Consider the following 56973-nt stretch of genomic DNA (forward strand, 5'->3'; position numbering starts at 1 on the left):
GGCTTCGTGGGCGGCGCGATCTCGCTGACCATCAACGCGGGCTTCCTCGGCGGCCTGGCCGCCGGTCTGATCGCCGGTGGCGTGGTGCTGGCGATCCAGCGGATCGACATCCCGGCGGCCCTGCGCGGCATCATGCCGGTGGTGGTGATCCCGCTGATCTCCTCGGCGATCGTCGGATTCCTGATGTTCGTCGTGATCGGCAAGCCCATCGCCACCGCCCAGAAGGGCCTCACCGACTGGCTGAACGGCCTCACCGGCACCAACGCGGTGCTGCTCGGCGCCCTGCTCGGCCTGATGATGTGCTTCGACCTGGGCGGCCCGGTCAACAAGGTCGCCTACACCTTCGCCACCGCGGGCATCGCGGTCTCCAACCCCAGCGACTCCGCGATGAAGATCATGGCCGCGGTGATGGCGGCCGGCATGGTCCCGCCGCTGGCGATGGCCCTGGCCACCGCCGTGCGCGGCAGGCTGTTCACCCGGACCGAGCGCGAGAACGGCAAGGCCGCCTGGGTCCTGGGCCTCTCCTTCATCTCGGAGGGCGCGATCCCGTTCGCCGCGGCGGACCCGCTGCGGGTCATCCCGTCCGCCATGGTGGGCGGCGCGCTCACCGGCGCCCTGTCGATGGCCTTCGGCGCCACCCTGCGCGCCCCGCACGGGGGCATCTTCGTGGTCCCGCTGATCGGCAACCCGCTGCTGTACCTCGTCGCCGTCGCGGCCGGCGTCTGCGCCACCACGGCCCTGGTGGTCCTGCTCAAGGGCCTGCGCAAGCAGACCTCGCAGACCGCGGCCGCCGACCCCGGGGCGAACTCGGCGAACGCGCCGAAGGAGACCGGGCAGCCCGTGGCGGCCTGACCACCGCAGCCCTTCGCGCCGCCACGCCTTGTCCCTTTAGTTCGCTGTGAGTTGTTCACGGCACCTGCGAGATACGTCACGGTCCGGGGCCAAAGTCCCGGACTGTGGTGTGTACTGGGACGCATGCCTGAGCACGTCTCGAGTCTCCAGCTGGCCGGCGCGGCCGTTCTCACCCTGGCCGGTGTGGTCTGGGCGGTCAGCGTCATGCGCCTGCTGCGCCGCTTTCGCGCGGAGGCCGTCCGAGAGCTCCCGGCTGTCCGCCTCCCGCTCCTGCCGTCCCAGCCGAAGTCCGGCCCCCCGCGGGAGTCGGTGGAACTCTCCCCGGCGGAACGGGACGCCTTCGCCGGGCTGGTACGGCGACTCGGCGATCACTGACCGACGCGGAGCCCGTCGCCCCCGTCCGCGCTAGCCCTGCCGCGCCGCGCGCCGCTCCATGGCTTCCCGGGCCGCGTCCTCCGACATGTACACCTCGCACATGTGGCGGCCGTCGGGTGTCGCCGTGTGCTCGACCTCCCACAGGGAGATCTCGCCGCCGTCCGGCAGCAGGAACGCGTGCTCGTACAGCGCGTAGGTCAGTCCCGCGCGTCCGGCGCGTCCCGGGCGCCCGAACGCCTGGGTGATCTGGTGCGCGGTCGCCGTCGCCAGCAGCGCCGCGGTCTCCGTACCGGGCCGGTCCGGGTTCTCCGCGCGGCGCAGCAGGCGGCGCGCGTGGTCCGCCGAGTCGTCGGAGGCGAACACGTGCCGGGGCTCGGGGATCGCCCACAGCCGCGTCAGCGCGGGCAGCTCGAACTCCGGTGTCTCCGGCGGCAGCCCGAGCCGCGCGGTGGCCGCCTGCAGCTCCTCCTCGTCGACATACACCTCGTGCTCCGGCGGGCCGCCCGGCATGGGGTTGTGCACGAGCTCCCACAGTGTGACCGCGGAGCCGTCGGCGAGCAGCCAGGTGTGCCGGTACGTCTCCCGGTGCCGTCCCGCGCTGTGGTACGCGGAGTGCAGCGAACTGTCGTGCGCCAGCGCGCAGTCGAGCTGCCGTATCACCTCGTCGGGCAGCTCGAAGGAGTTCAGGGCGCGGCCGAGGAGCCGCGCGAGATGCTCCTCCGGAGACTCGGGCGACTCGGCTGGTTCGTACGCTGCCGTCTCGTACGGAACGCTCAAGGTTTCTCCCGGCGTTGCTGCATGTCACCTTGTGGGTGCATACCGTAGCCCCTCGGTCGGACATCATGTCCGGGAACCGAGAAAACGTACGCCGGGAAAACGCGCGGGCCGCGCGAGCAGTTCCCGCGCGGCCCCACCTGTCGTCAAAAGCCGCCGCTCAGCCGGCGCTTCCCGCGGTCCAGGCGCTCCACGACATGTTCCAGCCGTTGAGCCCGTTGTCCGGGGCGACGGTCGTGTCCGGGGAGTTCTTCACGATCACGACATCCCCGACGAGCGAGTTGTCGAAGAACCACTTGGCCGACGTGTCGCCCTGTGCGCCCTGCACGTCCACGAGGCCGACACAGCCGTGGCTGGTGCCCTCCCGGCCGAAGGGCGGGTTGCCCTTGTTGTACCAGTAGTTGCCGTGGATGAACGTCCCCGACGACGTCAGCCGCATCGCGTGGGGCACGTCCGGGATGTCGTACTCGCCGCCGAAGCCGACCGTGGAGCCGTTCATGCGTGTCTGCACGAACTTCTCGGAGATCACCATCTGCCCGTTGTACGTGGTGTGCTGCGCGCTGCCCGCGGAGATCGGCACCGTCTTGATCGTCTTGCCGTCCCGCACCACGGTCATGGTCTGCGTGTTGACGTCGACCGTGGAGACCTGCGACCGCCCGACGGTGAAGGAGACGGTCTTCTTCTGCACCCCGTAGACGCCCCGCGCGCCCTCGACCCCGTCCAGGTCGATGTTCATCGTGACCTTGGAGCCGGCCTTCCAGTACTCCTGCGGCCGGAAGTCCAGCCGCCGGTCCCCGAACCAGTGCCCGACCACCTGCTGGCCGCTGCTGGAGTTGACCGTGATGTGCGACTGCACGGCCTTCTTGTCGGTGATCGACTTGTCGAAGGTGAACGACACCGGCATGCCCGCACCCACCGTGCTGCCGTCGTCCGGTGCGTAGGTGCCGATGAAGCTGCTCGACGACGTGACCGTGGTGAAGATGGAGTTGGCCGCCGCGGTACGCCCGTCGGCGTCCTTCGCCGTCGCGCCCAGCTGGTACTTCGTGCCGCGCTCCAGCTGCTGCTTCGGCTTCCAGCTGCTGCCGTCCGCCGATATCGCGCCGGCCACGGTCTGCCCCGTCCCCGCCACGGTCATCTTCACGTCGGTCAGCTTGCCGCCGCTGACCTTCACCCCGGTCGCGTTGATGGACGCGCCGGTCGAACCGTCCTTGGCCGAGATGGCGATCTTCGCCGTGGACGTCTTGGGGGAGTCCTTGCCGCCCTTGCCGTCGCTGGTCGCGTTGGCGCTGCCTCCGCAAGCGGTCAGGGTGAGGGCGCCGACCATCATGGCGGCACAGGCCCCCAGTGCGCGCCGCGCGGCAATGTCCGGCGTTGTCACGAGCTGCTCCAGGTTCGTGTGATGTGCGTGATCCGTTCCAGTGCGTGGAGAAAGAGTGCACCGGCGTCGGGGTAGGTTCCCTCCGATCCCCATGAACGTCATCACGTGACAGAACCGCGACAATTCGAGCCCGGGGGACCGCCTCCGCCCGCGGTCCGGGGTACACCTCTCGGCCCCAACTCACCGCCGGGGCAGGGCGGTTGGACGGCGCGGGACTCAGTGCGCACGGTGAGAGCGCGATACCGCGTCCCTCACCACCACCACCGCCGCCCCCTCACCACCCCTGTCGCGCCCCGTACAACTCCCCGTGCGACGGCCAGGTCCCGCCCGGCCCGTCGACCGACTCGGCGGCGCGCACGCCCCGCACGATCGCGCGCGTCACGGCATCCGCGCCGGCGGCGAGGACGTCGTTGAGCGCCAACGGGTGCTCGGCGAGCGCATGTGCGCCCGTCGCCAGCGCGAAGACCGTGTCCCCGTCGTTCATGAGGTGCACCGGCCGCACCGCGCGCGCGATCCCGTCGTGCGCCGTCCCCGCCAGCTTCTGCGCCTGCGCCCTGGAGAGGGCCGCGTCGGTCGCGACCACGGCCAGTGTCGTGTTCAGCGGGGGCGGCGCGTTCTTCGCGGCGGTCCGGGCGAGGCGCCGGCACGCCTCCTCGTGCACGCGCTCCTCGGGGTACGTCACCCGCCCCTGGACCAACTCGCCGTACAGCGCCCCCGTCCCGGGCTCGATCACCGACCCCGCGGCATTCACGACCACCAGCGCGGCCACGGTGATCCCCGAGTCGAGCACCGTGCTCGCCGTGCCCACCCCGCCCTTGATCCGCCCCGCCACGGCGCCCGTGCCGGCCCCGACGCACCCCTGCGCCACCCCGGCGCCCGGCGCGCTCGCCGCGGCGGCCTCCACCGCCGCACGTCCCGTGGCCGCGTCCGGCCGCGCGCCGAAGCTCCCGCCGCGCCCCAGGTCGAAGACGCACGCGGCGGGCACGACCGGCACGACGTGCGCCGGGTCCGTCCCCACCCGCACCCCGCGCCGCTGCTCCTCCAGCCAGGCCATCACGCCGGACGCCGCGTCGAGCCCGTAGGCGCTGCCGCCGGTCAGCACGACCGCGTCGATCCGCTGCACCACGTTGCGCGGATCGAGCGCGTCGGTCTCCCGGGTGCCGGGACCGCCGCCGCGCACGTCCACGGCGCCGACCGCGCCGCCCTCCGGAGCGAGGACGACCGTGGTACCGGTGAGCCAGCCGTCCCCGCTGCGCGTGGCGTGCCCCACCCGCACACCGGCGATGTCCGTGATCGCGTCCACTGTCATGGAGGCCAGTCTGGTCCTTCCGGGCGCCCGGAAGGAGAGGCGCGGTCAGCCCGCCGGAGCGGTGGCGCTCGTCGCGCGCTCCCGGTGGGTCATGCGCGCCGTCAGCGCCACCCCGGTCGCCACCGCGGCCGAGGACACGAGCCCCGTGGCGAGCACCGCCCAGTCGCCCAGGAAGGTGCAGCAGATCACCAGCAGCGCCGTGACCGGCAGGACCAGCTGCTGGGCGATGCCGATCTTGAAGTGTCGTGAGTGGAGCGCCCAGACGGTCAGGAGATACAGCGCCGTGGGCAGCGTGACGGCCGCCGACGCGGACAGCGCGGAGATGTGGGCCTTGCCGACCGCGTGTTCCACCGTCACCTCCAGGCCCGCGCCGATCGCCGCCGCGGAGGCGAAGATCAGGTAGTGCCCGTAGCCCCACAGGAAGGCCTGTCTGTTGGCGCGCAGGTGACCGTGGATGGGCACCACGAAGTAGATCCACCACGCGGAGAAGACGATCAGGAGCCCGCCTGCCGCGATCGGCAGCAACGCGCCCAGCGCGTCGTGCTCGGCCACGGCCGACTTCACGGCGACGGTGGCCGCGGCGATCGTCTCGCCGAGCACGATGATGGTGAACAGGCCGTACCGTTCGGCGATGTGGTGCGGGTGCCAGGAGGTCTCGTGGCCCCGCTCCGCGAACAGCGGTACGCACATCTCCGCGACCGCCATCACGACGAACACCCAGGGCCGCGCGGGCACGGGCAGCAGCACCAGTCCCAGCCAGCCGACCTGGCACAGCAGCACCCCGCACGCGTAGCGCAACGCCATGCTCCGCTCAGCGCCGTCGGCCGATCTCGCGGCCCTCAGCCACTGCGTGGCCATGGCCAGCCGCATGATCACGTAGCCGAGCCAGACCATCAGGTAGTCGTGCTGCTGGAAGGCCGGGGAGATGCCGGCGGCCAGCACCAGGACGCCGGCGATCTGCACCAGGGTGACGACCCGGTAGAGCACGTCGTCGTTGTCGTACGCCGAGGCGAACCACGTGAAGTTCATCCACGCCCACCAGACCGCGAAGAACAGCATGGCGTAGTTGAGGATTCCGCCGCCCGCGTGTCCCTCGGTGACGGCGTGCACCAGCTGGGCCCCCGCCTGCGCGATCGCCACGACGAAGCACAGGTCGAAGAAGAGCTCCAGCGGCGAGGAGACCCGGTGGGCCTCGTCGCGCCCGCGCGCGGTGAGCCGCCGAAGCGGTCCGGAGGGCTGCGGTGCGCCCGAGGAAGCGGGCGCCGGAGCGGAACTCGACGTCATGCTTCCCAGCACAGCAGAAAACCGCCCCGAAATCTTGTGAACGGATTCACAAGCGATAGGAGTGCGGGGTCCCCGGGGAAACGCCAGCTCAGGGCATGCCGGGGGCCGTACCCTTATGGGCATGAGTACCGCCCCCGCATCCGAGTCCCGCGAGCCGAAGCCCGTGCTGGTCTTCGACGACCCGCTGGACCAGCAGTCCTCGGACGACACCGATCGCGGGTGGGGCGAGCGCGGGGACCGTGACAGCGCCGCCGACCTGAAGCGCTTCCTCGACGAGAAGCCGCCCCACCACCTCTGAGCCGCCCGCGGCAGCGCCGCTAGCGCTCGTCGCGCCCCGGTCCGCGCTGGGCGACCAGCGCGTCGCGGATCTCCTTGAGGACCTCCAGCTCGGTCACCTCCATGACCTCCTTCGTGCCCTCCCGGGCCGCCCTGCGGGCCGCCTGCCGGGCCAGGTACTTCGACATCGGCAACACCATCAGGAAGTACACCACCGTCGCGGTGATCAGGAAGGTCAGCGTGGCACCGAGGACGGAGCCCCACATCAGCCGGATGCCGTGCGTCCCTTTGCACGAGGCGCTCAGGCACGAGCTGTAGTTGTCGAGGTTCTGCGTGCCGATCGCGCCGACCAGCGGGTTGATGATTCCCTTCACGACCGAGTTGACGATGTTCGAGAAGGCCGCGCCTATCACCACGGCCACGGCCAGGTCGACGACGTTGCCGCGCATGAGGAAGGCCTTGAAGCCCTCCCAGACGTTCGGTACCTGCTTCGCGCTCACCTAGGGGACTCTCCTCGCATGCACAGGGTGTGGAACGAAACGCTCCGCAACCTACGGCACGGTGAGGCCGTCCTGTCCAGTGCGGCGGGTCGGTCGGGCCACTCGACGGCAGGCCGTCCGGAAGGCGTCCGGGACCGTTCAGCACAGCGTCACCGCCAGCCGTGCGGTGGCGCTCGCGCCGACGAGACGTGCCGCCGTGCCGCGCGGCGCCGACAACACGAGAAGCGCCCCGCCCTCCGCTCCGCCCTGCACGGGCTCCGGGACCTCGGTCACCCGGACACCGCGCGCGAGCACCCGGGCGCCACCGGCCGGCGCCTCCCCGGCGGCGATGACGTCGACGCGGTCGCCGGGGCGCAGGAGCCGGACCGTGGCCGCGTCGGCGATCCGCACCGGCGCCGTGACCAGGTCCACCGCCGGGTGCCGGCGCACGGGCGCCGTCACCGGGTGGGCGCGGGCGTCCTCCCTGCGGTGCGCTTCGGCCCCGCTGTGCGGCCCGGCGGCGACGAGCGCGGCCGCGGTCACCGCGAGACCTGCCGCGACGGCCCGCCTGCGGTGCCGTACGAGACGCCGCAGCTGATACCGCCCGCCGCGCACGCGGACCGGAGGGAACGGCGGGACCTCACAGGTCGCCGGGGCGTCCGTACCCAGGGGGCGCGGCAGCCGGAGCGGAGGCGGGAAGGGTGAGCCGGCGGGCGAGGGGGAAGGGCCCGAGGGCGGATGCGGGGACGACGAGGACCAGGGCATGGGAATCACCGCCTGCGACGAGGAGTTCGGCTTGCGATGCCACGATGAGGCCTCGCGCCGCATCCCGCCGGAGCCGGTGGATCACGGACGGACTGTGGACAACTCGCCCACTCGAACGGGGAATTCCGCTCAGTCGTCCATCGGCTCGTCCACCGGCTCGTCCTCTGCTCGACCCCGGGAAGGGTTCACGGCGCCGCCGCTGCACCGCGCCGCCGGCGCTTCCCGTACGAGCGTTACGGCAGCTCGAAACCGGGGTCCATTCCGCCGAGCGCGTTCACGCACAGACAGTCCCGCGCCCCGGTCTTCGGCAGTGCCGCCACCGCGTCGAACAGCACGCCGCGCAACCGGTCCACGTTGGCCGCGAACACCCGCAGCACCTCTTCGTGCGAGACGCCCTCGCCGGTTTCGGCGCCGGCGTCGAGGTCGGTGACCAGGGTCAGCGACGTGTAGCACAGCTCCAGCTCCCGGGCGAGCGCCGCTTCCGGGTGACCGGTCATGCCCACGACCGACCAGCCCTGCGCCTGGTGCCACAACGATTCGGCACGCGTCGAGAAGCGCGGCCCCTCGACCACGACCAGCGTGCCGCCGTCCACCGGCTCCCAGTCCCGCCCCCGGGCGGCCTTCAGGGCGACGGCCCGTCCGGTGGGGCAGTAGGGGTCGGCCATGGACACGTGCACGACGTTCGGCACGGTGCCACCGGGCAGCGGCAACCCGTCGAAGTACGTCTGCATCCGGGACTTCGTACGGTCCACGAACTGGTCCGGCACGAGCAGCGTGCCGGGGCCGTACTCCGGCCGCAGCCCGCCCACCGCGCAGGGGCCGAGAACCTGCCGTACGCCGACGGAGCGCAGCGCCCACAGGTTGGCGCGGTAGTTGATGCGGTGCGGCGGCAGATGGTGGCCGCGGCCGTGCCGCGGCAGGAAGGCGACCCGCCGGCCGGCGATCTCGCCGAGGAAGAGGGAGTCGCTGGGCGGCCCGTAAGGGGTGTCCACCTGGACTTCTGCCACGTCGTCGAGGAACGAGTAGAAACCCGAGCCGCCGATCACGCCGATCTCTGCATTCGCCATGACCAGCACACTAGCGGGCGGCGAAACCGCGGGGGAGCGGGTGCCGGTGGACACCGAAGACCCTGCCGTCGTACGACGGCAGGGCCCGTGGAAGAGGTGTCAGGCGGCCGAGCTGCTGGCGGAGCCGGTCGACGCCGACGCCGCCGAGGTCGACGTCGAGGCCGGCTTCGAGTCGGACGAAGACGTGCCCGACGTGCTGGACGGCTTCGACGCCGGGCTGCTGCTCGAGGTGGAGCCACGGGAGTCGTTGCGGTAGAAGCCGGAGCCCTTGAAGACGATGCCGACCGCGGAGAACACCTTCTTCAGGCGGCCACTGCAGTTGGGGCACTCGGTCAGGGCGTCATCGGTGAACTTCTGCACCGCCTCGAGGCCCTCGCCGCACTCGGTGCACTGGTACTGGTAGGTCGGCACTGTCTTCCTCCTGGCACTCTCACTCGATGAGTGCTAACGACGATCCATAGTGACGTATTCCGGGGGATCAGTCCACCGTCACCGGCACTCGGTGACCGACGCCACGTGCGACGGTACGGTTCTGCTGCCGTGCGACCAGCCGCGATCGCAGCGCCAGCAGGGTCACCAGCGCGAGCACGGTGCCCACCATCGGCACCAGGAACCCCGCGCCGCCCCACAGCCGGTCCTCCAGCTGTCCGGCGACCGTCACGGCGGCCGCCTGGCCGAGGGCTACGGCGCCGGTCAGCCAGGTGAAGGCCTCCGTGCGGGCGCCGGCCGGGACCAGGCCCTCGACCAGCGTGTAGCCGGTGATCAGCGCCGGCGCGATGCACATGCCGACCAGCAGGCCGAGGCCGGCGAGCAGCATGGTCGAGTGCGCCGTCCACAGGGCGGAGGCGACGATCGCGAGCCCCGTGTAGCCGACGACCAGGCGCCGCTGGGGGGCGGTCTTCCAGGCGATCGCGCCGCAGACGATGCCGGACAGCATGTTTCCGGCGGCGAAGACGCCGTACAGGACGCCGTTCAGGCCGGGCTCGCCGATCGACTCGGTGAACGCCGCCAGCGACACCTGCATGCCGCCGAAGACGGATCCGATGCCGAGGAAGGTCACGATCAGTACGCGCACGCCGGGCACGCGCAGCGCGGACGCGTGCTCCACACGCGTGTGCCCGCTCTCCCCGCCCACCGGCGGCTGCGTGCCCTTCTGCGCGGCGAACAGCAGCCCGCCGACCAGGGTCAGCGCGCCCTCCGTGAGCAGTCCCGCCGCCGGCGTCACGGCGGTGCACAGCGCGGTCGCCAGCAGGGGACCGAGGACGAAGGTCAGCTCGTCCGTGACCGACTCGAACGCCGCCGCGGTGGTCATCAGGGGCGAGCCCTGCAGCTTCACGCCCCAGCGGGCCCGCACCATGGGGCCGACCTGCGGCACCGAGGCGCCCGTCGGGACGGCGGCCAGGAACAGCGCCCACAGGGGGGCGTGCGCCAGCGCGAGCGCCGTCAGGGACAGGCCCGCCAGCGTGTGCACGAGGACGCCGGGGACCAGCACGGCGCGCTGGCCGTAGCGGTCGGCGAGGCGACCGCTGTACGGCGCGAACAGTGCCATCGAGACACCGGTGGCGGCCGCGGTGGCGCCCGCGGCGCCGTACGAGCCGGTGGTGTGCTGCACGAGCAGCACGATGGAGAGGGTGAGCATCGCGAACGGCTGGCGCGCGGCGAAACCGGGGAGCAGGAAGGTCCAGGCGCCACGGGTGCGCAGCAGCTGTCCGTATCCCGGGCGGGACGAGGACGGCGAGGTCTTCTCCGGTTCGGTGGTGGTGACCGTGGATCCCACGGCCGTGCCTTTCTGCCGCCTGGTAGCGCGGGCCGTGTGGGCCCGGGTGCCGAGAGCTGTCCTCTTGCGCGGACTGCGGTAGATGCCGGCGCCCACTGCGGGTGGGGGGTCCCGGCCGCCATACGGTCGCGCCAGCTCTGCGTCAGGCAGAGTTGGTTCGATCAGGGTGCGCCTTCATGGTACAGGGATCAGCGCCTCCCACGGCTGTGAAAACGAGCACCATGAAGGCGGTCACCTGGGATTTCACGGGGTGTGAAGTGCCCGAAACGTACCCTTAACGCGAGCTGCCCGCCCCGTTCGTGCCCAGCCAGCCCGCCAGCTTGCCGCCGTGGGCGACCGCGCGCAGGCGTCGCTCCGCGGCGTCGCGCACCGGGTCGGTGGCGACGACGAGCAGCTCGTCGCCCCGGCGCAGCACCGTCGAGGGCAACGGGACGAACGATTCTTCTTCGCGGACGACGAGCGTGACGGCGGCCCCGGGTGGCAGCCGCAGCTCGCTGACCTCCACGCCGTGCATCCGGGAGCCCTCCGGGACCGAGATGGACAGCAGGTGTCCGCGCAGCCGCTCCAGCGGCGCCGACTCGATGCCGAGGTCCGCGGCCTCGCCGTGCTCGCCCAGCCGCAGGGTGCGCGCCAGCCAGGGCAGGGTCGGCCCCTGGACGAGGGTGTAGACCACGACCAGTACGAAGACGATGTTGAAGATGCGGCGGCTGCCGGGGACGCCGTTCACCATCGGGATGGTCGCCAGGATGATGGGCACGGCGCCGCGCAGGCCCGCCCAGGACATCAGGGTCTGCTCCTGCCACGGCACGCGGAACGGCGCCAGACTGAACACCACGCTCAGCGGGCGGGCCACCATCGTCAGGGCCAGCCCGATGACCAGGGCGGGCCACACGTCGTCGCCCAGCTCGTGCGGCGTGACCAGCAGGCCGAGTACGACGAACATGCCGATCTGGGCGATCCAGCCGAGCCCTTCGGCGAAGCCGCGGGTGGCGGGCCAGTGGGGCAGCTTGGCGTTGCCGAGCACCATCGAGGCCAGGTAGACGGCCAGGAAGCCGCTGCCGTGCGCCAGGGCGCCGGCGGCGTACGCGGTGACGGCGATGGCCATCACGGCGATCGGGTAGAGACCCGAGGCGGGCAGGGCGACGTGCTTGAGTCCCCAGGAGCCGAACCAGCCCACGGCGAGCCCTATGGCGGCGCCGATGGCCAGTTCCAGGGTTATCTCGCCCAGCAGGACGTACCAGTGCTCGACCCGGCCGGCCGTCGAGAAGGCGATGACCAGGATGACCACCGGGGCGTCGTTGAAGCCGGACTCCGCCTCCAGCGTGCCCGTCACGCGCGCGGGGAGGGGAACTCTGCGCAGCACCGAGAAGACCGCCGCCGCGTCCGTCGACGACACCACCGCGCCGATGATCAGCGCCTGCCGCCACTCCAGGCCGACCAGATAGTGCGCGCCCGCCGCGGTGACCCCGACGCTGACGGCGACGCCGGCGGTCGCCAGGACGGAAGCGGACGACAGGACCGGTCTGATCGCCTTCCACTTCGTGCCGAGACCGCCCTCGGCGAGGATCACGACCAGGGCCGCGTACCCCATGACCTGGGTCACCGCGGCGCTGTTGAAGTGGATCTCGCCGATGCCGTCCTGCCCCATGAGGACGCCGATCGCCAGGTAGACGAGCAGGCTGGGGAGCCCGCTGCGGGAGGAGATCCGGACGGCCGCGACGGCGACGAGCAGGACCACGGAGCAGACGAGCAGGAGCTGGTTGAGGTGGTGGACAGTCAGCGGCGGTTCCCTTCCTTGGCCCGCGCGCGGGGGCGCGAGCTCACGTACACAAGACCCGAGGCTGCGGCGCACCGCACCCAATTACTTCGTTACCTTACCTAACTCTTGACGCTTTCTTGACGCTCGCCGAGGCAAGATCGAACGCTCGTGCGCGCTGGTTCCCGACTCCGCGTCAAGCGGGACAGGGCCCTGCGCCTATGGTTGCTCCAGCGCTCATTCAAAGTCACAGCCCGACCTGCCGCTCGCGTTAGGACAGCAAGGACAGCGATGCCCCCCAACACCACCGCCACAACGGGTGACAAGCCCGCCAAGTCCGGCAGGAAGAAGGGGCGCAAAGCCCGATTGGTCGTGCTGGTGCTGGTACTGGCCATCATCGGGGGCGTCGCCTACGGGGCGTACTGGTCGATCAGTACCGTCCGCGCCTCCTTCCCGCAGACCAAGGGTTCGATCACGCTCGACGGCCTGTCGGGACCGGTCGACGTGAAGCGGGACGGCAACGGCATCCCGCAGATCTACGCGTCCTCCGACGAGGACCTGTTCATGGCGCAGGGCTACGTCCAGGCGCAGGACCGGTTCTACGAGATGGACGTGCGCCGGCACATGACCTCCGGGCGCCTGTCGGAGATGTTCGGCAAGGGCCAGGTCAAGAACGACGAGTTCCTGCGCACGCTCGGCTGGGACCGGATCGCCAGGCAGGAGTACGACACCAAGCTGTCGGCCGCCACGAAGAAGTACCTCCAGGCGTACGCCAAGGGAGTCAACGCCTACCTCCAGGGCAAGGACGGCAAGGACATCTCCCTGGAGTACGCCGCGCTCGGCTTCACCAACGACTACAAGCCGCAGGAGTGGACCCCGGTCGACTCGATCTCCTGGCTGAAGGCGATGGCCTGGGACCTGCGCGGCAACATGCAGGACGAGATCGACCGCGCCCTGATGACCAGCAGGCTCGGCCCGCAGCAGATCCAGGACCTGTACCCGGCGTACCCCTACAGCCGCAACAAGCCGATCGTGCAGGAAGGCCAGTACAGCCAGCTGGCCAAGTCCTTCGAGCAGAGCGGCGCCACGGGCACCTCTCAGAGCACCGGCACGACGGGCACGACCGGTACGACGGGGACGTCCGGCGGCGCCACGGGCACCACAGGCGCCTCTGGGGGCTCGACGGGCTCGACGGGCTCCACCACCGCCGGCGCGACCGGATCGTCGCTCACGAGCCAGCTGGGGGGCCTCTACCACGTCCTGGACGACGTGCCCACCGCCGTCGGAGTGAACGGCCAGGGCATCGGCTCCAACTCCTGGGTGGTCTCCGGGCGCTACACCATCACCAAGAAGCCGCTGCTCGCCAACGACCCGCACCTGTCGCCGTCGCTGCCGTCGGTCTGGTACCAGATGGGCCTGCACTGCCGCAGCGTCTCCAGCACGTGCCAGTACGACGTGAGCGGCTACACGTTCGCCGGGCTGCCCGGTGTGATCATCGGGCACAACGGGGACATCGCCTGGGGCATGACCAACTCCGGGGTCGACGTGACCGACCTCTACCTGGAGAAGGTGAGCTCGAACGGCTACCTGTACGACGGCAAGATCCGGCCGTTCAGGACCCGTGAGGAGACCATCAAGGTCGCCGGCGGCGCCCCCAAGACGATCGTCGTGCGCCAGACGCAGGACGGGATGCCGCTGCTGTCCGACCGTGACGACGAACTCGTCGAGGTCGGCAAGAAGGCCACGGTCAACACCGCCGCCCCCGACCGCGGCGACGGCTACGGCATCGCCCTGAGGTGGACGGCGCTCGACCCGGGCACCTCCATGGACGCCGTCTTCGCGCTCGACCGGGCGGCCGACTGGGGCAGCTTCCGCAAGGCGGCCGCCCAGTTCGACGTGCCGTCGCAGAACCTGGTCTACGCCGACACCGCCGGCCACATCGGCTACACGCTGCCCGGCAGGATCCCCACGCGCTCCTCCCTCGACGACGGCTCCCTGCCGGCGCCGGGCTGGAACCCGAAGTACCGCTGGACCGGCTTCATCAAGCAGGACGAGCTGCCCTACGAGTTCGACCCCGAGCGCGGCTACATCGTCACCGCCAACCAGGCCGTGGTCGACCAGGCCAAGTACCCGTACACGCTCACCACCGACTGGGCCTACGGCACCCGCAGCCAGCGCATCGCCGACCTGATCGAGTCCAAGATCAAGAACAACGGCAAGATCTCGACCGACGACATGCGGCAGATGCAGCTGGACAGCAGCAGCGAGATCGCCAGGCTCCTGGTGCCGAAGCTGCTGAAGATCAACCTCGACGACAAGAACGTGCGCGACGCGCAGAAGCTGCTGGAGGGCTGGGACTACACCCAGGACGCCGACTCCGCGGCGGCCGCCTACTTCAACGCCGTGTGGCGCAACGTCCTCAAGCTCGCCTTCGGTAACAAGCTCCCCAAGGAACTGCGCGTCAAGGGGCAGTGCCTGTGGGTCGACAAGATCGACAGCACCGGTCCGGTCGACGACGACACCAAGGTGCGCGAATGCGGCGAGCGTGACGCCGACCAGGCGCAGCCGGACGGCGGCGACCGCTGGTTCGAGGTCGTGCGCACCCTGATGGACAAGCCGGACAGCGACTGGTGGAAGACGCCCAAGTCGGGCACCCGTCCCGCGGCGAACAACATGGACCAGCTCTTCGCCCGCGCCATGATCGACGCCCGCTGGGAGCTGACCGCCAAGCTCGGCAAGGACATCGACACCTGGAGCTGGGGCCGGCTGCACCGCCTGTTCCTGAAGAACCAGACGCTCGGCACCGACGGCCCCCAGGTGCTGCAGTACATCCTCAACCGCGGCCCCTGGAAGCTCAGCGGCGGCGAGGCCACGGTGAACGCCACCGGCTGGAACGCCGCCGGCGGCTACAACGTCATCTGGGTGCCGTCGATGCGGATGGTGGTCAACCTCAAGGACTTCGACAAGTCCCGGTGGATCAACCTGACCGGCGCCTCCGGGCACGCCTTCAGCGCGCACTACACGGACCAGACGAGCCTGTGGGCCAAGGGCGAGCTGCTGCCCTGGTCGTTCTCGGGCACCGCCGTCGACAAGAGCACGAGCGACACACTCGTCCTCAAGCCGTGAGCCGCTGACGGCACGGCACAGCGGAAACGGCCCTCCACGCACACGTGGAGGGCCGTTTCCGTACGGTGTGTCTGATCAGGCGTCCGGGAAGCGGCGCACGCCGGAGGGTGTCACCACCGCGTGCACCGGCTTGTCGTGGGACTCCGCCGGGACGTGCGCGACGACCTCCGTGTCGTACAGCAGCACCACGAGCCGGGGGCGTGCGCCCGCCCGCTCCAGACGGGCCAGCACACGGTCGTACGACCCTCCGCCGCGCCCCAGGCGCATCCCGCGCGCGTCGACCGCGAGCCCGGGCAGCAGTACGACGTCCGCGGCCGTCACGGCGTCCGGGCCGAGGCGCGCGCCGGAGGGCTCGAAGAGCGCCATCCTCCCGCCGTGTTGGACCCTCGCCAGGGAGTCCGGGCCGGCGTACGCGCCCCAGTCCAGGTCGTTGTCGGGCAGCAGTACCGGGAGCAGCACCCGTACGCCCCGCGCGCGCAGCGCGTCCAGCAGCGCCGTCGTGCCCGGCTCGCTGCCCACGGAGACGTACGCCGCCACCGTGCGCGCATGCGCCAGTTCCGGCAGTTCCAGGGCGCGCTCCGCCAGCGCGCGGCCCGTCGCGTCGACGTCATCGTCCGTCAACCTGTTCCTCACCGAGAGGAACTCCCGCCGCAACATTCGCTTGTCAGTCTCGCTCGCGCGTCCGTCGTGTTCCACGGCTCGTCCTCGCACCCTTCCAATGCAGCCATATAAGGGTCAACCAGCCGGAGCCACAGAATCCCTGCAAAGGCACCGGATAAGGTTGCGGGCATGACTCAGTCGCACCCCAGGATCAGCAAGGCTGTCATTCCCGCGGCAGGCCTCGGCACCCGGTTCCTGCCGGCCACCAAGGCCACTCCCAAGGAGATGCTGCCGGTCGTCGACAAGCCGGCGATCCAGTACGTGGTCGAGGAGGCCGTGTCGGCGGGGCTCGACGACGTGCTCATGATCACCGGACGCAACAAGCGTCCCCTCGAGGACCACTTCGACCGCAACTACGAGCTGGAGTCGGCGCTCGAGAAGAAGGGCGACGCCGAACGGCTCGCGAAGGTGCAGGAGTCCAGCGACCTGGCGACCATGCACTACGTGCGGCAGGGAGACCCCAGGGGCCTCGGCCACGCGGTGCTGTGCGCCGCCCCGCACGTCGGCCACGAGCCCTTCGCGGTGCTCCTGGGCGACGACCTGATCGACCCCCGCGACCCGCTCCTGCAGCGCATGATCGAGGTGCAGGAGCAGCACGGCGGCAGCGTGATCGCCCTCATGGAGGTCGCGCCCGAGCAGATCCACCTCTACGGCTGCGCGGCCGTGGACACCACCGGCGAGGGTGACGTCGTACGGATCACCGGTCTGGTCGAGAAGCCGGACCCGGCGGACGCCCCGTCGAACTACGCGATCATCGGCCGGTACGTCCTCGACCCGCACATCTTCGACATACTCCGCAAGACCGAGCCGGGCCGCGGCGGCGAGATCCAGCTCACCGACGCCCTCCAGCAGCTCGCGGCGGACGAGAAGGTCGGCGGCCCGGTGCACGGCGTCGTCTTCGAGGGCCGCCGCTATGACACCGGCGACCGCGGCGACTACCTGCGTGCCATTGTCAGACTCGCGTGCGAACGTGAAGACCTGGGCCCGGACTTCCGGACCTGGCTTCGCAGTTACGTAGCCGAGGAGATGCAGCAGTCTTGAGCAGCGCCGCGACCCGCCCCGCCGGCCCGGACGACCTGTGGTCGGTGGACGACCACCTGGGGGACATCCTCTCGACCGTCCGCGCCCTCGAACCCATCGAGCTGCAACTGCTCGACGCCCAGGGCTGCGTCCTGGTCGAGGACGTCACGGTGCCGGTGTCCCTGCCGCCGTTCGACAACAGCTCCATGGACGGGTACGCGGTGCGGGTCGCGGACGTCGCGGGCGCCAGCGAGGAGTTCCCGGCCGTCCTGGAGGTCGTCGGCGACGTCGCGGCGGGCGCGGCCGACCCGCTGCGGGTCGGCCCCGGCCAGGCCGCCCGCATCATGACCGGCGCCCCGCTGCCGCCCGGCGCGGAGGCCGTCGTCCCGGTGGAGTGGACCGACGGCGGACTCGGCGAGGGCCCGGTGAGCGGGATGCGGGCGCGCAGCCTGGCCCCCGAGGGCGCCGAGGGGCAGGTCCGCGTGCACCGCCCCGCCGAGGCACGCGCGCACGTGCGCGCCAAGGGCAGCGACGTGAAGGCCGGCGACCGCGCCCTTCAGGCCGGGACGATCCTCGGCCCGCCGCAGATCGCACTGCTGGCCGCGATCGGCCGCGCGACGGTACGCGTGCGTCCGCGCCCGCGCGTGGTCGTCGTGTCCACCGGCAGCGAACTCGTCCAGCCCGGCGAGGAACTGGGCCGCGGCCAGATCTACGACTCCAACAGCTTCGCCCTCACCGCGGCCGCGCGGGACGCCGGCGCCATCGCCTACCGGGTCGGCGCCGTCGCCGACGACGCCGAGACCCTCCGCTCCACCATCGAGGACCAGCTCATCCGCGCCGACCTGCTGGTGACCACGGGCGGGGTCAGCGTCGGGGCGTACGACGTGGTCAAGGAGGCCCTGTCGTACGCCGGTGACGAGGACGAAGCGGGCAGCGGCGTGGAGTTCCGCAAGCTCGCCATGCAGCCCGGCAAGCCCCAGGGCTTCGGCTCCATCGGCCCCGACCACACACCGCTGCTGGCCCTGCCGGGCAACCCCGTGTCGTCGTACGTCTCCTTCGAGCTCTTCGTCCGGCCCGCCATCCGCGCCCTGATGGGCCTCACGGACGTGCACCGGCCCCGCGCCCGGGCCGTCCTGAAGGCGGACAAGGCGCTGCGCTCGCCCAAGGGGCGCCAGCAGTTCCTGCGCGGTGCGTACGGCGACGGAGAGGTGACCCCCGTGGGCGGCGCCGGCTCGCACCTGATCGCCGCCCTGGCGCAGGCCGACGCGCTGATCGTCGTCCCCGAGGACAGCGAGTCCGTCGAGCCCGGCGCCGAGGTGGAGGTGGTCCTGCTCGGCTGAGCCCTGCTGGTTGGCGGTAGCGTGTCGCGCACAGCAGGCCCGTGCACCGCACTGCGACGGGCCCGGACCGGGAGCGCCACAGCCATGACAGTGCCTTCCCGGGGGGAGACCCCCGGACCCCCTGCGCAGGACCGACTGACGCACATCGACGAGGCGGGCGCCGCCCGCATGGTCGACGTGTCCGGGAAGGACGTGACCGCACGTACCGCCCGCGCCAGCGGCCGCGTCCTCGTCTCGCCCCGAGTGGTCGAGCTGCTGCGCGGTGAGGGGATGCCCAAGGGGGACGCCCTGGCCACCGCGCGGATCGCCGGCATCATGGGCGCCAAGCGCACCCCCGACCTGATCCCGCTGTGCCACCCGCTGTCGGTGTCCGGTGTGAAACTGGACCTGTCGGTCGCGGACGACGCCGTGCGGATCCAGGCCACCGTGAAGACGACGGATCGTACGGGCGTCGAGATGGAGGCCCTCACCGCCGTGACGGTCGCCGCGCTCACCGTGGTCGACATGGTCAAGGCGGTCGACAAGGGAGCGGTCATCACGGACGTACGGGTGGAGGAGAAGACAGGCGGCAAATCGGGCGACTGGAGCCGGGCATGACCTACCGCGCTCTGGTGGTCACCGCCTCCAACAGGGCTGCCGCGGGCGTCTACGAGGACAAGGGCGGCCCCCTGATCGCCGACGGCCTCAAGAGCCTCGGGTTCGACGTCGACGGCCCCCGGGTCGTCCCGGACGGGGACCCCGTCGAGGCCGCCCTGCGCGCGGGGGCCGGCGCCGGTTACGACGTGATCGTCACCACCGGCGGCACCGGTATCTCGCCGACCGACCGCACGCCCGAGGCGACCCGCGCGGTGATCGACCGCGAGGTGCCGGGCATCGCGGAGGCCATCCGGGCGTTCGGCCGGGAGAAGGTGGCGACCGCGGCGCTCTCCCGGGGCCTGGCCGGCGTGGCGGACCGCACCCTGATCGTGAACCTGCCGGGCTCCACGGGCGGGGTGAGGGACGGCCTCGCCGTGCTGGAACCCCTGCTTGTCCACGCCGTCGAGCAGCTCCGCGGCGGCGACCACCCCAGACCCGGACCCACGAGCGGGGGTGCGAGCTGAACAGCCCTTCCTGGCCCGTCGTGCTGGCGGACGGCGATGTCGTCCTCCGGCCGATAAAGCTGCGCGACCAGCGGGCCTGGCGCGAGGTGAACCGGCGCAACCGGGACTGGCTGCGCCCCTGGGAGGCGACCATTCCGCCGCCCACGCCGAGCGGGCCGATCGTGCACCGGCCGACCTACCGCCAGATGGTCCGGCACCTGCGCTCCGAGGCCAACGCGGGCCGGATGCTGCCGTTCGTCATCGAGTACCAGGGGCAGCTCGTCGGACAGCTGACGGTCGCCGGGATCACCTGGGGGTCGATGTGCTCGGGCCACGTCGGCTACTGGGTGGACGAGTCGGTGGCCGGACGCGGGGTGATGCCGACGGCTGTGGCGCTCGTGGTGGACCACTGTTTCCGCGCCGTCGGACTGCACCGCATCGAGGTCTGCATTCGCCCCGAGAACCGGCCCAGCCGCCGGGTCGTGGAGAAACTCGGATTCCGCGAGGAGGGGCTCCGGCCGCGTTATCTGCACATCGACGGGGCCTGGCGCGACCATCTGGTGTTCGCGCTCACCGCGGAAGAGGTGCCCGACGGTTTGCTCGCACGGTGGCAGCGGGCACGCTCTCGGCAGGAGCGGCACAGCGAGGGGCGGCACAGTGAGCGGGAGAACAGTCCCGGGAATCCCGGCTAGCCCTCGAAATTGAATATGTGTTCGAAATTGACCGTCCGCTGACCGTCTCAGGGCATTCAATTCACACCTGCGGCGGTCCGCTGATCGCATCGGTCGCAAAAGAAGCTGGAAATATCAGCCAGATCGTGCGACACACCGGCCCAATTGGCAGATGGCCTCATGCAAACCCCTCTACGGTGTGAGACGTGAGCAGCAGCGGCCTCATCTACGCAGTCATTGTCGGGGCCTGGGCCGCCTACCTGGTGCCGATGTGGCTCCGTAGGCAGGACGAGCTGAACGAGGCCCGTCCGACGGAACGCTTCAGCACCGCCATCCGGCTGCTGTCCGGACGGGCGGGAATGGAGCGCCGGTACGCCAAGGACCTGCGGGCGCGCTCCGACCAGGAGGGGGAGCCGGGCACCGGCGATCCGGACGCCGTCACCGACTCGGTGGACGTCCGGGCCTTCGCCGTGCCTCCGACCCGCCGTCAGGCGCACGCCGACGCCGAACCCGACGCGCCCGTGAAGGCGGAACCGGTACGCGCGCAGGCCGCGGTCCCGGCACCCAAGCCGGCGCCCGCGTCCGGCACCGCACCCGTACCCGCGTCCGGCACCGCGCCCCCGTCCGGCACCGTGCCCGCACAGAAGCGAGTACCGTCCGCGCGGCGCGGCCCCTCGGCGCAGGCGGCCGCGGCACGTGCCCAGCGCTCGAAGGTCCTCGCGCGCCGCAGACGCACCACCGTGGTGCTCTTCCTCGGCTTCACGTTCGGCGCCATCGTCGCCGCGGTCGGCGGACTCGCCTTCCTGTGGGCGCCGGCCGTACCGGCCGGACTCCTCAGCGGGTACATCGCCTACCTGCGCTCCCAGGAGCGCCGTCGCTTCGCCTACCAGATGGACCGCCGGCGGGCCGAGGACGCCGCCCAGCGGCTGCGCGAACGCCAGCCGCGCCGGCGCGCGCCCCTGGAGGCGGGTCCGGTCGCGGACGAAACGGAGGAGGCCCCTCAGTCCGGGACGGACACCGGGCTCGCCGCGCTCGCCGCGGACCGGCGCGCCCTGGTCGAGCAGACGGACCACGCCGAGTGGGTCGACCAGCAGCGCGAACGGCAGCGGCGGCCCGGCGGGGACAGCTGGGACCCGGTACCGGTGCCCCTGCCGACGTACGTCACCGCGCCGGTCGCGCCGCGTGCCACGTCCGATGTGGATCTGGGGGCGCCCGGCACCTGGAGTTCGGCGCGTTCCAGCTCGGTCGCCCCGGAGCACGAGGCGGGCCACGCGCCGGAGGCCGGGGCCGACGAGCGGATGCCCACGGCCGGGGGCAAGCCGGCGGACGGCCGCAGCGACGCCCGCAGGGCCGCCTCCGCGCGCCGGGCACGCGAGCGCGGCGGCACGCCCCTCTTCGATCAGTACGAGGACGGCGACCGCCCGCGCGCGGCCAACGAGTGACGGCCGCCACACTTCGGGAAGGCGCGCTGACCAGTCAGGGAGCGGATTTCCAAGCACCCCGATCGGGATGCTAAAGTTTCACTCGTTGCAAGGGCCTGTGGCGCAGTCCGGTAGCGCACCTCGTTCGCATCGAGGGGGCCAGGGGTTCAAATCCCCTCAGGTCCACGCAGCATGAAGCCCCAGTCGGCGAAAGCCGACTGGGGCTTCATCGTTTCTACAGCTTCTTCGCGAAGCAGCGGCTCTCCTCGTGGTGCCGGTAGTAGCCGAACTTGACGCACGGTTCGTAGCCGCTGGAGGAGTACAGGGCGATGGCCTCCGGCTGCTTGGTGCCCGTCTCCAGGACCATGCGGACGCGCCCGGCCATACGGGCGTCCTCCTCCAGGGCCGAGAGCATCCGGCGCGCGAGCCCCCGGCCGCGCATCTGCGCGATCACGAACATGCGCTTGAGCTCGGCGTCGCCGTCCTCGTTGCCCTCGTCGTTGCGGTCCCGGCTGCGCCAGCCGCCGGTCGCGACAGGCAGGTCGTGCTCGTCGTACGCGATCAGATACACGCCCCGGGGCGGGTCGAAGTCCGCGGTGCCGAGGACGGTGGCGTCGCCGTCGTCGCCGTAGCGCTCGGCGTACTCGGCCTGGACCTCGTTGTTGAGCTTCACGGCGTCGGGGTGGTCGAAACGAACACGACGTATATTCATGCGGGGCATCGTACTTCTATGCGATGGGCGGGTGCGGGGCTTTCGGGGCCCCGACCAGTGTGCCGGTATCGTGCCCTGGTGCTGACTGTGACCTCGGTGAACGTGAACGGGCTGCGAGCCGCCGCCAGGAAGGGCTTCGTGGAGTGGCTCGCGCAGACCTCCGCGGACGTCGTCTGCCTGCAGGAGGTGCGCGCAGAGCCGCACCAGCTGCCCGAGGAGGTCCGGCAGCCCGACGGCTGGCACGTCGTGCACGCCCCCGCGGCGGCCAAGGGCCGTGCCGGTGTCTCCCTCTACACCCGGCGTGAGCCCGACCGTGTCCGGGTCGGGTTCGGCTCGGCCGAGTTCGACGGCAGCGGGCGCTATGTCGAGGCCGACCTGCCCGGCGTCACCGTCGCCTCCCTGTACCTGCCCTCCGGTGAGGTCGGCACCGAGCGCCAGGACGAGAAGCTCCGCTTCATGGGCGAGTTCCTCGCCCACCTCAAGGACCTGCGCGAGCGGGCCGCGGCCGACGGCCGCGAGGTGGTCGTGTGCGGCGACTGGAACATCGCCCACCGGCAGGCCGACCTCAAGAACTGGCGCGCCAACACCAAGAACTCGGGCTTCCTGCCGGAGGAGCGGGACTGGCTCGGCCGGGTGTTCGCCCCCGAGGAGGGGGGCTACGTCGACGTCGTGCGCGCCCTGCACCCCGAGGCCGACGGACCGTACACCTGGTGGTCGTACCGGGGGCGGGCGTTCGACAACGACTCCGGCTGGCGCATCGACTACCACGTCACCACCCCCCGGCTCGCGGGCAAGGCCGTGAAGGGCTTCGTCGAGCGTGCGGCCACGCATGCCGAGCGCTGGTCCGACCATGCGCCGGTGACCGTCGTCTACGACCTGTAGGCGGTCCGTCCGGGCGGGCGCGCTCAGGCGTCCGTGCCGCCCGCCTTCGCGGCGAGGCGGCGGTCCAGGGCCAGGGACAGTTCCGCCTCCACCACGCTGCGGGCCAGGGGGCGCAGGCGGGGCAGGTCCTCCTCGGGGGCGTGGCGCAGGATCAGGGTGGCGAAGAGTTCGGCCAGGGCGTCGGCGTGTTCGCGGACGCGGGCTGCGGCCGCGAGGACCTCGCCGAGCGGGATGCCCTCGCGGACCAGTGCGGAGGAGACGTCCAGCAGGCGGCGGCTGATGTGGACGATCTCATCGCCGTCGGTGCCGAGGTAGCCCAGTTCGAGGGCGGCGGCGAGGTTCTCGGGGGTGACCTGGCCCTCGAAGCGGGCGGCGAGTTCCTCGGGGGTGAGGCGGACCGGCTCCTCCTCGCTCGGGGTGCCGACGCCGAGCAGGTCGGCGACGTCCCGGCCCTGGTCGAGGGCCTCCGCGAGCTCCGCGATGCCGTTCAGGGTGTGGCCGCGCTCCAGCAGGGCGGCGATGGTGCGCAGCCGGGCCAGGTGGTGGTCGTCGTACCAGGCGATGCGGCCCTCCCGGCGCGGTGGCGGGATCAGCTTGCGTTCGCGGTAGAAGCGCAGTGTGCGCACGGTGATGCCGGCGAGCCGCGCCAGCTCCTCCATGCGGTACTCGCGCCCGCCTTCCTTGCGTTCCACGTCCTCTGCCACGCCCGCAGCCTATGTTGTACCGCCGGTAACTTTCGTTCCGCGCCCCCTACCGCTCGGTACGGAGCTGCTCTACAGTCCCATTGCGCCAGTGTTCACTGGCAGAGTCCAAAGGCGATGCGTGGAGGCTTCGGGATGGCCGAGCACGAGCATGTACGGGTGGCGGTGATCGGGTCCGGGTTCGGCGGGCTGGGGGCCGCCGTGCGGCTGCGCCGCGAAGGGATCACCGATTTCGTCGTCCTGGAGCGCGCGGACAGCGTCGGCGGCACCTGGCGGGACAACAGCTACCCCGGGTGCGCCTGCGACGTGCCCTCCCATCTCTACTCCTTCTCCTTCGCGCCCAACCCCGACTGGCCGCGCACCTTCTCCGGGCAGCGGCACATCCGCGCCTACCTGGAGCACGTCACCGACCTCTTCGGACTGCGCCCGCACCTCCGCTTCGACTCCGAGGTCAAGCTGATGACCTGGGACGCCGAGAACCTGCGGTGGGAGATCGAGACCGCGCGGGGCACGCTCACCGCCGACGTCGTCGTCTCCGCCACCGGGCCGCTGTCCGACCCGAAGGTCCCGGAGATCCCGGGGCTGGCGTCCTTCCCGGGCAAGGTGTTCCACTCCGCCCGCTGGGACCACGACTACGACCTGCGCGGCAAGCGCGTCGCGATGGTCGGCACCGGCGCCTCCGCCATCCAGATCGTGCCGTCCATCCAGCCGCAGGTCGGCCGGCTCACGCTCTTCCAGCGCACCCCGCCCTGGGTCATGCCCCGCGTCGACCGCGCCATCACCGGCGCCGAGCGCCGCCTGCACCGGGCCGTGCCCCTCACCAGCCAGCTCAGGCGCGGCCTGCTCTGGGGCATCCGGGAGCTGCAGGTCCAGGCGTTCACCAAGCACCCCGACGAACTCGGACTCGTCGAGCGGCTCGCCAAGCGCAACATGGCCCGCGCCATCAAGGACCCGGCCCTGCGCGCCAAGCTCACCCCCGACTACCGCATCGGCTGCAAGCGGATCCTGCTGTCCAGCACGTACTACCCCGCGCTGGCCGAGCCGAATGTGGACGTCGTCGCCAGCGGGCTCGGAGAGATCCGCGGCTCGACCGTCGTCGCGGCCGACGGCACCGAGACCGAGGTCGACGCGATCGTCTTCGGGACCGGCTTCCACGTGACCGACATGCCCATCGCCGAGCGGGTGGTCGGGGCGCAGGGCACCACGCTCGCCGAGTCCTGGAAGGGCGGCATGCAGGCGCTGCGCGGTGCCACGGCCGCCGGGTTCCCGAACTGGATGACGATCATCGGGCCCAACACCGGCCTCGGGAACTCCTCCATGATCCTCATGATCGAGTCCCAGCTGAACTACATGGCCGACTATCTGCGGCAACTGGACGTCCTCGGAGGCCGTACGGCCCTCGACGCCCGGCCCGCGGCCGTCGAGGACTGGAACCGCGAGGTCCAGGAGCGCATGAAGCGCACCGTGTGGAACACCGGCGGCTGCACCAGCTGGTACCTGGACGAGAGCGGCCGCAACACCACCATCTGGCCGGGTACGACGTCGGAGTTCCGGCGTGCCACCCGCCGGGTGGACCTCGCCGAGTACGAGGTCGTCCGCAGGCCGGCAGCGGTGTCCGGCAAGCAGAGCGAGGCCGTCGCATGAGCCGCCGAGCCGCTGTGACCCCGGTGGCCTCCGGGCCGTACGCCCCGCCCACCCCTTCCCGCGCACTCACCGTCGTCTCCGCCGACGGCGCGCGGCTGCACGTCGAGGTGCACGGCCCCGAGGACGCGCCCCCCGTCGTCCTCTCCCACGGCTGGACCTGCTCGACCGCCTTCTGGGCCGCGCAGATACGGGACCTGGCGACCGATCACCGGGTGATCGCATACGACCAGCGGGGGCACGGGAACAGCCCCGCGAGCCCCGCGTGCACCACCCACGCGCTGGCGGACGACCTCGAAGCGGTGCTCGCGCAGACGCTCGCGCGCAAGGAGAAGGCGCTGATCGTCGGCCACTCCATGGGCGGTATGACGGTCATGGCCGCGGCCGCGCGCCCCCGCTTCCGGGAGCACGCCGCCGCCGTCCTGCTGTGCAGCACCGGCAGCTCGCGGCTGGTCGCCCGGTCGCGCGTGGTGCCGCTCGGCGCCGGGCGGGTGCGGACCTGGCTCACCGGGCACGTTCTCGGCTCCCGTGCCCCGCTCGGACCGGTCACACCGGTGGCGAAGGGCATCCTCAAGTACGCCACCATGGGCGCCGGTTCCGCCCCGCACATGGTGGAGGCGTGCGCGCGGATCGTGCACGCCTGCCCGCGCGCCGTCCGCCACGCGTGGGCCGGTGTGCTGGAGGCGCTCGATCTCGACCACGGCGTACGGGAGTTGCATGCGCCCACCGCCATCGTGCACGGCGCGTCCGACCGGCTCACGCCCCCTGTGCACGCCCACGCGCTGGTCGCCGCGCTTCCGCACTGCGTCGGCCTCACCGAGCTGACCGGTGTCGGCCACATGACCCCGATCGAGGCTCCGGACCTGGTGACCGCCAGGATCCGGGAACTCGTCACCACGTACGTCACCGCCACGGGCACCGAGCCCGAGGACGGGCACCGTGCCACCCCGGCGCAGATCAAGGAGGGCGCATGAGCAGGGTCAGCCTCGAAGGGCAGGTCGCGGTCGTCACCGGAGCGGCGCGCGGGGTCGGTGAGCTGCTGGCACGCAAGCTCTCCGCGCGCGGCGCGAAGGTCGCGCTGGTCGGCCTGGAGGAGGAGGCGCTCAAGGACGTCTCCTCGCGTCTGCACAGCGACAGCGCCCACTGGTACGCCGACATCACCGACCACGAGACGATGAGCCGGGTCGCGCAGGAGGTGAAGGCGCGGTTCGGGAAGGTCGACATCGTGGTGGCCAACGCCGGTGTGGCGACGGGCGGTCCGTTCGCCGACTCCGATCCGCAGGCGTGGCGGCGGGTGATCGAGGTGAACCTGATCGGTTCGGCGGTGACCGCGCGGGCGTTCCTGCCGGTGCTCGTGGAGAGCCGGGGCTATCTCCTGCAGGTCGCCTCCCTCGCGGCGATCACCCCGGCGCCGATGATGACGGCGTACTGCGCGTCCAAGTCGGGCGTGGAGGCGTACGCGCACAGCCTGCGCGCCGAGGTCGGCTACCAGGGCGTGCGCGTCGGCGTCGCCTACCTGTCCTGGACCGACACCGACATGGTGCGCGGCGCCGACCAGGACGACGTCATGCGGGAGTTGCGCCAGCGGCTGCCGTGGCCGTCCAACAAGACGTACCCGCTGGGACCGGCGGTGGACCGGCTGGTCGCCGGGATCGAGCGGCGCTCGGCGCATGTGTACGGGCAGTGGTGGCTGCGGGGCATGCAGGGCGTGCGCGGATATCTGCCGGCGCTCATCGGGACGGTCGGGCAACGCGAGATGAAGCGGTTCGCGCCCCGGCTGCAGGGGATGCGGTCGGGGCTCGTGGGCGCGGGCGGGGAAGCCGACGAAGCGGCACGGGCTACGCCCCGTAACTGATCCACATGCGCACCGTGGTCGGCCGTGTGAATCTGGTCGAGGCCCCCTTCGAGGGGCCGATTCCCCACCTCACCCACCACGGGAGTGAACCCACATGGGTATGAAGGACAAGGCCAACGAGTGGCAGGAACAGGGCAAGCAGAAGCTCGGTGAGACCCGTGAGCGGGCCGGCCAGCGCGGCCAGCAGCCCCAGCGCGGCCAGCAGCAGACGCAGCGCGGCCAGCAGCCCCAGCGGGGTCAGCAGCAGACGCAGCGCGGCCAGCAGCCCCAGCACGGTCGCGAGAACATGCGCGACATCGAGGACACGGAAGCGGAGATGGAAGACCGCTTCGACCGGGACTACGACGCCTAGTCGCTGCGCTCGGCTCTGGCCGGTCTGGCGTGGGGCGCCCTTCCACAGGGAGGGCGCCCTGCGCTTTGTCCGTGGGCCCCGAGGTATCGGGGCGCGAATCAGCCCGCGAATCAGTCCGGGCGCGGGGGGAGTTCGGGGCGGGAGCGGTCGGGGAGGTCCTCGTACGCCGGGGGTGTGGCGGCCGGGTTGGCGGTCAGGAGGTCCAGGGCCAGTTCGATGGCGGCGTCCATCTCCACGTGGCGGCCCTCGGCCCAGTCCAGGGGGGTGCGCAGGCTCTCCACGTCCGGGGCGACGCCGTGGTTCTCCACGGACCAGCCGTAGGCGTCGAACCAGGCCGCGTTCATCGGCACCGTGATGACGGTGCCGTCGCCCAGCCGGTGGCGGCCGGTCATGCCGACCACGCCGCCCCAGGTGCGCTGGCCGACGACCGGGCCGAGCTTCAGCAGCCTGAAGGCGGCCGTGATCATGTCGCCGTCCGACGACGTCGCCTCGTCGGCGAGGGCCACGACCGGGCCCCTCGGCGCGTTGGACGTGTACGACACCGGTTGCGCGTCCCTCGTCAGGTCCCAGCCCAGGATGGTCCGGGTCAGCTTCTCGATGACGAGTTCGCTGATGTGTCCGCCCGCGTTGCCGCGCACGTCCACGATCAGGGCCGGCCGGGACACCTCCATGCGCAGGTCGCGGTTGAACTGGGCCCAGCCGGAGCCGCCCATGTCGGGGATGTGCAGATAGCCGCACTTGCCGCCGCTCAACTCCCGGACGACGGCCCGGCGTTTGGCGACCCAGTCCTGGTAGCGCAGCGGCCGCTCGTCGACGAGCGGGACGACGGCGACCCGGCGGGCCCGGCCCGGCTCCCCTTCCGGCGGGGTGAACGTCAGCTCCACGGTCGTACCGCCCGACCCGGCGAGAAGCGGGTACGGACCGGTCACCGGATCGACGGGGCGGCCGTCGACGTGGGTGAGGACGGCGCCCTCGCGGATGCCGGTGCCGGCCAGCGGTGAGCGGGCCTTGGAGTCGGAGGAGTCGCCGGGCAGGATGCGCTTGACCGTCCAACGGCCGTCCCGTGACACGAGGTTGGCGCCGAGGAGACCCTGCCAGCGCTGGTAGTGGGCCGGGCCCTCGTTGCGGCGGGCGGCGGTGACGTAGGCGTGCGAGGTGCCCAGTTCGCCCAGGACCTCGCGCAGGAGATCGGCGAACTCGTCGGGGGAGGCGACCCGTTCGACGAGGGGGCGGTACTGGTCGAGCACCGCGTCCCAGTCGATGCCGCTCATGCCCGGGTCCCAGAAGTAGGCGCGGATGATCCGTCCGGCCTCGTCGTAGGCCTGGCGCCACTCGGCGGGCGGGTCGACCACGTGGAGGATGCGGCGCAGGTCGATCCAGACGGTCGTGTCGCTGTCGCCCAGCTCCGTGGAGGGCACCGCGCGCAGGTCGCCCTCGTCGACGACGACCAGACGGGTGCCGTCGCCGCTGACCGCGAACCAGTCCAGGTGGTCGACCAGTTCGGACTTCTTCGCCTTGGTGATGTTGAAGTACTCCAGGGTCGGGCGGCTGGTGGTGTCGGCCGGGTTGGCGAAGGTCTCGCCGAGCGCACCGGAGATCGGCCAGCGCAGCCAGACCAGGCCGCCGCCGGCGACCGGGTACAGCGCGGAGTACTTGGAGGCGATCACCGGGAACGGGGTGACCCGCATCGCCAGGCCCTCCGCCTCCACGGTCACCGTGCCGGCCTCGCCGGTCTCCTCGTCCTCGGCCGGGTCGAGCCCGCCGGCCGCCGGACGGCCCTCGGGGTTCAGGGCGAAGGGGGAGGGGGTCGCCGAACTCAGCGGGACGAGGTACGGGCGGCAGCCGAGCGGGAAGGACAGGTCGCCGGTGTGGACGTCGTAGACGGGGTCGAAGCCGCGCCAGGAGAGGAAGGCGAGATAGCGGCCGTCGCGGGTGAAGACGGGGTTCTCGTCCTCGAAGCGGCCGTTGGTCACGTCCACGACGAGCCGGTCCTTGATGCGGGCCAGCTTGATCTGGCGCAGGGAGCGGCCGATGCCCGGGTGCGACCAGGTGATCCAGGCGCCGTCCGGGGAGAAGGCGAGGTCGCGGACGGGCCCGTTGACGGAGCGGATCAGCTCGGTGACCAGGCCTCCGGCGGTGTCGGCGGCCCCGGTGCCCCGCGCGCCGGCATCCGCCGCGGGTCCTGCGCCGCCACCGTCGCCCTCCTGGGCCTCCCCGCCCGCCGGAACCTCCGCGCCCTGCCCGGCCTCCGGGGCCTCCCCGCTCTCCTGGGCCTCCCCGCCGGCCGGGACCCCCGTGTCCGCGGGAACCTCCGCGCCCTCCCCGCCGGCCGGGGCCTCCCCGCCCGCCGGAACCTCCGCGCCCTTCCCGCCGGCCGGGGCCTCCGTGTCCGCCGGGGCCTCCGTGCCCTCCTCGCCCACGTCGATCAGCAGCAGCCGTCCGTCGTGCGAGGCGATCGCCAGCCGTTCGCCCAGCGGGTCGGAGATCATCTCCAGGACCCGGCCCAGTGCGCCGGAGGCGAGCCGGCGGGGTGCGCGGTCGCCGGTCGCGCGGGGGAGCTGGGCGATCTCGACGGCGTCCTCGCCCTCCGCGTCCGTCACATACGCCACCTGGCCGGTCGTGCCCAGCATCTCCGGCAGCCGTACCCGCACCCCGGGCGGGTCGGTGATCGTACGGGCGGGGCCGTCGCGGTGGGTGAGCCAGTACAGGCTGCCGCGTACGACGACGGCGCTGGCCCGGCCGGTCTCGTCCACGGAGATGCCGTCGACGTTCTGCGCGGCCGGTACCGGGTACCGGCGGCGGCCGGTGGCCGGACCGCCCAGGCGGATCTCCAGCTTGCGCGGTACGCCGCCCGGGGAGAAGTCGTCCACCAGCCACAGGTCGCCCGCGCACTGGTAGACCACGCGGCTGCCGTCGCCGGCGGCGTGCCGGGCGTAGAAGGCGTCGTGGTCGGTGTGGCGGCGCAGGTCGGTGCCGTCCTGGGCACAGGAGTAGAGGTTGCCGACGCCCTCGTGGTCGGAGAGGAAGGCGATCCGGCCGGCGACGAACATCGGGCTGGCCAGATGGCCGCCGATGCCGGGCACGAGCCGCCGCCCGTGCAGCCAGAGCCGGCCCATGGCGCCGCCGCGGTAGCGCTTCCAGGAGGCCGGTTCGTGCGGCGGGGTGCCGGTGAGCAGCAGGGTCTTGTGCTGTCCGTCGACGTCGGCGACCTGGATGTCGGCGACCGGGCCCCAGGGCAGTTTGCGGCCGGGGTCGCCGTCGGGGGACACCTTGTAGGCCGAGGTGAAGTACGAGAAGGGCTCGCCGTGGGAGGCGACGGCCAGGATGTCGCCCTCGGGGGTCCAGCCGCAGACCTGGGTGTCGGCGCTGCCCCAGTACGTCAGCTGCCGTGCGGGACCGCCGTCGACGTCGATGAGGTGGATCTCGGGCACGAGGCTGCGCCAGCTCGTGTACGCGATGCGGCGGCCGTCGGGCGAGAAACGCGGGTGCCCGTCCTTCGTGCGGTCCGCCGTGAGCCGCCAGGGCCTGCCCGGGGCGTCGAGGGGGGCCAGCCACAGGTCGTCCTCGGCCACGAAGCACAGCAGGTCGCCGCTGAGGTGGGGAAAGCGCAGATAGCTCACCTCCCCATGCTTTTCCGCCCGCTGGGGCACAGCAACTTATGCGCGCTTCACAGGCGTGACCCAGCACACGTACGAAACTGTTTCGTTTCGCTCGGTCTCAGGGTATCTTCATGGTGTACGAAGCAGCAGGAGGCTCCGGAGCGAAGGGTGAGTGGCATGACCGAGGTCGTCGCAACGGCACGTCGCAGCCGGATCACGCCCGAGCGCGAGGCCGAGTTGTACGAGGCCGTGCTCGACCTGCTCCGGGAGGTCGGCTACGACGCCCTGACCATGGACGCCGTCGCCGCCCGCACCCGGTCCAGCAAGGCCACGCTCTACCGCCAGTGGGGCGGCAAGGCCGAGCTGGTGGCGAAGGCGGTGCGGCACAGCAAGCCCGGCGGCTCCGCCGACGAGGTCGACACCGGGTCGCTCAGAGGTGATCTGCACGCCCTCACCCTGCGTTCGGACGACTGCGAGATGGAGCAGAACTCCGCGCTGATGCGGGGTCTGGCGATGGCCGTCCACGGCAATCCCGACCTCCTGCGGGCGTTCAGGGACCATCTCATCGAGCCGGAGATGGCGGAGTTCCGCCGTGTGCTGCAGCGGGCGATCGACCGGGGCGAGGTCCGTGCGGACAACCCCGCGATCGACTACGTGATGCACATGATGATCGGCGGGTTCGCAGCCCGCTCGCTCATCGACGAGCAGCCGCCGAACCAGGCCTTCCTCCTGTCGTACATCGACGCCGTGGTCCTCCCCGCCCTCGGCGCCACCACCCGCTGATCCCTTCTGATCCCCTTCTGATCTCCTTCTGATCCCCGAGCAAGCCCACCACCTGACGTCACCGCTCACGTCGTCGGGCTGATCACCCCTGCCCTGATGAACCCCACGACCTGACCGGGAGTACGCCTCCGTGGCCACGTTTCTGTACAGACTCGGCCGTCTCGCCTTCCGGCGACGGCACTTCGTCGCCCTCATATGGGTCGCGCTGCTCACCCTCGCCGGGGTGGGCGCCGCCTCCGCGCCGGCCGCCGGCAACACGTCCTTCTCCATCCCCGGCACCGAGGCCCAGAAGGCCTTCGACCTGCTGGAACAGCGCTTCCCCGGCATGAGCGCCGACGGCGCCACCGCGCGCGTCGTCTTCAAGGCGCCCAGCGGCGAGAAGATGACCGACAAGGCCGACAAGGCCACCGTCGAGAAGACGGTGAAGGAGCTGAAGAGCGGCTCCGAGGTCGTCTCCGTCGCCGACCCCTACACCGGACACGCCGTCAGCAAGAACGGCACGATCGCCTACGCCTCGGTGAAGTACAAGGTCTCCGGCATGGAGCTGGAGGACTCCTCGAAGGACGCCCTGAAGGAGGCCGCGCAGCACGCGCGGGACGCCGGGCTGACCGTCGAGGTCGGCGGTGACGCGCTGCAGGCGACGCCCGAGACCGGTAACAGCGAGGTCATCGGCATCGCGGTCGCCGCGGTGGTCCTCGTCATCACCTTCGGCTCGCTGCTCGCGGCCGGATTCCCGCTGCTGACCGCGATCATCGGCGTCGGCATCGGTGTCTCCACGATCACCGCGCTCGCCAAGGCCCTCGACCTGGGCACCACCACCTCCACCCTGGCCTCGATGATCGGCCTCGCCGTCGGCATCGACTACGCCCTCTTCATCGTCTCCCGCTACCGCGCCGAACTGGCCGAGGGCCGCGAGCGCGAGGAGGCGGCCGGACGGGCCGTCGGCACGGCGGGCTCGGCGGTGGTCTTCGCGGGCCTGACCGTCGTCATCGCCCTGGTCGGCCTGTCCGTGGTCGACATCCCGATGCTGACCAAGATGGGCGTCGCGGCCGCGGGTACGGTCGCCGTCGCCGTCCTCATCGCCCTCACCCTGATCCCGGCGCTGCTCGGCTACGCGGGCCGCAGGATCAAGCCGGCCGGCCAGAAGAGCAAGCTGCTCGGCGGCGGCCGCAAGCCGAAGCAGCCGGGCCGCCCGAACATGGGCACCCGCTGGGCGAGCTTCGTCGTACGGCGCCCGGTCGCCGTCCTCCTGCTCGGCGTGATCGGCCTCGGCGCGGCGGCGGTCCCGGCCGCCTCCCTGGAACTCGGCCTGCCGGACGACGGCTCCCAGCCGGTCTCCACCACCCAGCGCCGCGCCTACGACCTCCTGTCCGAGGGCTTCGGGCCGGGCTTCAACGGCCCTCTGATGGTCGTGGTCGACGCCAAGGGCAGCGACAACCCCAAGGCGGCCTTCACCAAGGTCGGCGACGAGATCAAGGGCCTGAAGGACATCGTCACGGTCACTCCGGCCATGCCCAACAAGGCCGGCGACACCGCGACGATCACGGTCATCCCGGACTCCAAGCCGTCCTCGACCACCACCGAGGACCTGGTCCACGCCATCCGCGACAAGGGCGAGGGCATAACCTCCGCGACCGACGCGAAGGTCCTGGTCACCGGCTCGACGGCGATGAACATCGACTTCTCGCAGAAGCTGAACGACGCCCTGCTGCCGTACCTCGCGCTGGTCGTCGGCCTGGCCTTCCTCCTGCTGATCGTGGTCTTCCGCTCGATCCTCGTCCCGCTGAAGGCGGCCCTCGGCTTCCTGCTCAGCGTGCTGGCGGCCCTCGGCGCCGTGGTCGCGGTGTTCCAGTGGGGCTGGCTGTCCAGCCTGTTCAACGTCGAGCAGACCGGCCCGATCATGTCGATGATGCCGATCTTCATGGTCGGCGTGGTCTTCGGTCTCGCCATGGACTACGAGGTGTTCCTCGTGACCCGCATGCGGGAGGCGTACGTCCACGGGGAGAAGCCCACCCAGGCCGTCGTGACGGGCTTCAAGTACAGCGCACGGGTCGTCACGGCCGCCGCGATCATCATGATCGCCGTCTTCTCCGGCTTCATCGGCTCCAGCGAGTCGATGATCAAGATGATCGGCTTCGGCCTCGCCGTCGCCGTCTTCTTCGACGCGTTCATCGTCCGCATGGCCATCGTCCCGGCGGTGCTCGCACTGCTCGGCAAGCGGGCCTGGTGGCTGCCGAGGTGGCTCGACCGCGCGCTGCCCGACGTCGACGTGGAGGGCGAGGGCCTGCGCACGGCCGAGGACCGCAGGGACGCCGACCCCGACGGGGAGAGGGAGCTGGTACGGGTCTGACGTACCGCTCCTGACGGCAGAGCGGCCGGTGAGGGTGCCCGTGGGGACGGGGCCGCACCCTCACCGGCTTTCCGCTGTGCACGGCGACCGTCGCGGCGAAACCCCCGTAAGCGCGGCCCCGGCGATGCCGTAGCGTGCCGCGCATGACGACGACAGCCGCCACTGACGCCGACGAGTCCGCAGCCCACCCCCGTTTCGCCGGAGCCGACCTGGTGGACGTTCGCGAGCGGACCGCGTGACGCCGCTCGTCGCGGCCGCCGTCCTGCTCGCCGCCGTGACCCACGCCAGCTGGAACGCCATCGCGCACCACATCACCGACAAACTGGTGGGGTTCACCCTGATATCCGGGGGCGGGCTGCTGATCGGGCTCGCGATCGCACCGTTCGCGGCCTTCCCGGCGGGGCCCGCCTGGCCGTACCTGCTGGCCTCGGCGGCCGTCCACATCGCCTACTACGCCCTGCTGATGACCTCCTTTAGGCTCGGTGACTTCGGGCAGGCGTACCCCATCGCGCGCGGCAGCGCCCCGCTCGTGGTCACCGTGCTGGCGGCCGTCTTCGCGCACGAGGTGCCCGGGAACCGGGCACTGGCCGGGATCGCCGTGTCCTGCGTCGGGCTCATGGGCGTCAGCCTGTGGGGACTGCGCGGAAGCCGGCCCGACTGGGCGGCGATCGGCGCGGCCTTCGCGACCGGGCTGACGATCGCCGTGTACACGGTGATCGACGGCCTGGGCGTACGGGCCGCGCACACCCCGCTCGGGTACATCGCCTGGCTCATGGCCGTCCAGGGCGTCGTCATCCCGGGCTACATGTACGCACGCGCGCGTGCCGACACCGTCCGGCTGCTCCGGCCCCACGCCGCTCTCGGCCTCCTCGGCGCGGCCCTGTCCGTCGCCGCGTACGCCCTCGTGCTGTGGGCCCAGACCCGCGCCGAACTCGCGCCGGTCGCCGCGCTGCGCGAGTCCTCGATCATCGTCGGGGCCGCGATCGGCGCGGTGTTCTTCAAGGAGCGTTTCGGGGCACCCAGAATCGCGGCGGCCGGGCTGCTGGTGGTGGGCATCGCGTTGATGGTGCACGCCGGGTAGACGGATGGTCCGGTCGGCGGGTGGCCCGGCAGGCCGCACCGGGCAGCGACGGGAACGAAAGGGAGCCGACCATGACCGACAAGCCGACCGTCAGCGTTCTGGGCACCGGCATCATGGGGGCCGCGATGGCCCGGAACCTGTGCCGTGCGGGACTGCGGGTGCGTGTGTGGAACCGTACGCGGGAGAAGGCCGAGCCGCTCGCCGCCGACGGCGCACGGGTCGCCGGCAGCCCCGCCGAGGCCGTCGAGGGCTCCGACGTCGTCCTGACGATGCTGTACGACGGCAACACCGTCCTCGACGTCCTGCGCGAGGCCGCCCCCGCGCTGCGACCCGGCACGGTGTGGGCGCAGTGCACGACCGCAGGGACGGACCTGGTCGCCGACCTGGCCGCCTTCGCCCGGGAGCACGGGCTCGTCTTCTACGACGCCCCCGTCCTCGGCACCCGCCGGCCCGCCGAGGACGGCCTGCTGACCGTGCTGGCCGCGGGGCCCGAGGAGGGGCGGGAGACGGTCGAGCCCGTCTTCGCCGCGGTCGGCGCGAAGACCGTGTGGACGGGGACCGACGGCGGCGCGGGCAGCGCGAGCCGGCTGAAGCTGGTCGCCAACAGCTGGGTGCTCGCCGCCACCGCCGCCGCGGGCGAGGTCCTCGCCCTCGCCCAGGCCCTCGGCGTGGATCCCCAGGATTTCTTCGACCTGATCGAGGGCGGCCCGCTCGACATGGGCTACCTGCGGGCCAAGGCCGCGCTGGTGCTCGACGGCAGGCTGTCCCCGGCGTCGTTCGCGGTGGCCACCGCCGAGAAGGACGCGCGTCTCATCGTCCAGGCCGGTGAGCGCGGCGGCGTACGGCTGGACGTCGCCGCCGCGACCGCGGAACGGCTGGCCCGCGCCGCCGCCCAGGGCCACGCGGACGAGGACATGGCCGCCGCGTACTTCGCCAGCTTCGACGACGACGGGCAGCAGGACGGGAAGCCGGGCCGCCGGCCGGCGTCGACATGACGGGCCGGGGTGCCGGGGGCACCCTGGAAGCAGCGGTTCTCGGAGGTGATCGTCATGATGCACACCACTGTCGGATGGCACGTCGAGCTGGAGTTCATGGAGGATGCCGACCACACGCGTGCGGCGGCCCTGGTGCGCCTGCCGGACGGCAGCGAGGTACGGGCGCACGGTCACGCCACCCGGCACCGTGTCGACGCCAACCAGCCCCGGGTCGGGGAGGAGATCGCCGGCGCACGTGCCCTCAACGAACTGGCCATGCAACTGCTGACCAAGGCCCACGACGAGATCGACGCGGAGTCCGGACGGACCTCGCACACGATCAACGTGTGACGGCGCGCGGCCCTATCCGAGAGCCGTGCGTACCGCCCGCACCAACGCCTGCGCCCGCGGGTCCGCCGTCACGCTCTTGCGGAAGCCGTTGGTGACGTAGCCGAAGGCGATGCCGGTCTCCGGGTCGGCGAAGGCCAGGGCGCCACCACGGCCCGGGTGGCCGAAGGAGCCGGGGGAGAGCAGCGGGGACGCCGCTCCGTGCAGCATGTAGCCGAGGCCGAACCGGGTGCCGACCACCAGGACCCGGTCCGGTCCGGCGGACCGCTCGGCGCGGGCCAGTTCCCTCGTCTCCGGGCTGAACAGGCGGGTGCCGCCGTCCACCTCGCCGATGAGCGAGGCGTAGAAGCGGGCCAGGCCGTCCGCGGTGGCGATGCCGTTGGACGCGGGCAGGGCGGCCGCGCGGTAGGCGGCGTCGTTCTCGTCGGGCAGCGGGGTGATCGCGGCGAACGCGCGCCGGGTCAGCGACTCCGGGTCGGCGTACGCCTCGGCCACCGCGCGCTTGGGGCGGGTCTTCAGGCCGCCCACGGCCTCGGGCGCCGCGGCCGGGCCGACGCGGCCCACGCGCGCGTGCTCCGACTCCGGCAGCCCGAGCCACAGGTCTGCGCCGACGGGACCCGCGATCTCGTCCGCGATCCACGCGCCGACCGGGCGTCCGGTGATCCGCCGGATCAGTTCGCCGGTGAGCCAGCTGTAGGTCTGGGCGTGGTAGCCGTGGCCCGTGCCCGGCTCCCACACCGGTGCCTGCGCGGCGACGGCCGCGGCGCCCAGGTCGGGGTCGGCGGCCTCGGCGGGGGTCAGCGGGCGGTCCAGGACGGGCACCCCCGCGCGGTGCGCGAGCAGGTGCCGGACGAGGGTGTGCTCCTTGCCGGCCGCCTTGTACTCGGGCCAGTACGCGCCGACCGGGGCGTCCAGGTCCAGCTCGCCGCGCTGGTGCAGGAGCAGGAGCGCGGCGGCGGCGACGCCCTTGGTCGCCGAGCGCACGATCTGCGCGGTCCCCGGCTCCCACGGAGCCGTACCGGCTGTGCCGTCGACGTCCTTGGTGCCGGCCCACAGGTCGACGACCTTGTGTCCGTCGCGGTAGACGGCGACGGCCGCGCCGCGTTCCCCGAGCAGCGTGAAGTTCGCTGCGAACGCCTCCCTGACCGGCTCGAAGCCCTCGGCCACTGTGCCGTTCACGTCCACGCCCGCCATCCTTTCGCTCACTGTCCCGCCGCCTGTGACAGTGGGTGCAACGCGGGCTGTGTGCCTGTGATTCCTCGGCGGGATCAGCCCAGGAGGATCGTTACGTCGATGTTGCCGCGTGTCGCGTTGGAGTATGGGCAGACCTCGTGCGCCGCGTCCACCAGCTGGGCCGCCAGGTCCGGGTCCAGGACCGGCAGGGAGACGCTGAGGGCGACCGCGAGGCCGTAGCCGCGGTGCCTGTTCGGGCCGATGCCGACCTTGGCGGCCACCGTGGAGCCGGTCAGGTCGTAGCCCGCGCGGTTGCCGACGAGGATCAGCGCGTTGTGGAAGCAGGAGCTGTAACCGGCCGCGAAGAGCTGTTCCGGGTTGGTGCCGTTGCCGTCGCCGCCCAGCTCCGGGGGCATCGCGACCTTCAGTTCGAGCTGGCCGTCCTGGCTGGTGACATAGCCGTCGCGGCCGCCGTGGGCGGTGGCCTCGGCGACGTACATGATCTTCGTCGGACGGGTGTCGACAGCGGTGTCCTCGGTCATGGCCGGCCTCCCCCGGAACAAGTGGCGCACAAGTACATCGTGCACAAGGTACTGGCCGGTAGGTCAGCGGTGTCCACGCGGGGGTCGCAACCGCGAGTAACGCGAGATCAGCGCGGGAGTGGCCGGGACGGGACGGTGTGCGGGATCAGGGCCGGTCGGCCGCCGCGTCGGCGCGTTCGGTGAGCGCCCACAACTCCTCGCGCAACCGCGCCACGTCCTGCGCGCCGAGGCCTGCGGTGGTGAGCAGCGCATCCGGCACGCGCGCCGCGCGCTCCCTCAGTTCCTCGCCGCGCCCCGTGCACGCGACAAGCACCGAGCGCTCGTCGCCGGCCGCCCGCTCCCTGCGTACCAGGCCCGCGCCCTCCAGCCGCTTGAGCAACGGGGAGACGGTCCCGTAGTCCAGCCGCAGGGAGCGCGCCAGTTCCTTCACGCTGGTCTCGCCGCGTTCCCACAGCACCAGCAGCACGAGGTACTGGGGATAGGTGAGCCCGAGGCCGTCCAGCAGCGGACGGTAGGCGGCGGTCACGGCGCGCTGGGCGGCGTACAGCGCGAAGCACAGCTGGTCGTCCAGCAGCAGCGACCCCTCGACGGCGCGGTCCTCGTTCGTCACCCGCCCATTGTCACGGACGTCGGATCGAAGCCGAACGGCAGCTCCAGCCGGTGGGCCCGCATCAGCTCTTCGTCCGAGAGCAGCCCGGCGGTCGGACCGTCGGCCGCGATCACGCCGTCGCTGAGGATCAGCGAGCGCGGGCACAGCTCCAGGGCGTAGGGCAGGTCGTGGGTGACCATGAGGACGGTGACGTCCAGGGAGCGCAGGATGTCGGCGAGCTCGCGGCGCGAGGCCGGGTCGAGGTTGGACGACGGCTCGTCGAGGACGAGGATCTCCGGCTCCATGGCGAGCACGGTGGCCACGGCCACGCGCCGGCGCTGTCCGAAGGACAGGTGGTGCGGCGGACGGCCGGCGAAGTCCTGCATGCCGACCCGCTCCAGGGCGGTGCGCACCCGCTCCTCCAGCGCGGCCCCCCTGATGCCGGCGGCGGCCGGCCCGAACGCCACGTCCTCCCGCACGGTCGGCATGAACAGCTGGTCGTCCGGGTCCTGGAAGACGATGCCGACCTTCTGCCGGACGGCGGCCATGTGCTGCTTGCCGACGGGCAGTCCGGCCACCGTCACCGTGCCCGTGCCGCCGCCCAGGATGCCGTTGAGGTGCAGCACCAGGGTGGTCTTGCCCGCCCCGTTGGGGCCGAGCAGGGCGACCCGCTCCCCGCGCGTGATCGAGAAGTCGACGCCGAACAGGGCCTGGTGGCCGTCGGGGTAGGCGAAGGCGAGGCCGGAGACCTCCAGCGAAGCGTTACTCACAGGACCCATCCCAGCAGACAGACGACGAGGGCGGCGCAGGGGAGCGTGAGGGCGTGCCGCCACTGCGCGCCGGACGCGGTCACCTCGTCGATGACCGGCATGGAACCGGCGTAGCCGCGGCTCACCATGGCCAGGTGCACCCGCTCCCCGCGCTCGTAGGAGCGGATGAACAGCGCGCCGGCGGACTTGGCGAGGACACCCCAGTGCCGTACGCCCCTGGCCTCGAAGCCGCGCGACTCGCGGGCGATCCGCATCCGGCGCATCTCGTCGGTGATGACGTCGCCGTAGCGGATCATGAAGGAGGCGATCTGGACCAGCAGCGGCGGGAGCCGCAACCGCTGCAGGCCCAGCAGCAGTTCGCGCAGCTCGGTGGTGGCTGCCAGCAGTACGGAGGCGGCGACGCCGAGCGTGCCCTTGGCGAGCACGTTCCAGGCGCCCCACAGGCCGTTCACGCTCAGCGAGAGGCCGAGCGCGTGCACCCGCTCGCCCTCCGCCACGAACGGCATGAGCACCGCGAACGCCACGAACGGCACCTCGATCAGCAGCCGCCTGAGCAGGAACGCGGCGGGTACGCGCGCGTGGGCCGCGACGGCGGCGAGCAGGACCGCGTACCCCGCGAACGCCCCCATCGCCTCGCGCGGGGTCGACACGACCACCACCACGAACAGGAAGGCGGCGGCGAGCTTGGTGTGCGGCGGCAGGCCGTGCACGGGCGAGTGCCCGTGCCGGTACAGCCTGTGCGCGTGTCCGGCTCCCATGTCACAGACCCGTGTTGACGGGGGAGACGGGGGAGACGTCCTCGGGCCGGCGCCGGCGCAGCGCCCAGAACACCGCGCTGCCCGCCACGACCGTGACGCCGACACCGATCACCCCCGCGAGGCCGCCGGACAGACGGGCGTTCGAGACGTTCCTGACGCCGTAGTCGGCGAGCGGGGAGTCGGCGGCGGCGTGCTTCTCCGTCTTCCTGTCGATCCCCTTGTCGTGCGCGACCTTCTCCAGGCCGTCGGGGTTCGCGGAGGCGTAGAAGCTGACGAATCCGGCGAGGACGAGGGAGGTGACCAGGCCCGTCACCCACAGCGTGCGCCGCGAGGTGCGCGCCGCCGCGGGCGTGCGGGCCGCGACGGGCGCCGGTGCGTCCACGAGTGCGCCGTCCACGCGCAGCTTGAGCCGCTGCCTCAGGCCGCGCGCGCCGTGCACGAGATCCGGGCGCACGGCGATCACCGCGCTCACCGTGAGCGCGGTGATGACGGCCTCGCCGACGCCGATCAGGACATGGACGCCGATCATCGCGGTCGCGACCTTGCCGAGGGAGACGTCGGTCGTCCCGCCGACCGCGTACAGGAGCGTGAAGACGACCGCGGCGGCCGGTACGGACACCAGCGCGGCGACGAAGGAGGCGACGGTCACCGAGCGCCGCTTGCGGGGCAGGACGGCGAGCAGCGCGCGGAAGACGGCGTACGAGACCACCGTCGTGGTGATCGCCATGTCGGTGATGTTCACGCCGAGCGCGGTGAGACCGCCGTCCGCGAACAGCACACCCTGCATGAGCAGCACCACGGACACACAGAGCACGCCCGTGAACGGTCCGACCAGGATCGCGGCCAGCGCTCCGCCCAGCAGATGGCCGCTTGTTCCGGCCGCGACGGGGAAGTTGAGCATCTGTACGGCGAAGATGAACGCCGCCACCAGGCCGGCCAGCGGGGCCGTCCGCTCGTCGAGCTCGCGGCGGGCGCCGCGCAGGCTCACCGCGAGGGCGCCGGCGGCGGCCACTGCGGTGACGGCGGAGGTGGGGGCGTCGATGAATCCGTCAGGTACGTGCACCGGATGATTTTAGGCCTTTGTTGCGAACGCTTTGCAAGTACCAGTAGCTCGTGCGGCACTTCGCGGGGCGGTGCACGCTCCAGCGGGCGGGAATCGGAATATGTGCGACATTGGAGAGAAAGCGGATGCACAGCTTTCGCATAGGTCACTCAGCGTGAAAGGGCGATCGGATGTCTGTGGTCGAGCAGTACGCGCGCGCCCATATCGTCACGGACGAGGAGGACCCGGGGGCCGTACCGGTGGTGCTGCGCTATGACCCCGACTCCGATCCACGGTCGGTACGGGTCGGCCTGCCCGGCCCGCACGAGTGGACCTTCTCCCGCACGCTGCTGGAACGCGGGCTGCGGTCACCGGCCGAGAGCGGCGCGGTACGGGTGTGGCCGTGCGGCCGCGTCCAGGCCGTCGTCGAGTTCCATTCCGACAACGGTGTCGAGGTCGTCCAGTTCGACTCGAAGGCCCTGGTCAGATTCCTGCGCCGGACCTACACCGCGGAACCCGTACGGACCTGATCAGCCGCCCGTCTTCAGGAGGGTCGCCACGATCGGACCGGCCGTGTCGCCGCCGTGGCCGCCCGCCTGCACCACGCCCGCGGCGGCCAGGTCGCCCTTGAAGGCGGTGAACCAGCCGTTCGGCTTCTTCTGCCCGTCGACCTCCGCGGAGCCCGTCTTCGCGCCGTAGTCCCCGCTCATGCCCGCCATCGCCTTGGCGGCCGTGCCGTAGTCCGCCGTGAACCGCATGACGTCCTTCAGCTGGGACTGCGTCGTCGAGGACATGGTGTGTGCCGCCTTCGCCAGCGTGCGGTGGTCCACCTCGGGGGCCACCAGGTACGGCTGGTGGAAGGCGCCCGACTCGACCGTCGCCGCCACGGACGCCATGTTCAGCGGGTTCATGCGCACCCCGCCCTGCCCGATCAGCGAGGCGCCCATCTGCGCGCCGCTCTGCACCGGGACGGAACCGTCGAACGACGGGACACCGATGGCCCAGTTGTCCATGCCGAGGCCGTAGACCTGCTGGGCCTCCTTCGTCAGGTCGCTGTTCGACAGCTTCGGCGCGAAGTTGATGAAGGCGTTGTTGCAGGAGGCTCCGAAGCTCTGCTTGAACGTGCCCTTCTTGATCTCGGAGTCGTCGTCGTTGTGGAACGTCCAGCCGGCCAGCTTGTACGTCTTGGGGCACGGGTGCGACGCGTCGGGGGTGACGAGCTTCTTCTCGAACAGCATCGTCGACGTCACGATCTTCATCGTGGAGCCCGGCGCGAGGGATCCCTGGAAGGCGACGTTGAAGCCGTGCCCGCTGTTGGCGACCGCGAGGATCTCCCCGGTCGAGGGCCGCACGACGACCACGGACGCCCGCGCCCGCTTGCCGACCTGCTGCTCGGCCGCAGCCTGCAGGGTGGGGCTCAGGGTCGTCTTCACCGTGCCCGGGGTGCCCTTGCTCAGCTCCACGAGCGTCTTGTCGGACAGCTCGGCCTTCTGCGCCGCCTTGCCGCGCACCACGCGCAGCTCGACGCCCGCCTTGCCGCCCGCCGTCTTGCCGTACTTCTCGCGCAGCCCGTCCAGCACCGTGCCCAGCGACGGGTACGTGGCGGTCGTCAGCTCGCCGCCGTCGCGGTCCAGCGCCTTGATCGGCGGGGTGCCGGACGCGCCGGTGACGAGGGTGTCGCCGTCCTTCAGGTCCGGGTGGACGACGGAGGAGTGCCAGTCGACCAGCGGCTTGCCGTCGCTCGCCCGCCGCACCACGGTGAGCGCGCTGTCGTACGCCAGCGGCTTGCTGAGGCTGTGGTACGACACCGTCGCCTTGACGGAGAACGGCACCTCGGTGCCCTTGGCCGCGCCCGGCGTGAGCGTGACGCCCTTCACGGAGGCGTCCTTGGCGAAGCCGGTGAGCAGCTTGGCGGCGGCGGAGGAGTCGTCGGTGGCGGCCGCCGCCTCGGTGAGCCTGCCGTGCTGCCACGCGGTGAGAAAACGGGTGGAGGCCGTGCGGACCTCGGCGGCGCTGAGCGGGCCTGTCTTGACCGTCTTGTGGCCGGCCGCGGCGGAGGCGCGCTCGTCGGCCGCGGCACCGCCGTCGTACAGCGCGTAGACGCCGAACCCGGCGCCGCCGAGGACCAGGGCGATCATCCCGCCGAGCACGACGGGACTGGTCGTCTTCCGTCGCTCGGCGACGCGCCTTCTCTTGCCCACAGCCTCAGTTCCTCCGTACGTTCCCCAGGCTCCCCGCAGCCCTCACTCACACACCCCAACGACGGCACTCACCTTAAAGTCCCCACCTCAGAGGGTGACGTCGGCGGCGGATCCGTAGCAGGCTTGCGACAATCCGACCGGAATCCGCCGTGGGCGCTGCCGGCGCCCGGGCTGCGGCAGAGGCGGTCGACCGCCTTCCGGGTGGGTCTGAGCCGCTAGACCCAGGTGTCCAGCCACATCCGCGACCGCCACTGGTCGATGGGGATCGCGGTGCCCGTGTACAGGGGCCAGAAGTAGATGAAGTTCCACGCGATCAGCAGCACCAGCACGCCCGCCGCCGACGCGCCGATCACCCGGCGGGTGTCGGAGGAGCCCGGCGGCCCGATGATCGCGCCGATCATCATCGCCACCGCCAGACACAGGAACGGCAGGAAGACGACCGCGTAGAAGAGGAAGATCGTCCGCTCCTGGTACAGGAACCAGGGCAGATAGCCGGCCGCGATCCCGCACGCCACGGCACCGGCCCGCCAGTCGCGGCGGAACGCCCACCGCCACAGCACGTAGAGGATCGCGAAGCAGGCCGCCCACCACAGCAGCGGGGTGCCGATCGCCAGCACCTCACGGGCGCACTTCTGGCCGGCGTCGGCCGGGCAGCCGTCCGCGCCGGGGTTCGGGGACTCGTAGAAGTACGACACCGGACGGCCCAGCACGATCCAGCTCCACGGGTTGGACTGGTAGGTGTGCGGGGACGTCAGGCCGACGTGGAACTCGTACACCTCGTGCTCGTAGTGCCACAGACTGCGCAGCCAGTCCGGCAGGAAGGTCCAGCTGCCGCCCTTGCCGTCGGTGGCCGCCCAGTTGCGGAAGTAGCCGCCGGTGCCGTTGGCCGGGGAGAGGATCCAGCCGGTCCAGGAGGCCAGGTAGACGGCGATCGCCACGGGGACCGTCGCCAGGAAGGCGATGCCCGTGTCGTACTTCAGGGCCGCCGCGTACGGGTGCAGGGCGCCCGCGGTCCTGCGGGCGCCGACGTCCCACAGCACCGCCATCACACAGAACGCGGCCAGGATGTACAGGCCGTTCCACTTCGTGCCGATGGCCAGGCCCAGCATCAGCCCGGCCGCCCAGCGCCAGGGCCGCAGACCGAGCCGGAACGTGTCGGCCACGTCCGCGTCCGGGCGGACCCGGCCGTCCGGGCCGGCCGGCAGCGCGGCGGCCAGCCTCTCCCGCGACCGGTCCCGGTCGACGACCAGACAGCCGAACGCGGCCACCACGAAGAACATCAGCACGCCGTCGAGCAGCGAGGTCCGGCTCATCACGAAGTGCAGGCCGTCCACCGCCATCAGCGCGCCCGCCAGGCAGCCGAGGAACGTCGAGCGGAACAGCCGGCGCCCGATCCGGCACAGCAGCAGGACGGAGAGGGTGCCCAGCAGCGCGGTCATGAACCGCCAGCCGAACGGGTCGAACCCGAACACCAGCTCGCCGAGCCCGATGACGTACTTGCCGACCGGCGGGTGCACGACGTACGCCGCGTCCGTCGGGATCACGAGGTGGCCGTGCGTCTGCAACACCAGGTCGTTGGCGTTCTTGTCCCAGTTGACCTCGTAGCCGCGGTGGACGAGCGCCCAGGCGTCCTTGGCGTAGTACGTCTCGTCGAATATCACCGCGCGCGGGCTGCCCAGGTTCCAGAACCGCATCAGGCCCGCCATCAGCGTCACCAGCAGCGGACCGCCCCAGCCCGACCAGCGGGTGATCCGCTCGGCGAGGACCGGCGACACGCCGAGCGCCTGCCACAGCCGGGGGCCCGGCTCGGCGAACGGGGGCACCAGCCGGTCGCGTACGCCGCCCGCGGGGGCGTCCTCGGCCGGAACGTACCCGAATCGGCGCAGCCGCTGCCGCCACGACGGCCGCTGGTCGTGCGGCGCCTGGCCCTGCCGGAGGTCCATGGAGGACGCGGTATCGGTCACCGCGCCATCGTAGGGAACGGTTCTGTGCGAGTCCCGTGCATGTGGGGTACCGGTCGGCAGGCGGCCGCTCCCGGCAGGGCTGTCGGTGGTTCCTGGGAGGATGGAGGGCGTGACTGGAACCCTTGTCCTCGCAGGTACCCCCATCGGCGACATCGCGGACGCGCCGCCCCGGCTGGCCGAGGAGCTGGCCCGCGCCGACGTGGTCGCCGCCGAGGACACCCGGCGGCTGCGCCGGCTCACCCAGGCCCTCGGCGTCACGCCCAAGGGCCGCGTGGTGTCGTACTTCGAGGGCAACGAATCCGCCCGTACGCCGGAACTGGTCGACGAGCTGCTCGGCGGCGCGCGCGTGCTGCTCGTGACCGACGCCGGGATGCCGTCGGTGTCCGACCCGGGCTACCGGCTCGTCGCGGCCGCCGTGGAGCGGGACATCCGGGTCACCGCCGTCCCGGGGCCGTCCGCCGTGCTGACCGCGCTCGCCCTGTCCGGGCTCCCCGTCGACCGGTTCTGCTTCGAGGGCTTCCTGCCGCGCAAGGCGGGCGAGCGGCTGTCCCGGCTGCGCGAGGCCGCGGGCGAGCGGCGCACCCTCGTCTACTTCGAGGCCCCGCACCGGCTCGACGACACCCTCGCCGCGATGGCCGAGGTCTTCGGCGCGGAACGGCGCGCCGCCGTGTGCCGGGAGCTGACCAAGACGTACGAGGAGGTCCGGCGCGGTCCGCTGGCCGAGCTGGCGCGGTGGGCCGCGGAGGGCGTCCGCGGGGAGATCACCGTCGTGGTCGAGGGGGCGCCCGAGGCCGGCCCGGAGGAACTCGACGCGGAGGAGCTGGTGCGCCGGGTGCGCGTGCGGGAGGAGGCCGGGGAGCGGCGCAAGGAGGCGATCGCCGCGGTCGCGGTGGAGGCGGGGCTGCCGAAGCGGGTCGTTTTCGACGCGGTGGTCGCCGCCAAACGTGCCGGTGGGTGACTGCCGGGTTCAGCTTGGCCGCGCCCCCCTCGGAGAGCTACGGAAACCCCCTCTGAGCAGGGCTGTTCTCGTGTGAGCGAATGGGCCATGGAACGGCAAAAGGCTGTCGCCGAAAGCAAAGCCCACGGGGGTGGAGAGGGCGTTTTCTGCAAGGAACTGCCAAATCGCCTCCAACACTCGACAGCCCTGATGCGTTCACGTCGGCAGAAGAGTCCACTGGTCGAAGAGACGCCCCGTTGCGGGGCGTTTGTCCAGCGGAACAAGAGGAGCTGGCATGAGTGAGATCGCAGGGCAGTCCGGCCTCCGCGGTACGGCCACAGCCGTCGTTCACGAGTCGTATTCGTTCGCCTGCATGCGATGCGGGCACGGCTGGGAGCAGTCGTACGAGATAGAGCACCACACGGACGCCGAAGGGCAGGAGTTCGTGCTGTACGTGGCCGACGGCCGGGTCGTGCCGTCGCCACTGAGCCGGCCCAGCTGCCACAACTGCGACGGCCACGTCGTGCGGATCATGCGCGCCGGGCAGGTCTCCTCGGTGCGCGGCGCCGCGGAGCGGCACCACAGCGTGCCGCAGGCGGGCCCGGTCGAGGCGCCGGAGGTGCCCGCGTCGCCCAAGGAACCGCACCACTGGCACCTGTCCGATCTCCTGCACCCCTTCCAGCGCAAGGCGAGCTGAGCGGATCGCCGGCCGCCGCGGACATGCCCCTTTCGTAGGATCGGGGCATGCCTTCGAACGCCGGTCAGACCGCCAAGGGCGACAAGAACACAGCGCCGCCGCTTCCGGCACCGCTGCGGGTTCCGGTCGCCGACTCCCACACGCACCTCGACATGCAGTCCGGCACGGTCGAGGAGGGCCTCGCGAAGGCCGCGTCCGTGGGGGTGACGACGGTCGTGCAGGTCGGCTGCGACATCAAGGGCTCGCGCTGGGCCGCCGAGACCGCGGCCGCGTACGACAGCGTCCACGCCGCCGTCGCCCTCCACCCCAACGAGGCGCCGCGCATCGTCCACGGTGACCCCGACGGCTGGTCGCGGCAGGGCGCCCGGCAGCCGGGCGGCGACGCGGCGCTGGACGAGGCCCTCGCCGAGATCGACCGGCTCGCCGGACTGCCCCAGGTGAAGGGCGTCGGGGAGACCGGGCTGGACCACTTCCGCACCGGGCCCGAGGGCAAGGACGCCCAGGAGCGGTCCTTCCGCGCCCACATCGAGATCGCCAAGCGGCACGGCAAGGCGCTCGTCATCCACGACCGCGACGCGCACGCCGACGTCCTGCGCGTCCTGAAGGAGGAGGGCGCCCCCGGGCGCACCGTCTTCCACTGCTACTCCGGCGACGCCGAGATGGCGGAGATCTGCGCCCGCGAGGGCTACTTCATGTCCTTCGCCGGCAACGTCACCTTCAAGAACGCCCAGAACCTGCGGGACGCCCTCGCCGTCGCCCCGCTGGAGCTGGTCCTCGTGGAGACCGACGCGCCGTTCCTGACGCCCGCGCCCTACCGCGGCCGGCCCAACGCCCCGTACCTCGTACCGGTCACGGTCCGTGCGATGGCCGCCGTGCGCGGCATCGACGAGGACGCGCTGGCGACGGCCCTCGCCGCCAACACCGCGCGCGCCTTCGGCTACTGAGCCCCAGTTCGACCAGCACGCCGCGATCCCCCGTTCGAGCGGCGAGCGCGCGCTCGCCGGGCAACAGTACGTAGTCGCGTCGCTTTGGAGAGTGACGGTCGCTCCGCTAGGTTCTGGGGGCCCGATCCGGACCCCTCTGGCACCTCTGGAGCGTGTCGGCGTGAGCAAGTCGCAGTACGAGACGTTCGAGACGTGGGGGACGTACGAGCCGTACGGCCCCGGCGCCTCCCTGTACACCGCGGACACCCAGCCGTATGGGCTGTACGAGGACACCTACCGGCCCGCGTACGAGGCGCAGGCGTACTTCGTCACCGAGCCGGTGCTGCCCCGGCAGGGCGTGCGCGTGCCGCAGGCCGGGGGCGCGCCGCAGGTACGGAGCGCGCCGGACGAGGAGGGGGTGTTCGGACCCGAGGTCCCCGCCGGAGCGGGCGGCCGGGCCGCGCGCCGACGCAGAGGACGCTGTGCCGAGCGCCCGGAGTCCGCCGTGCGCCGCCTGCTGCCACAGGCTCTGGTCGTGGCCTTCCTCGCGGGCGGCACCACCGCCTTCGTCGCCAAGGACAAGGCGGTCGAGCTGACCGTCGAGGGCAAGCAGCGCACCCTGCACACCTTCGCCGACGACGTCAGCGAGCTGCTCGCGGAGGAACGCGTGCCCGTGGGAGCGCACGACGTGATCGCGCCCGCCCCCGGCACGACGCTCGCCAGCGGTGACACGGTCGCCGTGCGCTACGGGCGCCCCGTCCGGCTCACCCTGGACGGCCAGCAGCACGAGGTGTGGACGACGGCGCACACGGTGGAAGGAGCCCTGGACGAGCTGGGGGTGCGCGCGGAGGGCGCGTACCTGTCCACCTCGCGCTCCCAGAACATCGGACGCGCCGGGCTCACGCTCGACGTGCGCACCGAGCGCGCCGTCACGGTCATGGCCGACGGCCGGACCCGCACCCTGCGCACCAACGCCGCCACCGTCCGCGAGGTCATCGAGGAGGCCGGGATCGGCCTGCACGGCCAGGACATCACCTCCGTGCCGCTCGACAGCTTTCCGCGGGACGGGCAGACGGTGACCGTGCTGCGGGTCAGCGGCACCCGGGAAATCCACGAGGAACAGATCCCGTTCGCGGTGGAGCGCGCCGAGGACCCCACCCTCTTCAAGGGCACCGAGGTCGTCGTCCAGGCGGGCCGGCCCGGACTGCGGCGCGACACCTACCTCCTGCGCATCGTCAACGGCGTACGGGAGAAGCCGCGCCGGGAGACCTCCGAGGTGGTGCGCAAGCCGCGCAAGCAGATCGTGAAGGTGGGCACCAAGCCGCTGCCGCCCTCGGTGGCCGGCGCCGACCACCTGAACTGGCACGGTCTCGCCGCCTGCGAGTCCGGTGGCCGCCCGACCGCGGTCGACCCCTCCGGGACGTACGGCGGCCTCTACCAGTTCGACACGCGCACCTGGCACAGCCTCGGCGGCAACGGACGCCCCCAGGACGCCCCGGCGGAGGAGCAGACGTTCCGCGCGAAGAAGCTGTACACGCGGCGCGGGTCGACGCCCTGGCCGCACTGCGGGGCCAAGCTGCACGGCTGACACCGGGGCGCGGCGGCACCCGGCCGGCGCCCCCACCCCCGCCCAGCCGCGGCGCCGGGTACCTGGCAACCCGGCGCCGCGGACCCCCGTACCCTTGTCCCGTGAGCAGCCCCACCCCCGACGCCCTCCTCGGCCCCGCCGACATCCGTGAGCTGGCGGCAGCGCTCGGTGTCCGTCCCACCAAGCAGCGCGGCCAGAACTTCGTGATCGACGCCAACACGGTCCGCCGAATCGTCCGCACCGCCGAGGTCCGCCCCGAGGACGTGGTCGTCGAGGTCGGGCCGGGGCTCGGCTCCCTCACGCTCGCGCTGCTGGAGGTCGCCGACCGGGTCACCGCCGTCGAGATCGACGACGTGCTGGCCGCGGCGCTGCCCGCGACCATCGGCGCGCGCATGCCGGAGCGCGCCGACCGGTTCGCCCTCGTCCACTCCGACGCGATGCACGTCGCCGAGCTGCCCGGCCCGCCGCCGACGGCGCTGGTGGCGAACCTCCCCTACAACGTCGCCGTGCCCGTGCTGCTGCACATGCTCGACACCTTCCCGAGCATCGAGCGCACCCTCGTCATGGTGCAGTCCGAGGTCGCCGACCGGCTGGCCGCCGCGCCCGGCAACAAGGTGTACGGCGTGCCGTCCGTGAAGGCCAACTGGTACGCCGAGGTCAAGCGCGCCGGCGCCATCGGCCGCAACGTCTTCTGGCCCGCGCCGAACGTCGACAGCGGGCTGGTGTCGCTGGTGCGGCGGGCCGAGCCGATCAAGACCACCGCCTCCAAGGCCGAGGTCTTCGCCGTCGTCGACGCGGCCTTCGCGCAGCGCCGCAAGACCCTGCGGGCCGCGCTGGCCGGGTGGGCCGGGTCTGCGGCGGCCGCGGAGGCCGCCCTGGTCGCGGCCGGGGTCTCGCCGCAGGCGCGCGGGGAGTCGCTGACGGTGGAGGAGTTCGCGCGGATCGCCGAGCACAAGGAGAGCGGCACGTGAGCGTCACGGTACGGGTACCGGCCAAGGTCAACGTCCAGCTCGCGGTGGGCGCCGCCCGCGCGGACGGCTTCCACGACCTCGCCAACGTCTTCCTCGCCGTCGGCCTGTACGACGAGGTGACGGTGACCCCGGCGGAGGAGCTCCGCATCACCTGCGAGGGCCCGGACGCCGACCAGGTCCCCCTCGACCGCACCAACCTCGCCGCGCGCGCGGCGCTCGCGCTCGCCGGGCGCCGGGGCATCGAACCGAACGTGCACATCCACATCGCCAAGGACATCCCGGTCGCCGGCGGCATGGCGGGCGGCAGCGCGGACGGCGCGGGCGCGCTGCTCGCCTGCAACACGCTGTGGGGCACGGGCGCATCCCGGGCCGAGCTGCTCGCGATCTGCGCCGAGCTGGGCAGCGATGTGCCGTTCAGCCTGGTCGGGGGCGCCGCTCTCGGCGTCGGACGCGGGGAGCGGCTGACCGTCCTGGAGGTCGGCGGCACCTTCCACTGGGTGTTCGCGATGGCCGAGCGGGGGCTGTCGACGCCGGCGGTCTTCCGCGAGTTCGACCGGCTCGCGCAGGGGCGGGAGATCCCTGAGCCGGTGGCTTCGGCGGAGCTGCTCCAGGCGCTGGCGAAGGGGGATGCGGTGGCGTTGGCCGCCGCCGTCTCCAATGACCTTCAGCCCGCGGCGCTGTCCCTGTTCCCTGAGCTGGCGGACACGCTGGAGGCGGGGCGTGGGGCGGGTGCGCTCGCCGCGCTGGTGTCCGGATCGGGGCCGACCACGGCGTTCCTCGTGCGGGATGCCGAGGCGGCGGAGAAGGTGGCGGCAGCCCTGCGGGCGTCGGGGACGTGCAGGGCCGTGCGGACGGCCGAAGGGCCCGTGGCGGGGGCGACGGTTCTCTGAGGAGGCTCAGTACTGGTCGATGGCGGCGAGGTCGATGTCGATGTCGTAGGGGACGCTGATCTTGACGTGGTCGTGGTAGATGCCGGTCAGCGCGTATGTGCCGGTGGCCTCGCCGCGCTCGTACACCTGGACCACCGGGTGGTCGTCCTGTCCCGCCATGTCGACGAGCCAGTAATGGGGGATGCCCGCCGCTGCGTACTTGTGCGGCTTGTAGTCACGGTCGCGAGCCTCGGAGTCCGGTGAGACCACCTCCACGGCGAGCAGCACGTCGGCTGCCTTGAAGTGGGTCTGACGCCGATCGGTGAGGGCTTCGGCACGGATCACGGAGATGTCCGGTTCCGGGCCGTTGCGTCGATCCAGTACCACCGTCATCTCACACGCGACCTTCAAGTCGGGCGGCACAGTGCTGCGCAGTCCGTGCGCCAGCAGATGGATCATGGCGTAGTGGAAATAGCGCTGCGGACTCACGAAGACCAGGCTCCCGTCGATCAGCTCGGTGTGACGCGGGAGATCCGGCAGCGTGAACAGGTCGTCCACGGTGTAGCCGTCCTGAGGGGGCACCGGCCACTGGACGCGGTGCTTTACGGACTCGGCGGTCATGGTTCCTCCCATGGACGGGATCCTGCTGCCTGTCCTCCACGGTAGCGGCCTGTCCCTGATCGCGTCATCACAAAGAGTGACCACCCCCTCGCGCCCCGCTCCCCGCGCCGCAGGCCCTACGCTAGAAGGCTGACCGACCCCCGCACGCAGGAGTGAAATGGCCGTCAACCTGGTCAATGTCGAGAACGTCAGCAAGGTGTACGGCACCCGTGCCCTGCTGGACGGCGTCTCGCTCGGCGTGTCGGAAGGGGACCGGATCGGGGTCGTCGGACGCAACGGCGACGGCAAGACCACCCTCATCCGGATGCTCGCCAAGCTGGAGGAGGCCGACACCGGACGGGTCACCCACTCCGGCGGGCTGCGGCTCGGCGTGCTCACCCAGCACGACTCCCTCGACCCCGCCGCCACCGTCCGCCACGAGGTGATCGGCGACATGGCCGACCACGAGTGGGCGGGCAACGCCAAGGTCAGGGACGTGCTGACCGGGCTGTTCGGCGGGCTGGACCTGCCGGGCTTCCCGAAGGGGCTGGACACCGTCATCGGACCGCTCTCCGGTGGTGAGCGGCGCCGGATCGCGCTGGCCAAGCTGCTCATCGAGGAGCAGGACCTGCTCGTCCTGGACGAGCCCACCAACCACCTCGACGTCGAGGGCATCGCCTGGCTCGCGAAGCACCTGCAGAACCGGCGCTCGGCGCTGGTCTGCGTGACCCACGACCGGTGGTTCCTGGACCAGGTCTGCACCCGCATGTGGGACGTGCAGCGCGGCGACGTGTACGAGTACGAGGGTGGCTACTCCGACTACGTCTTCGCGCGCGCCGAGCGCGAGCGGATCGCGGCCACCGAGGAGGCCAAGCGGCAGAACCTGATCCGCAAGGAGCTGGCCTGGCTGCGGCGCGGCGCCCCGGCCCGTACGTCCAAGCCGCGCTTCCGGGTCGAGGCCGCCAACGAGCTGATCGCGGACGTGCCGCCGCCCCGGGACAGCAGCGAGCTGATGAAGTTCGCCTCCTCGCGGCTCGGCAAGACCGTCTTCGACCTGGAAGACATCACCGTGCAGGCCGGGCCCAAGGTGCTGCTCAAGCACGTCACCTGGCAGCTGGGACCCGGCGACCGGATCGGCCTCGTCGGTGTGAACGGCGCCGGCAAGACCTCCCTGCTGCGGGCCATGGCCGCGGCGGCGCGCACGGAGGGTGAGGAGCAGCCGGCCGGTGGGCGCATCGCCGTCGGCAGGACCGTCAAGCTCGCCTACCTCTCCCAGGAGGTCGCCGAGCTGGACCCGAGCACGCGGGTCCTGGAAGCCGTCCAGCAGGTCCGCGAGCGCGTCGACCTCGGCAAGGGACGTGAGATGACCGCCGGGCAGCTGTGCGAGACGTTCGGCTTCAACAAGGAGAAGCAGTGGACGCCGGTCGGCGACCTGTCGGGTGGTGAGCGCCGGCGCCTGCAGCTGCTGCGCCTGCTCATGGACGAGCCCAACGTCCTCTTCCTGGACGAGCCCACCAACGACCTCGACATCGAGACCCTCACCCAGCTGGAGGACGTCCTCGACGGCTGGCCCGGCTCGATGATCGTCATCTCCCACGACCGGTTCTTCGTCGAGCGCACGACGGACCGGGTCTTCGCCCTCCTCGGCGACGGCACCCTGCGGATGCTGCCGCGTGGCATCGACGAGTACCTGGAACGGCGGCAGCGGATGGAGGAGGCGGTCGCCGCCCAGGCCGCCGCCGCGGCGCCCAAGCCGGCCGTGCAGGAGAAGAGCGCCGCCGACCAGCGTGCCGCCAAGAAGGAACTCCAGAAGATCGAGCGCCAGTTGGACAAGATCTCCGAGAAGGAGACCAGGCTGCACGCCCAGATCGCCGAGAACGCCACCGACTTCGCGAAGGTCGCCGACCTGGACGCCCAGTTGCGCGACCTCGCCGGTGAGCGCGAGGAACTGGAGATGCGCTGGCTGGAGTTGGCGGAGGACGCGTAGCGGACCCGCGGTACGCAGGTGCCCGGCGCGCGGCTGAAATCAAGCCGCGCGCGGCGCCGTTGCGTGCGCCGCGTGAAGGGGGCGTGAAGGCGCGTAACGGCGACATCACGGCCAGGTCGTCCCTTGGGAACAGCGGCGGATCCGAGCCCCTGTGCTGTCGGTACCGAGTGATAGAAAGGGCCGTCTGAGAACTGTCTGAGTAACGACCCAGGGTCTGTCAAGAACCTCAGGGCGTGGCTAAAAATCAGTGAACGAGGGGGAAGAGCGCTGATGACCCAGCCGCCCAACCAGCCGCCGCAGGGCGGTTTCGGAGCGCCGCAGGGCCAGCCGCCGCAGGGTGGCGGCTTCGGAGCCCCGCAACCGCCACCGGCCCCGGGCGGTTTCGGCGCCCCCCAGGGGACTCCGGGCGCCCCGGGCATGCCTCCCACACCCCCGCCGCCGGCCCAGCCCCCGGCCGCCCCGCCGCAGCCGCCCCAGCCCGGCTACGGCTACCCCCAGCAGCCGGGGCCGTACGGCGCCCCCACCGTGCCCGGCACGCCCGGGCCCTACGGCTACCCGCAGCAGCCGGGCCCCTACGGGGCGGCGCCCCAGCCCGGGTTCGGCCACCCGCAGCAGCCGGCGTACCCGGGCGCGCCCGGTGCCGCGCCCGGCGGGGCGCCCCGGCGCAGGACGGCGCTGATCATCGGTGCCGCGGTGGCCGCGCTGCTGGTCGTCGGCGGCACGGTGTACGCGGTCACGAGCGACGACGGCGGCAAGAAGAAGCCCGTCGCCCAGCAGAGCGACGACCCCAAGCACTCCGCCTCCGCCTCGCCGAGCGCGTCGAGCGGCGGCGGTGACGACCCGGAGGACCTCAACGCGGGCCGCAAGGCCGGTGAGGCGAAGGTGCTCTGGTACGAGTCGGCACCGGACGCGCCCCGTTCCGGCGCCGACGCCCCCGGCATGTGGGTCACCGGCAAGACGGTGGTGAAGGCGGCGTACAAGCAGGTCTTCTCCTACGGCGTCGGCGACGGCAAGCCCGCCTGGAGCCCGATCACCCTGCCGCAGAAGATCTGCGCGGTCACCCCGCAGCAGTCGGACGACGGCAAGGTCGTCGTGGCGTACATGAGCGGCGCCGACGACAAGGCCGTGTGCAACCAGCTGCAGCAGATCGACCTGGCCACCGGCGAGAAGGGCTGGAGCGGCAAGGTCGACCGCCGCGGGGCCTTCGACATCCAGGTCGAGATCAACCTGTCCGTCAGCGGCAGGACGCTGATGGTGGGTCGCGTGGGGTCGGGCACGGCGTACGACGTCGACAGCGGCAAGAAGCTGTACGGGAAGGGGCAGTACGGCGCCTCCTGCGGTCCCTACGCGTACGCGGGTGGCGCCGGCCGGCTGATCCAGGCGGCCTCCTGCGCCGCGTTCGAGCCCAACGAGCACGACGAGATCCAGGAACTGGACCCGGCCACCGGCAAGGTCAAGTGGTCCCAGCCGGTCAAGAAGGGCTGGGAGGTGACCAAGGTCTACTCCCTGGACCCGCTCGTGGTGTACCTGACCAACTCGGACAAGAAGGCCTGGAACATCACGACGTTCACCAAGGACGGCAAGTTCCGCTCCGAGGTGAAGGTCGACGAGAAGTTCGCCCCCCGCTGCGGTTTCCTCGACCGGGACCTGCAGAGCTGCCAGGGCGTCACGGCCGACGCCGACACGCTGTACCTGCCGACGGACAGCACCAGCTCCGCCAACGAGATCGTCGCGATCAGCCTGGCCGACGGCAAGGCGCGGTGGCGGGCCAAGTCCCCGGCCGACGAGCCGATGTACCCGATGAAGGTCGAGGGCGGCAAGCTCGTCGCCTACGTGCAGCCGTCGTACGACACGGGCGGCCAGGTGGTCTCGGTCCCGGTCGCCGGCTCCTCCCACCGGGCCACGAAGCTGCTGCAGAACCCGCAGGGCACGGCCGAGATCGAGAGCACCTTCTACGACGGTGTCGTGGCCTGGGCCGACGGGCGGTTCTTCATCTCCGCCGGCCGGCTGAACGGCAGCGACGAGTCGAAGGAGAAGCTGATCATGGCCTTCGGTAACTGAGCCGCCGTCCCGGCTTCCTCCCCGTCCGTACCAAGCCTTTTCCGCCGTCCCTTTCGCCGTCCGGCTCTCCGAGCCCCACCGAGGTACCCGTCCCATGACCCAGCCGCCCCCTCCGCCGCCGAACCAGCCCCCGCAGCAGGGCGGCTTCGGCCCCCCGAGCCCACCGCAGCAGCCCCCGCAGCCGCCTCAGCCGCAGCCCGGCTACGGGTACCCGCAGCCCCCTCAGCCGCAGCCCGGCTACGGGTACCCGCAGCCCGCTCCGGCCCCGCAGCCGCCCCAGCCGCCCCAGTCCGGTTACGGCTACCCCGGCCCGCAGCAGAACCCGTACGGCCAGCAGCCCCCGGCCTACGGCCAGCCGCAGAACCCGTACGGGCAGCCCACGCAGCCGGGTTACGGCTATCCGGGCCAGCCGCCGACCGTGCCGATGCAGCCGCAGCCGGGACAGAGCGGTGGCGGACGCAACAACTCGGTGCTGTTCATCGTCGTCGCGGCCGTCGTCGCCATCGCGCTGATCGTCGCCGGCGGCATCTGGTACGCCAGCTCCTCCGGGGACGACGGCAAGAGCCACAACACCGCCTCGTCCAGCGGCGGCACCGGCGGCAAGACCGGCGGCG

54 protein-coding genes and 1 tRNA gene (2 of these 55 only partly in view) are annotated in these 56973 nt (G+C 71.9%); 31 read left to right on the forward strand and 24 right to left on the reverse strand.

What is annotated here, in order from left to right; genetic code table 11:
* Both IO33_RS0127260 and IO33_RS0127265 read left to right on the forward strand, forming a co-directional pair.
* On the forward strand, nucleotides 1-852 hold the 3' portion of the coding sequence (locus tag IO33_RS0127260) for a PTS fructose transporter subunit IIABC (protein WP_031169641.1). The gene continues 1401 nt to the left of window position 1, outside the view; the window shows 852 of its 2253 coding nt (coding positions 1402-2253); the start codon falls outside the window, past its left edge; it ends in the stop codon at nucleotides 850-852.
* A gap of 123 nt (nucleotides 853-975) precedes the next feature.
* Nucleotides 976-1227 carry a hypothetical protein gene (locus IO33_RS0127265; protein ID WP_031169642.1) on the forward strand — a complete coding sequence of 84 codons (252 nt, stop codon included), beginning with the start codon at nucleotides 976-978 and terminating at the stop codon, nucleotides 1225-1227.
* Between the two features lie 30 nt (nucleotides 1228-1257).
* On the opposite strand, the gene IO33_RS0127270 is transcribed toward IO33_RS0127265, so the two are convergent.
* The 4 genes from IO33_RS0127270 to IO33_RS0127285 all read right to left on the reverse strand — a co-directional run bounded on the left by IO33_RS0127270 (nucleotide 1258) and on the right by IO33_RS0127285 (nucleotide 5972).
* Nucleotides 1258-2004: a DUF6227 family protein gene (locus tag IO33_RS0127270; RefSeq protein ID WP_031169644.1), complete on the reverse strand. Its 747-nt coding sequence runs from the start codon at nucleotides 2002-2004 to the stop codon at nucleotides 1258-1260.
* A 157-nt stretch (nucleotides 2005-2161) separates the two neighbouring features.
* A complete protein-coding gene (locus IO33_RS0127275) occupies nucleotides 2162-3379 on the reverse strand; it encodes a L,D-transpeptidase (RefSeq protein ID WP_209438926.1) in 1218 nt (405 codons plus the stop codon).
* A 274-nt stretch (nucleotides 3380-3653) separates the two neighbouring features.
* Complete coding sequence (locus tag IO33_RS0127280; protein WP_209438927.1) at nucleotides 3654-4688, reverse strand: P1 family peptidase; 1035 nt, start codon at nucleotides 4686-4688, stop codon at nucleotides 3654-3656.
* A 45-nt stretch (nucleotides 4689-4733) separates the two neighbouring features.
* Entirely contained in the window at nucleotides 4734-5972 is a 1239-nt protein-coding gene (locus IO33_RS0127285; RefSeq protein WP_031169650.1) for a low temperature requirement protein A, read from the reverse strand.
* Nucleotides 5973-6093: 121 nt separating this feature from the next.
* Here IO33_RS0127285 and IO33_RS51310 point away from each other — a divergent pair, with 121 nt between their 5' ends.
* Nucleotides 6094-6270 carry a hypothetical protein gene (locus IO33_RS51310; RefSeq protein WP_167349475.1) on the forward strand — a complete coding sequence of 59 codons (177 nt, stop codon included), beginning with the start codon at nucleotides 6094-6096 and terminating at the stop codon, nucleotides 6268-6270.
* A gap of 19 nt (nucleotides 6271-6289) precedes the next feature.
* Here IO33_RS51310 and mscL read toward each other — a convergent pair whose 3' ends face one another.
* From mscL to IO33_RS0127320, 7 genes are all read right to left on the reverse strand, one after another.
* Nucleotides 6290-6748 (reverse strand): large conductance mechanosensitive channel protein MscL, encoded by a 459-nt coding sequence (gene mscL, locus IO33_RS0127295; protein ID WP_031169652.1) that lies wholly within the window; start codon nucleotides 6746-6748, stop codon nucleotides 6290-6292.
* A 138-nt stretch (nucleotides 6749-6886) separates the two neighbouring features.
* Nucleotides 6887-7408 carry a hypothetical protein gene (locus IO33_RS44530; protein WP_078963925.1) on the reverse strand — a complete coding sequence of 174 codons (522 nt, stop codon included), beginning with the start codon at nucleotides 7406-7408 and terminating at the stop codon, nucleotides 6887-6889.
* A complete protein-coding gene (locus IO33_RS51315) occupies nucleotides 7368-7535 on the reverse strand; it encodes a hypothetical protein (protein ID WP_167349472.1) in 168 nt (55 codons plus the stop codon). Before IO33_RS51315 ends, IO33_RS44530 begins: the two co-directional genes overlap by 41 nt.
* A gap of 190 nt (nucleotides 7536-7725) precedes the next feature.
* Nucleotides 7726-8559, reverse strand: a complete 834-nt coding sequence (locus IO33_RS0127305; protein WP_031169656.1) for an S-methyl-5'-thioadenosine phosphorylase — start codon at nucleotides 8557-8559, stop codon at nucleotides 7726-7728.
* Between the two features lie 99 nt (nucleotides 8560-8658).
* Nucleotides 8659-8970 (reverse strand): FmdB family zinc ribbon protein, encoded by a 312-nt coding sequence (locus IO33_RS0127310; RefSeq protein ID WP_031169658.1) that lies wholly within the window; start codon nucleotides 8968-8970, stop codon nucleotides 8659-8661.
* Nucleotides 8971-9037: 67 nt separating this feature from the next.
* Complete coding sequence (locus IO33_RS0127315; protein WP_031169659.1) at nucleotides 9038-10336, reverse strand: MFS transporter; 1299 nt, start codon at nucleotides 10334-10336, stop codon at nucleotides 9038-9040.
* A 274-nt stretch (nucleotides 10337-10610) separates the two neighbouring features.
* Nucleotides 10611-12188 (reverse strand): potassium/proton antiporter, encoded by a 1578-nt coding sequence (locus IO33_RS0127320; protein ID WP_107069385.1) that lies wholly within the window; start codon nucleotides 12186-12188, stop codon nucleotides 10611-10613.
* Between the two features lie 195 nt (nucleotides 12189-12383).
* On the opposite strand from IO33_RS0127320, the gene IO33_RS0127325 reads away from it, so the two are divergent.
* On the forward strand, nucleotides 12384-15218 hold the full coding sequence (locus tag IO33_RS0127325) for a penicillin acylase family protein (protein WP_031169663.1): 2835 nt from the start codon (nucleotides 12384-12386) through the stop codon (nucleotides 15216-15218).
* 75 nt (nucleotides 15219-15293) lie between these two features.
* Here IO33_RS0127325 and IO33_RS0127330 read toward each other — a convergent pair whose 3' ends face one another.
* A complete protein-coding gene (locus tag IO33_RS0127330; RefSeq protein ID WP_078963917.1) occupies nucleotides 15294-15875 on the reverse strand; it encodes a 5-formyltetrahydrofolate cyclo-ligase in 582 nt (193 codons plus the stop codon).
* 132 nt (nucleotides 15876-16007) lie between these two features.
* Between IO33_RS0127330 and galU the strand changes: the two genes are divergently transcribed.
* The 7 genes from galU (at nucleotide 16008) to IO33_RS0127365 (ending at nucleotide 21595) form a co-directional block, all read left to right on the forward strand.
* Complete coding sequence (gene galU / locus IO33_RS0127335) at nucleotides 16008-16919, forward strand: UTP--glucose-1-phosphate uridylyltransferase GalU (RefSeq protein ID WP_031169667.1); 912 nt, start codon at nucleotides 16008-16010, stop codon at nucleotides 16917-16919.
* Entirely contained in the window at nucleotides 16916-18238 is a 1323-nt protein-coding gene (gene glp, locus IO33_RS0127340; protein WP_031169668.1) for a molybdotransferase-like divisome protein Glp, read from the forward strand. The genes galU and glp overlap by 4 nt, the downstream gene beginning before the upstream one ends.
* An 84-nt stretch (nucleotides 18239-18322) precedes the next feature.
* Nucleotides 18323-18835 (forward strand): cyclic pyranopterin monophosphate synthase MoaC, encoded by a 513-nt coding sequence (gene moaC / locus IO33_RS0127345; RefSeq protein WP_031169670.1) that lies wholly within the window; start codon nucleotides 18323-18325, stop codon nucleotides 18833-18835.
* Nucleotides 18832-19338, forward strand: coding sequence for a MogA/MoaB family molybdenum cofactor biosynthesis protein (locus tag IO33_RS0127350; protein WP_031169672.1), 507 nt, complete (start codon nucleotides 18832-18834; stop codon nucleotides 19336-19338). Before moaC ends, IO33_RS0127350 begins: the two co-directional genes overlap by 4 nt.
* A gap of 20 nt (nucleotides 19339-19358) precedes the next feature.
* Nucleotides 19359-20009 carry a GNAT family N-acetyltransferase gene (locus IO33_RS0127355; RefSeq protein ID WP_037686022.1) on the forward strand — a complete coding sequence of 217 codons (651 nt, stop codon included), beginning with the start codon at nucleotides 19359-19361 and terminating at the stop codon, nucleotides 20007-20009.
* Nucleotides 20010-20194: 185 nt separating this feature from the next.
* Nucleotides 20195-21430, forward strand: a complete 1236-nt coding sequence (gene sepX / locus IO33_RS0127360; protein WP_031169676.1) for a divisome protein SepX/GlpR — start codon at nucleotides 20195-20197, stop codon at nucleotides 21428-21430.
* Nucleotides 21431-21521: 91 nt separating this feature from the next.
* Nucleotides 21522-21595 (forward strand) — tRNA-Ala (locus IO33_RS0127365).
* Between the two features lie 49 nt (nucleotides 21596-21644).
* On the opposite strand, the gene IO33_RS0127370 is transcribed toward IO33_RS0127365, so the two are convergent.
* Nucleotides 21645-22121, reverse strand: a complete 477-nt coding sequence (locus IO33_RS0127370) for a GNAT family N-acetyltransferase (protein WP_031169678.1) — start codon at nucleotides 22119-22121, stop codon at nucleotides 21645-21647.
* 78 nt (nucleotides 22122-22199) lie between these two features.
* On the opposite strand from IO33_RS0127370, the gene IO33_RS0127375 reads away from it, so the two are divergent.
* Nucleotides 22200-23003, forward strand: a complete 804-nt coding sequence (locus tag IO33_RS0127375; protein ID WP_031169680.1) for an exodeoxyribonuclease III — start codon at nucleotides 22200-22202, stop codon at nucleotides 23001-23003.
* Between the two features lie 23 nt (nucleotides 23004-23026).
* Here IO33_RS0127375 and IO33_RS0127380 read toward each other — a convergent pair whose 3' ends face one another.
* Nucleotides 23027-23662 carry a MerR family transcriptional regulator gene (locus IO33_RS0127380; protein ID WP_031169683.1) on the reverse strand — a complete coding sequence of 212 codons (636 nt, stop codon included), beginning with the start codon at nucleotides 23660-23662 and terminating at the stop codon, nucleotides 23027-23029.
* A gap of 177 nt (nucleotides 23663-23839) precedes the next feature.
* On the opposite strand from IO33_RS0127380, the gene IO33_RS0127385 reads away from it, so the two are divergent.
* The 4 genes from IO33_RS0127385 (at nucleotide 23840) to IO33_RS0127400 (ending at nucleotide 27552) form a co-directional block, all read left to right on the forward strand.
* On the forward strand, nucleotides 23840-25348 hold the full coding sequence (locus IO33_RS0127385; protein ID WP_037686024.1) for a flavin-containing monooxygenase: 1509 nt from the start codon (nucleotides 23840-23842) through the stop codon (nucleotides 25346-25348).
* Nucleotides 25345-26319 carry an alpha/beta fold hydrolase gene (locus tag IO33_RS0127390; protein ID WP_031169687.1) on the forward strand — a complete coding sequence of 325 codons (975 nt, stop codon included), beginning with the start codon at nucleotides 25345-25347 and terminating at the stop codon, nucleotides 26317-26319. Before IO33_RS0127385 ends, IO33_RS0127390 begins: the two co-directional genes overlap by 4 nt.
* The gene (locus IO33_RS0127395) at nucleotides 26316-27200 is read left to right on the forward strand and encodes an SDR family oxidoreductase (RefSeq protein ID WP_031169690.1); all 885 of its coding nucleotides are present in this window, start codon (nucleotides 26316-26318) and stop codon (nucleotides 27198-27200) included. The genes IO33_RS0127390 and IO33_RS0127395 overlap by 4 nt, the downstream gene beginning before the upstream one ends.
* 94 nt (nucleotides 27201-27294) lie before the next feature.
* Nucleotides 27295-27552, forward strand: coding sequence for a hypothetical protein (locus tag IO33_RS0127400; protein ID WP_031169692.1), 258 nt, complete (start codon nucleotides 27295-27297; stop codon nucleotides 27550-27552).
* A 110-nt stretch (nucleotides 27553-27662) separates the two neighbouring features.
* On the opposite strand, the gene IO33_RS0127405 is transcribed toward IO33_RS0127400, so the two are convergent.
* Nucleotides 27663-31172, reverse strand: a complete 3510-nt coding sequence (locus IO33_RS0127405) for a S41 family peptidase (protein WP_031169694.1) — start codon at nucleotides 31170-31172, stop codon at nucleotides 27663-27665.
* A 156-nt stretch (nucleotides 31173-31328) separates the two neighbouring features.
* Between IO33_RS0127405 and IO33_RS0127410 the strand changes: the two genes are divergently transcribed.
* From IO33_RS0127410 to IO33_RS0127430, 5 genes are all read left to right on the forward strand, one after another.
* On the forward strand, nucleotides 31329-31934 hold the full coding sequence (locus IO33_RS0127410) for a TetR/AcrR family transcriptional regulator (protein WP_031169695.1): 606 nt from the start codon (nucleotides 31329-31331) through the stop codon (nucleotides 31932-31934).
* Nucleotides 31935-32064: 130 nt separating this feature from the next.
* A complete protein-coding gene (locus IO33_RS0127415) occupies nucleotides 32065-34284 on the forward strand; it encodes an MMPL family transporter (RefSeq protein ID WP_031169696.1) in 2220 nt (739 codons plus the stop codon).
* Nucleotides 34285-34519: 235 nt separating this feature from the next.
* Complete coding sequence (locus IO33_RS0127420) at nucleotides 34520-35365, forward strand: DMT family transporter (protein WP_031169697.1); 846 nt, start codon at nucleotides 34520-34522, stop codon at nucleotides 35363-35365.
* A 71-nt stretch (nucleotides 35366-35436) separates the two neighbouring features.
* On the forward strand, nucleotides 35437-36360 hold the full coding sequence (locus IO33_RS0127425; protein WP_037686028.1) for an NAD(P)-dependent oxidoreductase: 924 nt from the start codon (nucleotides 35437-35439) through the stop codon (nucleotides 36358-36360).
* A gap of 54 nt (nucleotides 36361-36414) precedes the next feature.
* Entirely contained in the window at nucleotides 36415-36690 is a 276-nt protein-coding gene (locus tag IO33_RS0127430) for a DUF1876 domain-containing protein (RefSeq protein ID WP_031169699.1), read from the forward strand.
* 12 nt (nucleotides 36691-36702) lie between these two features.
* Here IO33_RS0127430 and IO33_RS0127435 read toward each other — a convergent pair whose 3' ends face one another.
* The 6 genes from IO33_RS0127435 to IO33_RS0127460 form a co-directional block, all read right to left on the reverse strand.
* The gene (locus tag IO33_RS0127435; protein ID WP_031169700.1) at nucleotides 36703-37872 is read right to left on the reverse strand and encodes a serine hydrolase domain-containing protein; all 1170 of its coding nucleotides are present in this window, start codon (nucleotides 37870-37872) and stop codon (nucleotides 36703-36705) included.
* Nucleotides 37873-37955: 83 nt separating this feature from the next.
* Nucleotides 37956-38402, reverse strand: a complete 447-nt coding sequence (locus tag IO33_RS0127440; RefSeq protein WP_031169701.1) for an organic hydroperoxide resistance protein — start codon at nucleotides 38400-38402, stop codon at nucleotides 37956-37958.
* A gap of 145 nt (nucleotides 38403-38547) precedes the next feature.
* Nucleotides 38548-39012 carry a MarR family winged helix-turn-helix transcriptional regulator gene (locus IO33_RS0127445; RefSeq protein ID WP_031169703.1) on the reverse strand — a complete coding sequence of 155 codons (465 nt, stop codon included), beginning with the start codon at nucleotides 39010-39012 and terminating at the stop codon, nucleotides 38548-38550.
* Nucleotides 39009-39770: an energy-coupling factor ABC transporter ATP-binding protein gene (locus tag IO33_RS0127450; RefSeq protein WP_031169705.1), complete on the reverse strand. Its 762-nt coding sequence runs from the start codon at nucleotides 39768-39770 to the stop codon at nucleotides 39009-39011. The genes IO33_RS0127445 and IO33_RS0127450 overlap by 4 nt, the downstream gene beginning before the upstream one ends.
* Nucleotides 39758-40519, reverse strand: a complete 762-nt coding sequence (gene cbiQ, locus IO33_RS0127455) for a cobalt ECF transporter T component CbiQ (RefSeq protein WP_031169707.1) — start codon at nucleotides 40517-40519, stop codon at nucleotides 39758-39760. Before cbiQ ends, IO33_RS0127450 begins: the two co-directional genes overlap by 13 nt.
* A 1-nt stretch (nucleotide 40520) precedes the next feature.
* Nucleotides 40521-41582, reverse strand: a complete 1062-nt coding sequence (locus tag IO33_RS0127460; RefSeq protein WP_031169709.1) for an energy-coupling factor ABC transporter permease — start codon at nucleotides 41580-41582, stop codon at nucleotides 40521-40523.
* Between the two features lie 170 nt (nucleotides 41583-41752).
* Here IO33_RS0127460 and IO33_RS0127465 point away from each other — a divergent pair, with 170 nt between their 5' ends.
* Nucleotides 41753-42091: an SsgA family sporulation/cell division regulator gene (locus tag IO33_RS0127465; RefSeq protein WP_031169712.1), complete on the forward strand. Its 339-nt coding sequence runs from the start codon at nucleotides 41753-41755 to the stop codon at nucleotides 42089-42091.
* On the opposite strand, the gene IO33_RS0127470 is transcribed toward IO33_RS0127465, so the two are convergent.
* Both IO33_RS0127470 and IO33_RS0127475 read right to left on the reverse strand, forming a co-directional pair.
* Nucleotides 42092-43762 carry a penicillin-binding transpeptidase domain-containing protein gene (locus IO33_RS0127470; RefSeq protein WP_031169714.1) on the reverse strand — a complete coding sequence of 557 codons (1671 nt, stop codon included), beginning with the start codon at nucleotides 43760-43762 and terminating at the stop codon, nucleotides 42092-42094.
* A 215-nt stretch (nucleotides 43763-43977) separates the two neighbouring features.
* The gene (locus IO33_RS0127475; protein ID WP_031169716.1) at nucleotides 43978-45726 is read right to left on the reverse strand and encodes a dolichyl-phosphate-mannose--protein mannosyltransferase; all 1749 of its coding nucleotides are present in this window, start codon (nucleotides 45724-45726) and stop codon (nucleotides 43978-43980) included.
* 109 nt (nucleotides 45727-45835) lie between these two features.
* Between IO33_RS0127475 and rsmI the strand changes: the two genes are divergently transcribed.
* The 6 genes from rsmI (at nucleotide 45836) to IO33_RS0127505 (ending at nucleotide 51732) form a co-directional block, all read left to right on the forward strand.
* Nucleotides 45836-46684: a 16S rRNA (cytidine(1402)-2'-O)-methyltransferase gene (rsmI, locus tag IO33_RS0127480; RefSeq protein WP_031169718.1), complete on the forward strand. Its 849-nt coding sequence runs from the start codon at nucleotides 45836-45838 to the stop codon at nucleotides 46682-46684.
* Between the two features lie 274 nt (nucleotides 46685-46958).
* Entirely contained in the window at nucleotides 46959-47360 is a 402-nt protein-coding gene (locus IO33_RS0127485) for a hypothetical protein (protein WP_031169720.1), read from the forward strand.
* Nucleotides 47361-47407: 47 nt separating this feature from the next.
* Nucleotides 47408-48304 carry a TatD family hydrolase gene (locus IO33_RS0127490; protein WP_031169722.1) on the forward strand — a complete coding sequence of 299 codons (897 nt, stop codon included), beginning with the start codon at nucleotides 47408-47410 and terminating at the stop codon, nucleotides 48302-48304.
* A 160-nt stretch (nucleotides 48305-48464) separates the two neighbouring features.
* Entirely contained in the window at nucleotides 48465-49871 is a 1407-nt protein-coding gene (locus IO33_RS0127495) for a resuscitation-promoting factor (RefSeq protein WP_031169724.1), read from the forward strand.
* A 101-nt stretch (nucleotides 49872-49972) separates the two neighbouring features.
* On the forward strand, nucleotides 49973-50842 hold the full coding sequence (rsmA, locus tag IO33_RS0127500) for a 16S rRNA (adenine(1518)-N(6)/adenine(1519)-N(6))-dimethyltransferase RsmA (RefSeq protein WP_031169726.1): 870 nt from the start codon (nucleotides 49973-49975) through the stop codon (nucleotides 50840-50842).
* Nucleotides 50839-51732 (forward strand): 4-(cytidine 5'-diphospho)-2-C-methyl-D-erythritol kinase, encoded by an 894-nt coding sequence (locus tag IO33_RS0127505; RefSeq protein ID WP_031169728.1) that lies wholly within the window; start codon nucleotides 50839-50841, stop codon nucleotides 51730-51732. The genes rsmA and IO33_RS0127505 overlap by 4 nt, the downstream gene beginning before the upstream one ends.
* A gap of 6 nt (nucleotides 51733-51738) precedes the next feature.
* Here the strand turns inward: IO33_RS0127505 and IO33_RS0127510 are convergent, their stop codons facing one another.
* On the reverse strand, nucleotides 51739-52332 hold the full coding sequence (locus IO33_RS0127510) for a Uma2 family endonuclease (protein WP_031169730.1): 594 nt from the start codon (nucleotides 52330-52332) through the stop codon (nucleotides 51739-51741).
* Nucleotides 52333-52489: 157 nt separating this feature from the next.
* On the opposite strand from IO33_RS0127510, the gene IO33_RS0127515 reads away from it, so the two are divergent.
* From IO33_RS0127515 to IO33_RS0127525, 3 genes are all read left to right on the forward strand, one after another.
* Nucleotides 52490-54298, forward strand: coding sequence for an ABC-F family ATP-binding cassette domain-containing protein (locus IO33_RS0127515; protein ID WP_031169734.1), 1809 nt, complete (start codon nucleotides 52490-52492; stop codon nucleotides 54296-54298).
* Between the two features lie 270 nt (nucleotides 54299-54568).
* Entirely contained in the window at nucleotides 54569-56359 is a 1791-nt protein-coding gene (locus IO33_RS0127520) for an outer membrane protein assembly factor BamB family protein (RefSeq protein ID WP_031169736.1), read from the forward strand.
* 94 nt (nucleotides 56360-56453) lie between these two features.
* Nucleotides 56454-56973, forward strand: the 5' portion of a protein-coding gene (locus IO33_RS0127525; protein ID WP_031169738.1) for an outer membrane protein assembly factor BamB family protein. 1244 nt of this gene lie beyond the right edge of the window; 520 of the gene's 1764 nt are visible here — the first part of the coding sequence; its start codon is at nucleotides 56454-56456; the stop codon falls past the right edge of the window.

This window comes from Streptomyces durhamensis, assembly GCF_000725475.1.
Lineage (GTDB): Bacteria > Actinomycetota > Actinomycetes > Streptomycetales > Streptomycetaceae > Streptomyces > Streptomyces filipinensis.

Coding starts and splice junctions, on each gene's coding strand:
- IO33_RS0127265 (WP_031169642.1), top strand. CDS start 976: ATGCCTGAGCACGTCTCGAGTCTCCAGCTGGCCGGCGCGGCCGTTCTC.
- IO33_RS0127280 (WP_209438927.1), bottom strand. CDS start 4,688: ATGACAGTGGACGCGATCACGGACATCGCCGGTGTGCGGGTGGGGCAC.
- IO33_RS0127285 (WP_031169650.1), bottom strand. CDS start 5,972: ATGACGTCGAGTTCCGCTCCGGCGCCCGCTTCCTCGGGCGCACCGCAG.
- IO33_RS51310 (WP_167349475.1), top strand. CDS start 6,094: ATGAGTACCGCCCCCGCATCCGAGTCCCGCGAGCCGAAGCCCGTGCTG.
- IO33_RS0127305 (WP_031169656.1), bottom strand. CDS start 8,559: ATGGCGAATGCAGAGATCGGCGTGATCGGCGGCTCGGGTTTCTACTCG.
- IO33_RS0127325 (WP_031169663.1), top strand. CDS start 12,384: ATGCCCCCCAACACCACCGCCACAACGGGTGACAAGCCCGCCAAGTCC.
- IO33_RS0127330 (WP_078963917.1), bottom strand. CDS start 15,875: ATGTTGCGGCGGGAGTTCCTCTCGGTGAGGAACAGGTTGACGGACGAT.
- galU (WP_031169667.1), top strand. CDS start 16,008: ATGACTCAGTCGCACCCCAGGATCAGCAAGGCTGTCATTCCCGCGGCA.
- moaC (WP_031169670.1), top strand. CDS start 18,323: ATGACAGTGCCTTCCCGGGGGGAGACCCCCGGACCCCCTGCGCAGGAC.
- IO33_RS0127350 (WP_031169672.1), top strand. CDS start 18,832: ATGACCTACCGCGCTCTGGTGGTCACCGCCTCCAACAGGGCTGCCGCG.
- IO33_RS0127370 (WP_031169678.1), bottom strand. CDS start 22,121: ATGAATATACGTCGTGTTCGTTTCGACCACCCCGACGCCGTGAAGCTC.
- IO33_RS0127380 (WP_031169683.1), bottom strand. CDS start 23,662: ATGGAGGAGCTGGCGCGGCTCGCCGGCATCACCGTGCGCACACTGCGC.
- IO33_RS0127385 (WP_037686024.1), top strand. CDS start 23,840: ATGGCCGAGCACGAGCATGTACGGGTGGCGGTGATCGGGTCCGGGTTC.
- IO33_RS0127390 (WP_031169687.1), top strand. CDS start 25,345: ATGAGCCGCCGAGCCGCTGTGACCCCGGTGGCCTCCGGGCCGTACGCC.
- IO33_RS0127395 (WP_031169690.1), top strand. CDS start 26,316: ATGAGCAGGGTCAGCCTCGAAGGGCAGGTCGCGGTCGTCACCGGAGCG.
- IO33_RS0127400 (WP_031169692.1), top strand. CDS start 27,295: ATGGGTATGAAGGACAAGGCCAACGAGTGGCAGGAACAGGGCAAGCAG.
- IO33_RS0127410 (WP_031169695.1), top strand. CDS start 31,329: ATGACCGAGGTCGTCGCAACGGCACGTCGCAGCCGGATCACGCCCGAG.
- IO33_RS0127425 (WP_037686028.1), top strand. CDS start 35,437: ATGACCGACAAGCCGACCGTCAGCGTTCTGGGCACCGGCATCATGGGG.
- IO33_RS0127430 (WP_031169699.1), top strand. CDS start 36,415: ATGATGCACACCACTGTCGGATGGCACGTCGAGCTGGAGTTCATGGAG.
- IO33_RS0127440 (WP_031169701.1), bottom strand. CDS start 38,402: ATGACCGAGGACACCGCTGTCGACACCCGTCCGACGAAGATCATGTAC.
- IO33_RS0127450 (WP_031169705.1), bottom strand. CDS start 39,770: ATGGGTCCTGTGAGTAACGCTTCGCTGGAGGTCTCCGGCCTCGCCTTC.
- cbiQ (WP_031169707.1), bottom strand. CDS start 40,519: ATGGGAGCCGGACACGCGCACAGGCTGTACCGGCACGGGCACTCGCCC.
- IO33_RS0127465 (WP_031169712.1), top strand. CDS start 41,753: ATGTCTGTGGTCGAGCAGTACGCGCGCGCCCATATCGTCACGGACGAG.
- IO33_RS0127485 (WP_031169720.1), top strand. CDS start 46,959: ATGAGTGAGATCGCAGGGCAGTCCGGCCTCCGCGGTACGGCCACAGCC.
- IO33_RS0127490 (WP_031169722.1), top strand. CDS start 47,408: ATGCCTTCGAACGCCGGTCAGACCGCCAAGGGCGACAAGAACACAGCG.
- IO33_RS0127510 (WP_031169730.1), bottom strand. CDS start 52,332: ATGACCGCCGAGTCCGTAAAGCACCGCGTCCAGTGGCCGGTGCCCCCT.
- IO33_RS0127515 (WP_031169734.1), top strand. CDS start 52,490: ATGGCCGTCAACCTGGTCAATGTCGAGAACGTCAGCAAGGTGTACGGC.
- IO33_RS0127520 (WP_031169736.1), top strand. CDS start 54,569: ATGACCCAGCCGCCCAACCAGCCGCCGCAGGGCGGTTTCGGAGCGCCG.